The organism is Scytonema sp. UIC 10036 (assembly GCF_009725235.1).
This window is the reverse complement of the sequence record NZ_WJFC01000038.1, coordinates 1-57,671: the sequence shown is the minus strand read 5'-3', so window position 1 is coordinate 57,671 and position 57,671 is coordinate 1. Positions and strand designations below refer to the sequence as shown.

Here is a 57,671-nt window from a genome sequence, read left to right as displayed (position 1 = left end):
ATTGCCAGAGGGTGATAATCAAAAAGGCGTGGCACAAAGGAACAGATAACAAAGCCAGGAGCCTCAAAGGTTTGATGTACTGGAGGGGGCTGGTGAATTCTGCCCGTGATGGGTTCAAAATTCTCAATGCTAAACGCAAAGGGATAAAGATGGCCATCCCATCCCACAACATCTAGAGGATGATGGTGATAGAGATAGCTGATAATTCTATCTCTGGTTTTGACCCGCACCTCAAATTCACCTACCTCGTCATGAGTCTCTAACTTCTCTGGTGGTCGAATATCGCGTTCATTATAGGGAGAATGTTCGAGAAATTGCCCGTAACGATTGAGATATCTAGCGGGTGGTTCTATGTGTCCGCTAGCCTCAATCACAAGCATTCGCTGTTCTACATTGGCGTTTGGTATAATTCGCCACAGTACACCAGCAGGAATAACTAAATAATCTCCTACTTGATAGTGTACAATCCCGTACTGGCTCTCTAATACACCAGTGCCATCATGGATGAATATTACTTCATCACCATGAGCACATCGATACCAGTATGGCATCGGCAATGTCGGTCGAGCAATTGATATGCAGACATCTACATTTGCCATTAACAGAACACGCGCCTCTACAGCATCTGTCCCCGATTCTACTGTTGCCGTGCGTAGATGGCGGTGACAGAGGGGACTTGATTCTTCATAGGACACGTTTACTGTCCTCTCTAACAAAATTTTCTGTATTTGTGTAGGTGGACGTAAATGATACAGCAAGGATTGAACGCCTGAAAAACCTCGCATCCCCATTAATTCTTCATGATATAAAGAACCATCGGGTTGTCGAAATTGAATGTGTCGCTTGTGGGGAATATTTCCTAATTTATAGTAGTAAGTCATGCTCTCATCCCCTAAGCTCCCTGTATTTGGTGCATCATAAATTACCCCGCATCGCTTGTTCGCGTTCTATCGCTTCAAACAGGGCTTTGAAGTTGCCTTCACCAAAACCTTGTGCTCCATGGCGCTGAATCACTTCAAAGAAAAGCGTTGGTCGATCTTGCACGGGCTGAGTGAAAATCTGGAGTAAATACCCATCTTCATCCCTATCTACTAAAATGCCCAAATCTGCTAGTTGCTCAATCGGCTCATCAATGTCACCCACTCGCTCTTTCAAGTTTTCGTAATAAGTTCTCGGTACGTGCAGAAACTCCAACCCGGCTTTTTTTAATTGAGAGACTGTTTCTATAATGTTATGAGTCGCGCAGGCAATGTGCTGTACTCCTGGGCCGTTATTATATTCTAAGTACTCTTCAATCTGAGATTTGCGTTTCCCTTTGGCTGGTTCGTTAATTGGTAATTTAATCTTACCCGTACCGTTTTGCATCACTTTAGACATTAAGGCTGAGTACTCTGTGGAAATTGCCTCATCGTCAAAATGCACTAGGAGGTTAAAACCCATTGTATCAGTGAAAAACTGTACCCATTTGTTCATCGCACCTAATTCGACGTTGCCTACAATGTGATCGATATTGCATAAACCTACAGAGTTATTACTGTTGGCTGGGTATCGAGGTATAAAGCCAGGAGCAAAGATTCCAGAGTAATCGCTCCGTTCCACAAACTTAATCAAGACATCACCGTAGGAATGGACAGCCGCATAACGCAACACACCATATCCATCTTCTTCTTCAGTCGGTGCGATCGCTCCTACAGCACCCCGTCTGGTTGTTTCTTTATAAGCGCTTGTAGCATCTGGCACTTCAAAAGCGACGATCGCAACTCCATCACCGTGCTTCAGCACGCTTTGCGAGATGGGATGGTTGGCAAAGAGTGCTGCACTTAAAACAAAGCGCGTCTCTCCTTGCTGCATCACATAGGATGTTACTTCACGGCTGCCAGTTTCTAAACCCCGATAAGCTGTATTGGTAAACCCAAAAAACTTGGAATAGAACAGTGCTGCTTGCCTTGCATTTCCAACATAAAACTCAAGGTGGTCGAAGCATTTAATAGGGCAGAAGTCAATCATTTGGATTCCTCGCAGTTCAGAGGAAATACTGGAAATAAATTTTTCACAAGTATTATATTTATTCTATGAGGTGTCATAAGTGATTTTGAATACAAGTTATGCGACTCTGGGAATCAGAGCAAAACATTCTCTTTTTCAAAAAATCGGCTTTTAGTCATTAATATCATTTCACTTTCATCGCGATACACACAAATTTGTAAAGATGCACCCTGCTGCGTCTCTACATACTACTTTGTATTATCCTTTTCGTAAAATGGTATAACCTCTAATTCGATTATAAAATTAACTTTTTCTTTTGCCAGGGTATGCTTTGTTAACTTATGTACTTAATATGTAGTTTTGTACTTATGACAAAGAGGTTTAGGATGAGTGATACCAAGTTACCTACCGTGCTAGTGGTTGAGGATAGCCCTGATGATTTACTTTTTATTCAACGTGCTGCTGTAAGAACCAACTTACAGATGTCCTTAAAAAGCGTGACAAGCGGGGATGAGGCTATCAGCTATTTGCTAGGTGAAGGTTCCTATGGGGACAGAAATATTTACCCATTGCCGAGCGTCGTTTTAACAGATACAAGAATGCCTCGCATATCTGGGTTAGAGCTAGTGACGTGGATTAGACAACAAGATGATTTTAAGGATTTACCGATTGTTGTCATGAGCAGTTCTACAGATACAGATAACGCCAAGCGGTTTGCTGCTTTTGGCATCAGCTTATATTTTGTCAAACCTATGTCTATACGTGGTTTTGAAGAAATTTTAAGGGAAGTGATGTTGTTAATTCCCCAAAATCAAGAGTAATTAAGTCAAAAAGTGCTTTGATATTTTCAAGCAATTGTACTTATAAGAAATTCAAACATGAATTTATTTCTTGCGATAGATGTTAGAAAAAGTATCTAGGTAAATTTTTGATTTTTTTCCTCCAGTAGTAGGAAGTTCAAATAGTCCAAAAATTTGTATCTTAATTAACGAATAAACTCAACATTAAACTGGTCTGATGAACAGTAGGTATCTTCACAATCATTTTTTGTCGCTTCAGAGTAGATTGTGGATCTATGAACTGAGTGCGCTAGAAGCGGGAGGCTTAACGCTAGAATGCGTAACGCATTTATTTTACGACCAGAGAAATTAGTGTGAGTCCCAATCCATTTATAGGAGGTTGTCATGATGATTAGAGTAAACCACGTACAGCTACAGAAAAGCTTGAATGAAGTTCAATATCCGGTAAGCAAGAAAGACTTAATTTTTTACGCTGAGGAAAAAGGCGTTGATGAGGGAGTTCTTCGGGCTTTGAGGCGTTTGCCAAATCAGCAATACGAAACACCCACGGATGTGAGCCAAGCAATTGGCAGATTATTGATAGCTATCTCTATGCTCCTGCAATCCTCACAATTGTGATTCAGCGATTCATCGTACCAAGTCAGGGTGGTAAGACAGATGAAGATAAGGTAAAAAATGCTGTTGCACCTGCAAAAACGGCTGTAGAGGCAATCGAAGCTCTAGCTGTTGCCAGCCCATACTTGCTTGGTAGCCAAGTCACTCTTGCCGATTTCTTCCTGATTCCCATTTTTATCTACCTCTTGCAGGCACCAGAGTTTGAGGAGATCGTTGCTCAAACTCCAAAATTGCGGGCTTGGTGGGATAAGGCTAACCAGCTTGCCAGTGTGAAGAAAGTCTGTGCCTAAAGGCAATCTATATTGGGCATTGCTGAATGAGAATATAAATTATTTGCTCCTTCAGCAACGCCATAATATCCTTACAAAGGACTAATAACTCAAATTATATTATGAATAGTCTTAAGGAAATTCAACTAAAGCTAAAGTTTTTTTGGGGTTCTCTCTTTTACTTCAAATACACGCCTCATGCACTTCTTTATTCTTGCAAACGAGACAACATAGAACGCAAATTTTTCAAGCGTTCTACAGAAAAAGGATTTAATAAGCCTGGAAAACTTAATCGTACTGAACTGACAGACAGAGGTGCTAATTTCTATTTTGAACTTGCAGAATTACATTTCTAACTGAAGAGTTTGTTCGAGTTGATTGGAAACCCAGTGTACCACCTATTCCTTATGCCATTTCCTGCTAAAAATGAGAAGCAACAACCAAAAACATATCGGATGTGGAACTATGATGCTGCGGGTATATATGGTCCTGGTTCAGATCCGATGTATCTATGTATTCCCGTGTATTTGGGTTTGCACTCTTTTGGCAGTTATCTGAATTTTTTATGAAAACTCTTTTGACGCTTATTTTACCTTTGGAGAAACTGCTGTTGCTAATTTTGAGAGGGGATCGCTACGTTATTACTTTACGTATGGTGTACCTGCTCAACTTTTAGAACGCTACACAGAATTAACTGGGCGTGCCCCTTTACCTCCTCTCTGGGCTTTAGGTTATCATCAATCTAAATGGGGATACCGTACAGAAGAAAAAATCCGAGAAGAAGCCCAAGCATTTCAAGATCGCAATTTGCCTTTAAGTGCTATTCATTTAGATATAGATTGTCAAGTCGGCAACAGAGCTTTTACTATCGATCCCGATCGCTTTCCTAAATTAGGAAGTTTTACACAAGAACTCAAAGAACTTGGGGTGCGATGTATTGCAATTCTCAATCCAGGTATTAAGTACAGCCGTCACAGTAATTTATTTTTGGAAGGTCAAATACTGGACGGATTTTGCAAACGCCCCAATGGTAAACTTGTTGTCGCACCTGTTTGGCCTGGTTGGTGTGTATTTCCAGATTTTACTAACCCCAAAGTTCGGAGATGGTGGAGTCGGCAATATCAATATTTGCTGGATGTGGGTGTCGCTGGTTTTTGGCACGATATGAATGAACCAGCTGCTTTTATTGCTTGGGGCGATCGCTCACTTCCTAAAGTAACGCAACATTATATGGAAGGTAGGGGCGGGGATCACCGCGAAGCGCACAATGTCTACGGGTTGACGATCGGGAAGTGACTTGCACTGGACAAATACTCGAGTTTGCAGACTCAGAGGAGCTTGGCGTCAGCAATCTCTTCGGTAAGCTTCGCATCCAGTAGGTTGGGTTGAGGAACGAAACCCAACATTTACAGACATTTGTTGAGTTTTCCTACGAGGCCTCACCCTATCGGTTAATCTTTCCAACAAAACAGACTTTTTTACATCTCTCTTTAGATATAAAAAATGTTATTGTTGGCAATAAAAAAACAGATTAAAAAGTAATTCATATAATTCCTTTTAAAGAAAATTAATATATTTATGCTAACTTATGTTAAAATGTTGAAATTTCTTTCTAAGAAGGATATATCTTAGATGGAGGTCGTACTTAATACATTGTTTATCCATAACTTGTTGCACCAAGCTTGTCTTGTCAAACAGTTACCAGAATTACACAACTTGCAATATAACGCATTGGAGAGTAGCAATGTTTGTTGCTAAAGGAAGTCTTCCTTAAAAAAGGTTGACTTATGTGAAGGTTACGAGTTAGATTCTTAACAATATAGATCGGTCTGCCTAATTCACGGTTTGCCTTAAACACAGTGTTCCCATAGGTAAGCCTGGAGCGGAGGAACCACCGTTGGGGCTAATCTTTAAAAAGGATAAGGAGTCAGGTAGCGAGGATAAATGAGAACTAGCCTTTCACACTTCATCTGACCTACTGAGCATTTCATCCTTATGTAAAGAGGGACATCTCTCAGTCCTAGCCCGTCAGCTAACTTCGTCGGCATTGAGAGGAGACTGAGCGAGCAGCATTCTTAACAAGTAATGCCTTGTTCTCGTCGGTATCCTTGGCTGGTATCTGTGCGCTTCGTTGTACCTGCCCTTAGCTTTGGGTAAGGGGTCATACTACCTCCACTCAGATATCTGAGGCAGGAAAGATTGCCATGTGGTGAATTTTAACTATGTTACTGACAAAAAAGCATCGCATCGCTTTGATTTCTGTGGATGGAGATCCTGCTGCAGAAATAGGACAAGAAGAGGCTGGTGGACAAAACGTATACGTCCGTCAGGTAGGTTATGCACTAGCTCAAAAAGGTTGGCAGGTAGATATGTTCACTCGCCGCAGTAGTTCTGAGCAAGCAGCCACTATCCAACATGGAACTAACTGCCGAACAATTCGTCTGAAAGCAGGTCCCATGGAGTTTATAGGTCGGGATAGCCTACTGGATCATCTACCTGAATTTATCGCAGAGTTTCAAGCATTCCAGCAAAGTCAAGGTTTTCAGTATTCTCTGGTTCACACTCACTATTGGTTGTCTTCCTGGGTGGGTATGGAACTGAAAAAGCGCCAGCCATTGATCCAAGTGCATACATACCACTCCTTAGGAGCAGTGAAGTACCGTACTGTTGCTGACATGCCAGCAATAGCCAGTATCCGGCTGGCGGTTGAAAAAAATTGTCTGGAGAGTGTAGATAGAGTTGTTGCTACTAGCCCCCAAGAACAGGAACACATGCGAAAGCTGGTTTCCTCTCTTGGACGCATAGAAATCATTCCTTGCGGTACGGATATCGATAACTTTGGCTCGATAGAACGATCTGTAGCACGTCAAGCATTGGGTATTGCTCCTGATGCGAAGGTAGTGCTCTACGTTGGTCGTTTTGATAAACGTAAGGGAATTGAAACGCTGGTCAGAGCTTTTGCAAAGTCGAGTTTGCATTCTGTAGCTAACCTACAATTAATTATTGGGGGTGGCAGCCGTCCTGGTTATAGTGATGGAATCGAGCGGGATCGCATTGCCAGTATTGTGTCTGAACTTGGATTAGAAAATTGCACAGCCTTTCCAGGTCGGCTTGATGAGTCTGTTCTACCCTCTTACTACGCGGCGGCTGATGTGTGTGTAGTCCCGAGTCACTACGAACCTTTTGGTTTAGTTGCCATTGAAGCAATGGCTAGCCGAACTCCAGTTGTAGCAAGTGATGTTGGTGGTTTGCAATTTACAGTGGTGCCTGAGGTCACAGGATTGCTTGCTCCTCCCAAGGATGAAGATGCTTTCGCCCTTGCTATTGACCGCATTCTGACCAATCCAGAGTGGCGGGATCGCCTTGGTGAAGCAGGCAGACAGCGTGTAGAAATAGCTTTTAGCTGGCAAAGTGTTGCTTCCAGATTAACTCATCTTTATACTCATCTGTTACCGGAAGTTGTCACCATACAAGAGAGAGAACCTCAGGTTGTTGCTTAATTGATACTTGTGCGAGCGCTTGAATTAGTATTCCTCAATCGCTCTATTAAGGAAGCTGCAATCATTTCACCGCCTCAAGTGACAACTGTTCAACAGATTTCAATATTCTGTAGCAAAAGTAAAAAACAAACTGTTCCGTCTATTTAGTCAAGGAGTTATGACAATGTTAGAGATTGGTGACTATGCACGCCATCAAGTTACAGGGCTAATTGGTCAAGTCGTTGGTTACGGGCATGAAGTCGTACAAGGAGTTTACATAACGACTCTCAAAGTGCGAGAGAATTCTAACGGAAACAGCGATCGCAGTAGATTTTTGGAAGATGTATACTCTGAATGGGTGCGAGTGGAGATAGAATCAGTTCCTACAGTTCTTTCCTCGACATCTGTGGAAAGTGAGGTCGCGCTACAAGCGTAAAATAGCGGCAAAATTTCTGTCTTGTGGTACGGGCGTCCCCGCCCGTACTAGCTAACATATATTCCTCCCTACTTTCCCTGCTTCCCCTGTATCACCAGTTGAAATCCCGTAAAATCCAGAAGCAAGACGATAGCCCCAGGCAAACTTAACAGCCAACTGAGAACGGTTATTGTTAGAGATAAGAGTAGGGCTTGTTCGGCAGTTAAACCAACTCGACTGAATAGATACACCCATAAACCTTCTTTTAGACCTAGTCCTCCTAAAGATATAGGAAGTAAAGTCACTACCACAATAATGGGAATAAATACTAAAAGTTGTAAATAAGAAATAGGAATTTTAAGTTGTTGGGCTATGAAATAGTGATAAGCAACTATCGCTAGCTGTAGTAATAGTGAAAGGCTCATTGATACCGCTAGAGCTTGTCGGTGTTGGGCGAATTTTCGTAACAAGATTTGAATTTTAGCAAAACGAGCAGCTATTGCGCTCAGGCGAAACTTTAAAAGCCAAGGTTCTGCCCAAATCAACAACTGAGGACTTGATATCAGCAAAACTGCTCCTACTAAACTTCCTACACAAATCAGAAAGAGTAGAACAATATCCCAACGTGCCACTAGTTTAAATGCTGGAGGGAGACCAATTAAAGCCAAAGCAGATAAAGCTACTAAACCTGTGAATCGTTCTAAAAATACGGATACGAGTGCTACTTCTGAGTCTTGAACGTGTTTGGCAACTCGATACACTCGGTAAGCATCTCCACCAAGAGCGCCTGGGAGAAAAATATTTAAAAACATCCCAGCAAAATAGCTGCTTAGCAGGCTGCTTATTGGTGCTGAATGACCGCTAGAATTCAGAACTACCAGCCAGCGCCAGCAACTCAACCATTGACAACCTGTGTAGAAAAGTAAAGCAAAGATGATAAAGGGCAGAGAGAGATGTTTAAACTGATTCAATGCTAGATTGAAATCTATCCGAGTGAATACCCATGCTAATAGACTGATACTGACGAGTGTTTTGAGAAGAGCGAGCGAATTTATTTTCATAGTTGAATCTAATTTTTTTTACTTAATCATAATTAAATAGATAATTAATTAATAATTTCTTGCTCCTAACTTGTAAAATCCAAAATCCAAAATCTAAAATCCAAAATTCTTCTTAATAAGCTCCTAAATCTTTACCTGTGTTTGGTATTCGACTTGGCAATCCATCTTCTGGTTGCCAAAGACGCAAACGAGTACCAAAGGTATCAATGACTGGTTTACCCAAGGTTTGAATATACTGCCAAGTCTCAGTGTTAATTCTACTTTCTCGAATGTCGTCTATATGAAGCCACACGCGCTTCGATTTCTCTAAAATACGATTCATTTGGTCTATGTTACTAACGACTACCCCACCCGCCCAACGGTCAATCAATCTGCCTTCATTCCAGTACAATCCATCAAAAAAGTTGCTTCCTAATAAAAAGTAATCTAAACCATTTAAACTAATTGAGCCAAAAGAAGGAGTTGGTGAAATGACTACATCTTCTGGTTGTTTGTGAATGCGTATATATTCAAATATCGAAGTATTGCGTCTGTTAATAGCTTCTTGATAGCCAGCCAACATTCTAGTAGGCTGTGTATTGATCAGTAATAGGAGAATAGCAAAGCTCAAGGTTATTGTTCGTAGCGGTATTGCACCATTCAATACTAACTGAAACTTATTACCTAAACTTTCTGTTATAGAGATTGTACTATAAATAGTTAGCAAAATAAACAGTGGATAAATACCATATGCATATCGCTCTTCTGACTGATAGCTGAGAATTGTGACAATAATTATTTGACTAATAATACCACTAAAAAAGAATATTATTTGAAGGTTATTCTGTTTGAAGAAGTAGACAAATCCCATCATAAAAAACAATGTATATACAGTTTGCATTCTGTCAGGACCGATAAAGAAATTGGCAGACAACTCTGTGATATTGGAAAAGTGAAGCCTCAGATAGGACGCTGTACTATCAGATAATGCAGCTAGAGGAGTCAAAAGTCGGATGGAAGAAAAACCAAGGCAGTAGATAAAAATAATTAAGGTCATTATGCTACCTAAAACAATCTGCCAATCGCGCAGTAATCGAAATGGACGGTAAAAGTAAAGAAAACCAAGGAGAAATGTTGGCAGGATCGTTAAACTGATTTCTTGGGTGAGTAAAGTACACGTGAGAGCAATGAAAAAGAGGTATTGATAACGTTTGCTTGCTTGCTCAATGAAACCTTTGAAAAATAACCAGAAAGATAAAATAGTCAGAAATTGTAGAAGTTGGTAAAATCGGATGTTACGTGAATACCAAATTTCCCAAGGGCTGAGGGCTAAAACTGCAGTGATAAATAGAGCAATCCAAACTTTTCCAGTCACCTTACGGGCAAAGATGTAAATTAAAACTAGGGTGGCTGTACCCCAAAGTACGGAAAAAAACCTTGCATGGACGATAGAATCTCCGATTATCCGTAGCCATAGAGCTAGTAAGTAGTGATAGAAAGGTCCGCGAGTGTACCAAATACCAGAAGTTGCTATGGGAGCGCCTGTGCGAAGGATTCCTCTCGTTGCATCAAGGGAGGTATTTTCATCAGAATCCAAGTCCATGAAACCGAGATGATATACCCTAAGTCCAAAACCGATAGTTACAATCAATACCAACAACCATCGATCGTGCGATCGCCATATTTGTGTCAACCAATTTTGCCCTCTCCCCCTCGTTCCCAGCCTGAGGCTGGGAACGAGAGGAAAACTAGAATTGCTAGTTAGGGTGATGATTCCACCAACAAAAAGCAGAATAAGGACAAGGTTTTCTCCTGTTACCAAGCCCACACCAATAAAGGTAACCACCCCAAAGAAAAACCACAAGCTTCCGCGAGGTAATGTCCCCAATCTACTTTTCATTTGACTTAATATCAAACTTAGCAACACAATGTTCGCAAACCCAAGCAATATTACGTAATTGCTTTTTGGTTGAGCAAACAACAGCCCAATTTCTGCTTCTGCATAGCGGTGTTTGAGTAAACCAATGCCGATTAAAAACAGAGTTCCTGGTGAAAGTATTGCTGCTCCTGCATTCAAGCTATGCCACCAACTATCCCGGTACCCCAACCAAAAACCTAAAATTAAGGCATAAATCAAAGTCAAGCCAACAGCAAGGAATTGCCAAATACTCTGACGCCACAAGTATTGCGGGTAATTCAGCAGATAGGCATTACCTTCAAAACTGTGTTGAAACTTATGCCGTTGAGGTAAACCTAGAAGGGTTGCAGGTTTTCCAGAACCCTCTCCTTTTACCCAACCTACTACTGGCTCTGCCAAAGTCTTCCAAGTCTCATCGGTTGCGATCGCCCCAATAATCTCACCTTTTTCTCTTTCCGCCCATCCATCCAAGAAAAAGTTTACAGAGCCATTTGTTAATCTTGGCTCTAAAGAATGAGCCAGCCTTACGGCTAAAATATTACTACCCGGTTGCAGAAGTTTTGTCACTTCCACAAGATGTAACTGTTTGCCATCTTCTATTTTGTAATGGCTAACTAGAGCACTGTTAAGTAGTAGGGAATATTCCCCTGTTCCAGCAAAGCGAATATAGGCATGAGAAATTTGAGTTTTTGGCATTTGCCATACACCTGTTAGCCATACCTCTCCATAAGAACTGTGGTTTCCAGTCACCCAATTTCCCTGTAGGGGGCGAGCGAACAAATTTTTACTTAACCGAGTGTAGGTTGCTTCTTTAACAGAACCCAGCACTTTAGCTTCTAACCAATTTGTATCGGGAAAATCTACGTCAAACCATTGAAGCGAGCGGTGGGTTTCTGACAGATTTGCGACTTGCCAAGAAGCGACTCCTGTTGTCAGAATAATTGGCTTGTTATCAGCAATAGGATAAACAACTCCCTCAACAACTACACGCGGATTTGTTTGTCCTTTTTGGATTTCTAAACCAATGACATTTTTACCCAAACGCAAGTATGAAGTTATATCTACATAAGCTGTTAATTTCCAATCGTTGGAACTGGCAAGTAAATAATTGAGTCCAGTTGAAACACGGTAGCGATCGCTATCATTAATAGCTTGAAACGGCATTTTTAATTCAGTACTCAAACCAACAGAGTTGTTGAAACGGCTGTTTTCTCTTGTTACCTGTTGCCCGTTGACGTACAGAGTAAAATCATTATCTGCACTAACAGCAACCCAAGCCACCTTGGCACTATCGGATAAATAAAAGGTATGACGAGCATAAAAACGGTAAGTTGGTGTTTGAGGAGCAATCCATTGAGCTTGTTGTGACCAAATAACTCGCTCTACAGGAGAGGGGATTTTTTCCCATATAGAAAAACCCAACATTCCTAGTAAAAGTCCCAAGGTTAATAGCAGTCCCAATGCCAACCAACGCTCTACTGCAGTCTCGCAAAAATAACTATCTAATTGAAAACGCTTGAAAATCCTATAAATTAAGCTTTTCCCCCTTTCTTTTTGCACTAGCTGTTTCATTTCTCTTCCCCAGAAAATTTACTCCAAGTTCTGGGATCGACAGACTGGCGGTACCGTTCCCAAGTTTTGTTAATATCATCATTATGGTAATCAGCCCAAGCTAAGTGTAAATAAGCTTGTCCCAACAAACCAATACTTGGTTCTTGAAAGTACTGCTGCCCTTGTATGATTTGTTTCGCAGTCTCTGCTGATTTTTGAAATTCTCCATTCACAACTCTTGCCAACATCAAATCGTAAAGAGCCTCGACATGATTGGGGAAAATTTGCAAAACTTTCTCAAAAATATCTGCTGCTGTACCTGGCTTTCTAATATTAGAATCTTTCAGATAATTTACTCCTTGATTGAGGATAGCTGATGCAAGATATCCTCTAGCTAAAAAAAGATTGGGTTGGATATACAAAGATTTTTGAAAGTCGTTTTCTGCTTCTTGAAAATCACCTAATTTATAGTGTTCTAGTCCTTTAACAAAGTTAAGCAAAGCTGGTTCTGGTTCACCTCCGTAAAACTCTGCCTTTGCCAATCGCTCGAAAAAAGCTTCGTCGCCTTGTAAAGGAGGATACCATGATGCCAAAGTTTTACTAATATTAACAACTTTGCCATATTCTCCTTTTGCAAATTGAGTCTCTAGTTGATAATTAACAATATTAACTCCTACCTGTGAAATCAAAATAATAGTCAATAATAATACTGTAACGAGAAAGAACAAACTAACATCCCGAATCAACAACTGTACATTTTTATTTTCATCTGCCAAATAATATCCTATTAAGCTAATTACAAACCCAATCCAACTGTAACTCCAACCTTTACCAATGAAGCTAAAAAAGCTATTTTTATAACCCAATCCATTTTGCAAAACTTTATCCCAAGAAGGAAGTTGGAAAAACCGACTATCTTGAATAGAAAGTTCAAAAGTTGTTGGAGGGGGTTCTGGTTTATCTAGAAAAATATTCTGTTTCCACTGGGCTTGAACTTCTGAAAAATTGCTATTTACATGATATGATACACTTTCCACTTGCTTGTAATAGCTAGATGCAATAAAAGCAACCTTAGGACTCCAAGTTGTTATGAAATAAGGAAAGAGTAAAACTGATATCAACCCAGTCCAAAATAGCGATCGAGGAGCGTGACTGATACTAAATAAGAAAGTAAACGCTAAACCCAGAAAAGCAAACATTCCTGCCACAATCCTGCCAATGTTTGTAAAAACAAGATTTGTTCCGAACGCCTCTAAAATTGGAGTCGGTAATCGGTACCAGGGAAAAGTTGCTCCAAAAAGTAAAAATAGAGACCCTATGAGAAGAATAATTTTTTCCCGATTTAACCAGTTTTGCCAATAAGCCAAATTCTTCATGCTCAATAATTTCCTAACTATTCTTAGCAACTGGTATTTGTACGGACTGGTTTTTGTCAGTTCGTGGAGAAAATGTAGTATTGGTTACAGTTTCTGGGCTTGTTGTCTGGTATTTACCGAATTGGCTGTCAATTGCATCATTAGGACGTAATGCTCCAGGGAATAGGACTACGAGTTCTCCTGGTTTTAAACCTTCTAGCACTTCCCGTTGGTTGTCAAATGTCCTCCCTAGCTTCACTTTTTTAATAACAGCTTTGCCTGCTTCTGCAACCATCACCATGCCTTCACCAGCAGACAAATGACTCACGGAGCTTTCTGGGACAACTAAGCGGGTGCTAGTGCGTTCAAACTCAACATAACCTTGCAACCCAGGAGACATTTGCAAATTATCTACAGCAACCCATACAGAATAGGTATACTGACGGTCAATACCTGCTTTGCTGGGTTTGGTGGCATCGGTTTCGACTGTAGGGTTGAGTTGGATGACTCGCCCATTGAAAGTGCGTCCGGGGTAAGCTATCAAACGAACTGTAGCCTTATCACCTACCTTAACTTTGTTAAGTCGCGCTTGGTCGATGTAAGCTTTAAAAACAGTATTTTGAGCCAGAGTGAGCAGAGAATCGCTACTACGAGAATCTACTATTTCTCCTGTATGAATATTGACTCTACTTACCAAACCATCGGTACTGGCATAAATAACTGTTCTATTTAAATCTCTTAGAGCCTCCTGCAGTTCTATTTTTCTGTTTTCCAAGCTGAGGCGAGCATCTGCCAGTTCTTTATCTAGAGTTTTTTGAGCAAGCTCCAGGGCTTTACGAGCAGAAATAAAATCGTTTTCACGAGTAATGTAAAAATCTTGGTTAATAAATCGCTTATTTTCAGTTTCAACAACTCCTTGCTGAGCAGCTAGTAGTTCTCTTTTACGAGTAGCATAAATATCTTGCATATCATATAGTTGAAATTTGGCAATAGCTCCCTGCTGTACTAACAATTGAAGCTGTTGCACTTTTTTTTCAGATGTCTTTAGCCTCGCTTGAGCAGCTGCGACATTGTTTTTAACTTCTTGCTCTGCTAAAGTATCGATGGCTTTGAGTCTAGTTTTAGCTGCATATAGCCTTGCTTGGGCAAGCCTAACATTTTCGTGTAATTCTGACAGTCTTTCAGGTGCTAAGCTTTGCAAAGCCTGAAGATTCTTTTCAGCAGTGGCAAGATTGTTCCGAGCTGTATTCACCCTGTCTTGAAAAGATGCTTTTTGTAATTGAAGTAGGGGTTGACTGCGACGTACCCACTGCCCTTCAGCTACGTAAACTTTTTCTACTTGTCCTGATACCAAAGGGCGAACATCTACTTCCTGGAGGGGAACAGATTCGCCCGGAGCGGCTAGACTATCCTCTACAGTTTTTGTCGTTGATGCGACAGTCTGAACTGTAATTGGTTTGCCAGCTACACGTTGTAGTGCAGGGTAACCTATACTTGAATAGTAAATTCTTGATTGAGGATCGTTCAAAGTTGGTAAAAGAATGGTCACAGAGAGAATCCCCATGACACCCAAGGGGGCTGCTACAAACGTCGTTAAAACTCCATTAGATACAGATAGATGGGACTGCGTCATTTTCTACAACTCTGATAGACTATAGTTGCTGTGCGAAAGCGATGGCTTTGCTGTTTTAGGAAATGTTTACTATACAATTCTTTCAGGAGTTTTTTCATTGAAACAGGAATCCAGAGCTGTAGCAAAAACTTGCTGCCACATTGGTATAATCCGAGACCAGGAAAAACGGAATTGAACATCGGCTAAACCTTTTTGCCCCATTGTTATGGCTTTAACAGGATCTGATAGCAAGGTAAGGATGGCTTGTGCTAGAGCTTCAGGAGATTTTTCTGGTACTAACAATCCCGTAATACCGGATTGGATGACATCTGGAATTCCCCCAACAGCGCTAGCAATAACAGGTTTTTGGTGAGCTAAAGCCTCGATCGCCACAATTCCCAAACCTTCCGTGTCACCTTTGCTATCCACTATCGCTGGTAATACAAAGATGTCGCATCCTGCATATTCATCAGCGAGTTCTTCTTTACTGACAAATCCCAAGAAATCAACTACATTATCTAACTCTAAGGTGTGACACTGGGACTTAATTTCTTGTTCGAGAATTCCTTTGCCCACAACTCTCAAGCGTACCGATCTTTCAGCCAACACTAAAGGTAAAGCCTCCAATAAATAGCGCAAGCCTTTGCGTTCATCTAGCCTACCGACAAACAAAAGTGTAGGGACTTCCTGTAGCGATCGCGCTTGATTGTGTTTAACTTCGATAGTCAGACCATAGGGAATAATGGTAACAGGGTTGTTGTAAAGTTTACGAATTAACCCATAAGTAAAGGAAGAATTGGCTGTAACACCTTTAGCAATAGGCAATAACCAACGAAGGATATATGCTACAAAACTGAACTTATTCATTAACAGCAGTTCAGCACCGTGAAAACTAAACACCATCGGGATACCTAGTAAAACGCTGCTAGGGAAAGCCATCAATCCATGAGGAAAAGGCCAATGAATCTGAAGTAGGTTTGGTTTTTCTCTACAGCACACCCAAAACAATTGCAATGTACCTAAAAAAATATACAAAGCCGCAACTAGCAAATAAAGAGGTTGTCTTTGCAACTTGGTAGGAGCACCATCACGGGCAAGATTTTCAAAGTGTTTTGGACAGTAGCGAAAGCGGTAAATTTTAATCCCATCTAATATATAACTTTGACAAGCTTCATAGGCGGGAGCAAAGACTGTGAATTTAGCTCCTGTTGGTTGCAAGCGTAAAATTGCTTCCCGTATAAAAGCACCATGATTGCCATCAACCGTCATCGGATAGACAGAAGTGACTACTAATATATGCTTACCTTTAATATTCATGAATTTCAAAACGACGTTGATTAATGAAACGACCTTCAGTTTGAAACCACCACCATAACTTGACAAAATCAATCGCGGAAGTCATTAGACGCCTTTTGCCAAATTTACTTTTTCCTGAATACCGATTATGCCAAGGAGTCGGAACTTCTGTGATATAATATCCTTGTGCTGCTAGTATTGCTAATAAATAGCGGTGAGTAATCTTTTCGATAGGTAAACTAGACAACAGATCGCGGCGGACTAATTTTATCCAGTTCATGTCATGAATTTTTAATCCAAAGAACAAACGACAAGTAAAGTTGGCAAATTTAGAAGCAAAAATTTTGCCATCACCGCGCTTTTGTCGCCAACCTGCAACCACATCTGCCCCAGTTACATATCCTTGTAACAATAGCAAAGGAATATCGGTTCGAGGATCGGACTCTAAATCTGCTTGTCCCCAAAAGATCCAATCCGTTTTGACATATGTTAAAGCTGTTTTCCAAACTTCCGTTACACCCCGCCGTTGAGGATGGCGAATGACTTTTAAAAACTTATATTGTTCGCTGAGACGAGCAAGAATTTCGGGGCTTCTATCTGTACTGCCATCATCAATTATGACTACTGGTAAAGTAAAGCCAAGGTTGAGGAAAGTTTCTTCTAGATAAAGAAGCAGTTTTTCAAGATTCCCTTCCTCATTTAACGCTGGTATAACTACTGCGATAGAAGGACTTTCAATTAAATTGAGACACGAATAAGTTGGAGCTTTTTCTAAAGTAGCACCAGATGTATTTAACATATTTAATTTCCACCCAAGCAAATTTTTTAGCTATCGGTTTGCTCTCCAACAAAGTCGCAATCGTGCAGTTTGAGAATTTAGACTGCATATTGAAACGAAAGCTTTGAAAATACGGCTGTGAAGATAGACACTCATGTCTATCCCAGGCTTATTTGCCGCTAGATTAAAATTTGCAAAGATGATATTAGTATCAAAATTCTGCATTGCAATCCCCTTCTTTTCTCATCACCACGTCGGTCGATAGGGGTAGCGCACCTCAAAGTTACATTTAACACAGGTGTTATTAGTATAACCCACATCCCGCAGTCTGTCACGTAAGTATAAGTTTTGATAAGTGAAACAATTTTTTCTTTCTCGTTCCCAGGTTCCAGTCTCTCGTTCCCAGGTTCTACCTGGGAATGCAGATTGCGAGGCTCTGCCTCGCGGGTAGTTAGAGCACAGGAGGCGGAGCCTCCCGTAAGGCATTCCCAGGCGGAGCCTGGGAACGAGGTAGCCTGGGAACGAGGTAGCCTGGGAACGAGGTCGTGTGAAGTTTCCACTAATAAGTAGAAGTAATAAATAATATAAACTTTACTAAAGTTAATGATATTGCTAAATTAGGTAAAGAAATGTAAATTAATCAGTAGGGTAAGCAATTACCTAGTTTATTAAATTCATCGCAATACATAAGACAATGACAGCAACCTTACAGCGTCGCGAAAGCGCAAACGTATGGGAGCAGTTCTGTAACTGGATCACCTCTACCGAAAACCGCCTCTATGTCGGCTGGTTCGGCGTATTGATGATCCCCACCTTGCTCTCCGCAGCTATCTGCTTCATCATCGCATTCATCGCTGCTCCTCCAGTAGACATCGATGGTATCCGCGAACCCGTTGCAGGTTCCTTGCTCTACGGTAACAACATCATCTCTGGTGCAGTTGTTCCTTCTTCCAACGCAATTGGTCTTCACTTCTACCCCATCTGGGAAGCGGCTTCCCTAGATGAGTGGTTGTACAACGGTGGTCCTTACCAGTTGGTAGTTTTCCACTTCCTGATTGGCGTCTTCTGCTACTTAGGTCGTGAGTGGGAATTGTCCTACCGCTTGGGAATGCGTCCTTGGATTTGCGTAGCATTCAGCGCACCTGTTGCTGCTGCCACTGCCGTCTTCTTAATCTACCCCATTGGTCAAGGTTCCTTCTCTGATGGTATGCCTTTGGGAATCTCTGGAACCTTCAACTTCATGTTGGTGTTCCAAGCTGAGCACAACATCCTCATGCACCCCTTCCACCAGTTAGGTGTAGCAGGTGTGTTCGGTGGTTCCTTGTTTAGTGCAATGCACGGTTCTTTGGTAACTTCTTCCTTGGTTCGTGAAACAACTGAAACCGAATCTCAGAACTACGGTTACAAGTTCGGACAGGAAGAAGAGACCTACAACATCGTAGCAGCACACGGCTACTTCGGTCGCTTAATCTTCCAATACGCAAGCTTCAACAACTCCCGTTCCTTGCACTTCTTCTTGGCAGCATGGCCAGTAGTAGGCATCTGGTTCACCGCACTGGGCATCAGCACCATGGCGTTCAACCTCAACGGTTTCAACTTCAACCAATCCGTACTTGACTCCCAAGGTCGTGCGATTGGCACCTGGGCAGACATCCTCAACCGTGCCAACCTCGGTATGGAAGTGATGCACGAGCGTAACGCTCACAACTTCCCTCTCGACTTAGCTTCTGCTGAAGTTGCACCTGTTGCTATCAGTGCTCCTGCTATCAACGGTTAATCATTAATTTAGAAGAAAAGCGTCCTTCGTAAGAGGGGCGCTTTTTGGTTTGTAGTTGCGCTTTAGCGCGCTAAACAGAATATAAGGTACATAAAAGTTCACAAACGTTGTAACTCAACAGTTAAAGTCCGGAGTTGTGATGATTGGGGAGGTAGTAGCGCCGAAGTTCCATTACGACAAGCAATTTCCAAATCGTAAGGAATATTAGTACAAGGTTCTAGCACGAGTACGTAATGATTCTGCCATCCGCCAAAACTAGCAAACACCCAAACATAGGGAAAATCAGCAATATCAAAACTCATGAGCAAAGTGGAAGCCGATCGCTGATTGTGGATTCCGCATTGCCCTACAGCTAATTGAGAACTATAATAAAATTCCTGTAATTGTGACGATCGCGGTGGAATACGCTGCACGTTGACTTCACTGCCATCGGCTGCAAAGGCTTTTGGGAAGCGAGTTTTCTCCTGACGACCAATAATTTTACTGAATTCCAGAACTGCTGGCTCAATAGTGCAGTCTGGAAGGAGAACTTCATCTCCCTCTTCAATGGCTATAGCTGCATGTTGCTTGAATAAAAACGGAATGGTTTCTTCCGACTGATTTTTAAACAAATAGTCTATTTTTGCTTTTGCTTGGTTTTCATCAAGGGCAATAGTTTTTTCTACTTGTACGGGTACTGTTTGACAAGTAAGTGCCATCTTGACACTTAGCTCAGACTTTTCCAACAATTCCCAAGCTGGCGACCACAACTCGCCATGATCCACCAACTGCCGATTTTGGAACACACCAGCCGCATCATTGGGAAAAATTTCATCCCAACCACCAGTCCAATTGCCATCAAACGATGCACCCACTTCAAGCTTGCGGGATAGCTGTGGATCGTAATCTAAAGGATGCCACAGCCACTCATGTGCTGTTTTCAAGTCTTGCAGTTGGTCAATCCGACCACCAAGATCGGGTCGAATGGAAAGTTGAATTTCAGAATTTTTCAGGGTAATTGTCATTCCTGCAAAGCGCGATCGCGGTTTTACTGCCAATAGACTCAGGAATTTTACAATTACGGGGAAATACGTGCTTCTACCGTAGGAATTAACCTAATATTCTGCTGCACGATAAAACTTATCACACTTCTCTACATAACTTTTCTCAGGAATTGGCAAAGAATGTAGCTTTTGAGGTATGGGAAAAAAGTTGTTCGATCTAGAAAGTTTAGCTTCATTAAATAAATTGTTTGGGAAAACCAGAGGATTTAAATCAGCAGGAAAAATGAAAAAGTTCAACCCATAGAGGCGTCCTTTATGGTAAAGCGAGATAGCTTCCACCAAGCGTGAAAACATAATTGGAGTCCACAAGCATAATCTGCTGCTGTAAAAGTAGACAACGACGCGGCTCGTTGCGTACCCAAACTGCGGGAGAGGAGTTTGCCAAAGTGAAACCATACTAACACCAGACACATCTGTCAAAAGGTAGAAGAGGCGTTATCTATCATTTGACTTATAGAGACAAGCAATAACAACTACCTTTAGCTAGTTGCTTATCTTTTCCGAATAAAATTGATTATTGTTCTTTTTTGCGGGCTTCTGCCTCAGACGCTTCCTCCCGGTAACAAAAGTTTATCCAAGCTTCAAAAAGAAAAAGTATAAACATCGTTATGAAAGAGCTAAAGTTTTGTTAAGATGCTTATGCTAGTATTTCATCACCGAAAAACGCTTATCGCGGTGTGAAGAAATTTGTCAGTACTAGCACCATTGAGTTCAAAAGATCGGACAATGAGCAGCTACATTTTTTTTGATGATGCCCTTCGGATACTCGTAAACGCCTTCTTGGCTTCGGTTTTGTTACTTATTGCTGTTTCCGGCATAGGTTTGGCAATCATTGAAACCATAGAAAAATCTGGCGAGCGCATAGACACGAAGCGGTTAAACTAGGGTTATATCGCTAAAATCGATACTAACTAACATCTACGTGTACGAGAAGTTTTACTCCCTTTAGCGAAAAGTTAGCTTTTTGTCAAGAACAATTAAGTGGAAGTGTTCATTTGTGAAAAATCTTGGGAACACTAAAGCATAAGAGTCTCATAGCGATGCACCATCCACCGACAGCGATCTAAGCATGGGTAGACGCACTGCTGATGAGACACCAATTAGGGAGTAAACAACAATGGGTCTATTTGACAAAGTGTTTGGCGCACAAAGCCAAGTCTACGACATCCTCACGCCAGCAGAAGCTTTTGCTGCTATCACCTTGGCTGCAACTGCCTCAGACGGATATCTTTCTGATGAGGAGGCTCGTAGTGTTTCTGCTACACTGTCTCGGATGAAGCTCTTCAGAAGTTATTCCAATGATGTCATCAACAGAATGTTTGACAAGCTTCTTGGTATTCTAAGAAGGGATGGTTTAGACGCTTTATTTAACTTAGCAAAAGAATCTTTACCCTATGACTTGAAAGAAGCTGCTTTTGCAGTCGCTGCGGATTTGGTATTGGCAGACGGTATCGTGACTCGAGAAGAGCAGGATTTCTTGAACGACTTGTGCCACTCTTTGGACATTTCTCGTGACATCGCTACTCAGATTGTGGAAGTGATGGTGATTAAGAACAGGGGCTAATGCTTTTTTCTGAAAAATGTTATATATTGAACGTTTGGAGCAGAGCTTGTTTTATTATGCTCCTGTAGCCAAAACTCATATAGACTCAATTCCATAAACTCTTATACATTAGGATTGCCAAAAGAGATTTAGCTCTTTTGGCTATGCTTTTATGTGGGTTCGCACGAGTTCTGCGTTTTTTTACTGGTGGGTATCACATTACTAGGGCTATTCTCATGATTGTAGCGCCGATACCTGGTCACCAGTCACTGTTCACTGTTAAAATTTCCGGGCTGTTCCAGATAACTTGGAACAGTATTAACATTTAAGGAATCTTGTCCTGCATATGGGCGAGGTGTTCCCTAAGTGAAGTAACGAAGATTAAAATTTAAAATTATGTCTTTTTCGATCGCTCTAAGCCAGTTAGTTGAGATTCTTTCTGCTCAACCCGTTAATTTATTTGAAAATGAGCTAGCACAATTAAGCAACGGTATACAAACGGACAGCCGTATTATCAAGCCAGGTGAAATATTTGTGGCTTTGCGTGGTGAGAGATTTGACGGACATGAATTTATCCAAACGGCTATAGACAATGGTGCTTTGGCAGCTATTGTCGATTTTAAATATGAGAGTGTTGAATTTCCGATCTTGCAAGTCGATGATACACTCTTGGCTTATCAGAAAATTGGTAGATGGTGGCGGGATCGGTTTCAAATTCCAGTTATTGGGGTCACAGGTTCGGTAGGTAAAACTACCACTAAAGAACTCATTGCTGCTGTTTTAGCGACAAAAGGAAAAGTTCTTAAAACATACGGCAATTACAATAACGAAATTGGTGTGCCAAAGACTTTGCTGCAACTGACTAGAGAACATGACTTTGCGGTTATTGAAATGGCGATGCGCGGAAAAGGGCAAATTGCCGAACTGACTCACATAGCATATCCAACCATTGGGGTGATTACGAATGTCGGCACGGCACACATTGAGCTTTTGGGTTCTGAGGAAGCGATCGCTCAAGCAAAATGTGAGTTGCTAGCAGAAATGCCTAAAAATAGTGTAGCAATTCTCAACCATGATTGTCCGCTATTGATTGAAACAGCAGCGAAAGTGTGGCAGGGAAAAGTTTTAACCTATGGGTTGTCTGGTGGTGATATCCAAGGCAGACTCGTTGATAGCGAAACCATTGAAGTTGCTGGGATACAGTTACCCTTACCTTTACCCGGACGCCACAATGCAACCAACTTTCTAGCAGCTTTAGCAGTCGCGCAAGTGCTGGATATTGATTGGTCATTTTTAGAATCGGGTGTGACGGTGAATATGCCAGGAGGGCGATCGCAGCGTTTTACTTTGTCCAATGATGTGGTAATATTGGACGAAACATACAATGCTGCACCAGAGGCAATGCAAGCAGCATTAAATTTACTAGCGGAAACACCAGGTCATCGGCGGATAGCTGTACTCGGTGCAATGAAAGAATTAGGAGAGCGATCGCAGCAAATTCACCAAAAAGTGGGAGAGACAGTGCGAAAATTAAACTTGGACGCTTTGTTGGTTTTGGTTGATGGAAAAGATGCCGAAGCTATAGCCGAGAGTGCAGAAGGTGTACCCTGTGAATGCTTTTCAACCCATGGAGATTTGGTAGCTCGGTTAAAGACATTTGTACAAGAGGGCGATCGAATTCTATTTAAAGCAGCACACTCTGTAGGATTGGATAAGGTTGTCAGTCAGTTCCGGCCAGAGTTTATTGACGCTGCCCACAACTAAAGATACGCATTTTGAACAGAAATGAGAACGCGCAGTCCCTACCTAAAAATACTAAAAGATCTAGACATTTCAGGTGGGGTTCCTGTTTGCCAATACAACCTGTTCTGACTGTCTTTGCGTCAGAAGATCACTGATTTAATGAACGTTACTAGGCCAGAACACACATAAGAGCTAAGAGATTTGGGTCTTTTTAATGAGAAGAGAGTAATTGCGTATTACCCTAAAATCTTGGTAGGGTCGCAACGCAAGAGCGCCCTTACATCTTATTCGGAGATGTCTATTATGAAGAATTCTCGATATTGCAGAATGAGAGTAAACTTGCCTAATACCAATTCACGATGTGCTGATACATATATATGGGTCGTATGGGCGCCTCTTGCATTGCGCCCTTTACCAGAATATTTGTATCACTAAAAAAAGATGATCTGGTATCGGATAACAGGGAATTCAGTTCATTTACTTAGTTTAAAGAAAAGAACGCATTGCTTCATAGTTGTTTGATCTGTACATAATCTACCCGATAGTAAAAACACCGATGGACCGTAAAATAGTTTGATAATTAAAATTCAATACTTAGCGGCCTAACTAAAATTTTTTCAGAAAAATGTATATTTTCTATGTGTAATAATTTAATGTAATAATAAATTTTGCACCTTAGGGAATGATCTTCATATTTGAGGAATTTTCTACGACCGCCCATTATAATTTATGTGATAATGTTGCCATAGTTGTGCTCATAATCCAAGGAATATATTGTTTATTAAAGATCTTGTCTTATGTGACACTACTAAATTTCGTATCTTAGTTTCAAAACGTAACAACTGCTGTATATTTTATTCTGTAAAACAAATGTAAAAAAAATTGACGCTTCTAAGATAGCCGAATTATACTACATATAACTGAAAAATTTGGGTATGAACAAAATGAGCATGCGTGAAGCGCGGAAACTTGCGCGCTTGCAGGGGTACCCTTTTGCTTCCCATAGGACTTCAAAATCGAGGAAACGCTCAATTAAGTGGAAGCATTGTGCCATTTACACTTCCCTTTCGCACACCACCAGTGTTAAATCCAGTACGTAAAGATTCAACAACTGATTATTACCAAATCACAATGCGGAAGGCTCAAGTAGAGATATTACCAGGGCGCACTACGGAGATTTGGGGCTATAACGGTATATTCCCCGGACCGTTAATTAAACAATCTAAAGGTCGGCGAACATTTGTACGATTTATCAATAATCTTGATATAAGCACATCTATTCACCTACACGGAATGGAATCTCCACCTCAGTACGATGGCTACGCTACAGACTCCATTTCTCCAAGGTATTACAAGGATTACCTTTATCCCAACACCTTTGCTGCTAATTTTTGGTATCACGACCACGGGCATACTCAGACTACCCGAAACGTGTATATGGGGTTAGCAGGAATGTATATAGTTCAAGATGATGAAGAGCTTGCGTTGCAACTTCCTCAAGGAAATTATGATGTACCTCTGATAATTCAGGATAGACAATTCGCACCTGACGGTTCGTTCATTCTAAATACTAACAATCAGACCACTGTGATGGGCGACGTGATACTTGTCAATGGGGTACCTTGGCCTTTTATGCAGCTGGCTAATCGCAAATATCGTTTTCGAGTGTTAAACGCATCAAGTTCTCGGTCTTATAGATTGAGTCTCAGTACAGGAGATAGTTTAATTGCGATCGGTACTGATGGTGGTTTAATGGCTGCACCAGTAAATACTCCAGAGCTACGTATTGCACCTGGAGAACGGTACGACTTTATTATTGATTTTTCCAGATATCCTATAGGAACTCGGGTAGAACTACAAAATCTTCCACTACAGAGTAATTTTAATTTTTCAAATACAGATAAAATTATGTGTTTTGATGTAGTGCGGGCTGAAACAGATAATAGTTCTATTCCTAACGTACTACGCAATATTCAATTTATTCCTGAATCTGCTGCTGTGCGAACCCGTGACTTCGACCTTGACCAAATTAATGGAGTGTGGGTCATCAACGGCAATCGATGGAACCTTAATCGAATTGACGCCAACATACCATTGAATCAAGTGGAAATTTGGACATTTCGCCATCCCGTAAATGCTGGGGTTCATCCCATGCATCTGCACGGAGTGAAGCTTCAAATGCTCGATCGCAACGGTCAACCACCTCTTCCATATGAGCGGGGCTGGAAAGATGTTTTTTACGTTGGTGAAGACGAGATAGTGCGAGTGATTGGGATATTTGGACCACAGCAGGGTAAGTTTATGTACCATTGCCACAATATGGTTCATGAAGATTTCGACATGATGAGTCAGTTTGAAGTAGGACAAGGTGGTATAAGTCCAACGGCAGCTAAAGCAAAACCTCTTCCCGCACCACCGCTTTAACGACAAATGTTTTGACTTTGCCCTACATTCCATAACAAACACTCATGCAGACAACTGAAACACAAAAGTTTGATGTAGCAAATATTAAAGCATTAAACATCAGCCGTATCTCCGTAGGTTTGGGAGGTAATCAGGGGAATGACAACTCCTTCAGTCCAGGTATCTCGGCAGACGGGCGTTATGTAGCCTTTCGGTCTGATGCTAGTAATTTAGTATCCAATGACACTAATAATTCCAGTGACGTTTTTGTCTACGATACTCAGACAGGCACTACTAAACGCGTTTCCATAGGAACAGGAGGCATTGAAGGAAATAACTCTGTCGGAAATCCCAGTATCTCAGCAGATGGAAATTATGTTGCGTTTGAGTCCTTTGCTAGCAATCTAGTAGCAGGTGACGCTAACAACTTTAGCGATATTTTTGTCTACGATACTTTAACAGGAAGCACTAAACTCGTTTCCATAAGTTCACAGGGCGATCGCACGAATGAGGCATCTTCATCTCCCGTCATTTCCTCAAATGGACGCTATGTAGCATTTGAGTCCTATGCCGATAATTTAGTAGCAAATGATACGAATGGTTTAAACGACATCTTTGTTCACGATAGTCTCACAGGAACGACCCGTCGCATTTCTGTAAGTTCAGCAGGCAATCAAGGGAACGGCGAATCTTTTGCCCCCGCAATTTCAACAGATGGACTTTATGTAGCGTTTGATTCACTTGCCAGTAATTTAGTGGCAAACGATACTAATAACAATCGTGATGTCTTTGTCTACGACACTCAAAACAATACCACCCGCCGCATTTCTGTCAGTTCACTGGGTGTAGAGGGGAATGACGTTTCCTACAACCCTGTCATTTCAGCTTCAGGACGCTATGTTGCGTTTGAGTCATACGCTAGCAACCTGGTAGAGAATGACACTAACGGCACTGCTGATATCTTTATCTACGATACTCAGACAAGTACCATCCGACGCGTTTCTGTAGATTCACAAGGCAATCAGGGGAATAACGATTCCTTTTCTCCTGCGATCTCAGCAGATGGACGCTATGTGACGTTTGGTTCATCTGCTAGTAACTTAGTAGCGAATGATACTAACGGCATTGGTGATATCTTCGTCTACGACACACAGACAAGTACTATTAGACGCCTTACAGTAGACTCACAGGGCAATCAGGGGAATGAGTTTTCCTACAACCCTACTGTATCTGCTAATGGAAATTACATAGCGTTTGAGACATATGCAAGCAATTTGGTAACAGGAGATACAAACGGCAGCCGTGACATCTTTGTCTTTGACAATTTACCTATTGTCGCTATTGCTGCCATTGATGCATCTGCTACCGAATCGGGTGACGTAGGTATTTTTCGTATCGGTCGTTCTGGCGACACCAGTTTACCACTTCAAGTAACCTACACCATTTCTGGTACCGTCACTAACGGAACTGATTTCAACCCAACTCTTACAGGTACAGCAACTCTTGATGTCAATCAATCTTTTGTAGACATTACGATCGCTCCGATTGACGATAATCTCTTTGACGAAAGCGATGAAAGTCTCACCCTAAATCTGGTAGATACACAAAATTACAATCTGGGTTTATCTAACACCACTGCCACAGTTACTATTATCAACAAAAGCAATCAAGCCCCAAACAATTTAGTATTGAGTGCTACCACCGTAGATGAAAATGTGCCTGTAGGAACAGAAATTGGTACATTCACCACTACAGACGCAGACCCCAACGACCAGTTCGTTTACAGTTTGGTAGCAGGGGATGGGGATATTGATAATAGCATCTTCACGATTAACAACAACAAACTACGGATCGAGCGCTCCCCCAACTTTGAGAGCAAATCAAGTTACAATATTCGAACCCGGACGACCGATAAAGGTGGACTTTACTTTGACAAGCAGTTGACTATCAACGTCAACGATGTTAACGAACCTCCGGTAAACTCAGCACAGAATCCGACTACCGTAGACCCAAACCAAAACAACCAATCTACTAACATCTCAAATGAATCTACTTCAACTACTAAGCCGACAACAACTTCTGAGTTAACTAAAATTGCTTTTGATGTTTTCGCTATCAAAGGTCAAAGTAGCAGCAGTCAAGCCAAAATTTCAGTTAAACTTGCAGGACACAATTCTCAACGAGTCAACGAACTAGGAGTATTTACCGTTGATGATGCACAAGGTCGAATCAACGGGCTTGCACCTGACTCTACGGGTTACAGCGAAGCCGCGTTGAATCGATCTCAGGTAATTTTTTCTGCTCTTGCCAATGTTCCAAATGGATTTAATACTGACTTAACACGCAAGTTAGTCTTTGACTCCAATGCTAACTTGCGATTCTACATAGTAAGCGATAGCACTACCGATACTGTATTTCTTGATAAAACTTCTTTATCAAAAGTTGTTTTTCCATCTAGCACAAATTTCAAAGTCGAAAGCTTGGATGATGGAGAATTCTCTCTGGCTTGGAAAGATCCATTGGCTCAAGATAGTAACTTTAATGATTTTGTTGTCAACGTGAAAGCAACAGATGAAGCTATTTCCTTAGGAACTGGTTTGCAAGGCAAGCTGCAAAATGAACTGATCGACTTGCGACAAGTTAACACATCTGTCAAAGCTGACTTTACTGTGAACAGAGAAGCTACTTTCGATAACTTTATTGGCTTCTATAAAATAGCTGATGATAAAGGTGGTATTGACACTAATGGCGATGGTATCATTGACTTGCGTCCAGGAGATACTGGTTACGCACAAGCTGCCGTCGCCGGACGTGTTGGTGGTATTGACTTGAAGGTAAACAACAACGCGACAGCAAACTTCACCAGTACTTTCAACGGCGGTTCGCTGTTTGCCCCGTTTATCATCATCAATGACAACCCCGATGCACTGTTAGATAATAATCCCAATAACGATCCCCAAGTTTACTTTTCATTCTTGGGCGCTAACTCTGACAAGGCAGATCACGTTCGTTTGTTGGGGGATAACGTTTTTGGTTTTGAGGATCTCATTAATGGTGGTGACAAGGATTATAACGACATGACTGTCCAAATTAAGTTCAACTAATTCCGCAAGCAGTCCCATGCCGCAATCTCCAGTTCGGCATATGGAGGACTTGCGGAGTTGTATCTTGTCATGTTTGGTGCGCCCATCAGCTGCAAGGACGACTCACAAAGGGCGATCGCTTGTGCTATTGCTATGCAACTGGCAATAATACAGAACGTCGCCACAGATAACTCATCCGTTACATCCGTTCTAAATAACTGCTTAAGTGAACTGTATTGCGTTATAAACTTGCCAAGATACTTAACTTTGCTCGCCAATCCTCATCATGGCGTAGGGTAATGACAGTGTAACCAAAGTTGTAGGTCAGGTTATCTCGCTCAACTCGATCTAATGAGCGCTTATCTGAATGGTCATGAGCAGAACCATCGCAGAAAATTGCGATCGCTTCCTCATGATAAACAAAATCCGGTTTACAATTAGCCTGAGGAAGCTTTCAATATAGCGGCGGTAGTCGCCTATAACTTCGTTGCGGAAGTTGAAAATATCAAGAGAATTGGTAATTGGTAATTGGTCATTCGTCGTTGGGGGTTGGCTGCGTCCCAAGCGGTGGTTAATATATTGAGTCAGTTGTTCGGCCAAAGTTTCTGTAAGGGTAGAACCATCAATGATTTCCGCAAGTTATACAAAGTCCCAATCTTGAGGTATTGCGCTGAAGATGAGGTCTAGTTGTTCAGGGGTCAGACAAGTAACATCTGTAGAATCTAGAATTGCTAGCTTTTGGCTGAGAAATGTACTTGCAGCTGTAATTGCGCTTTCAGCCTGCTGTAACAAGTCATGGAGTTTTATAGTAATTTTCATATACTGAGTCTTTATCACATTTTAGTTATAACCTATACCTTCTTATTTTGAACAACCGTGCGATCGCTGTCATAATTACTGTAATTTCACGGTTATAGCCAGAACTTTATTATGCCAAGATAGAAAATTATTATTTGGCTCGTAGTTGCGCTTTAGCGCATGTCCCTCCAGTTCCCCAAACCGCCAAGACAAACCGCACTTTATGTACGAATATCGGAAACTAACTCAGGAACAAAAAGCAGCAATAGTACAAGAAAGATTAGAAAAAGGTTATCCTCCCCACTCACCATCACATCCAATCCAAGGTAGTGAATTTTATCTCATTACCGCTACTTGTTATGAACATAAATGTCGGATAAACACAGAACAACGCCGTCAGCAAATCCTAAATAATCTATTCGAGCATTTTACATATGAAAACATGGAAATACTGGCTTGGGTAGTTTTACCCAACCACTATCATGTATTAACAAACAATGTAAATTTTAAGCTCTTAAGCAAACTCATCCGCTCCATACACGGTTGTACTGCTCGTCAATGCAATCTAGAAGAAAATATCACAGGTAAAGTGTGGTATTCCTTTAGCGATCGCGCAATACGTTCCGAGCGCCATTACTACACCACTTTGAACTATATTCATTATAATCCAGTCAAACATAATTGGTCAGAATCACCTTATAATTGGTCAGAAAGTAGCGTTCATTGGTATTTAGAAAACTACGGAAGAGATTGGTTACGTAATTGCTGGATTCAATATCCAGTACGACACTACGGAAAGACTTGGGATGATTTATAGTTGTTCGTAGTAGCGCTTTAGCGCATGCCCATATCCAATCTTCATAATCTTCCACTCATAATCTCCACTACATTCATTAACGCTTGTGCGAGCGCTTAGACATAAAAACGCTTTATAGCACATCTTTACAAGAGTTGTACCCAAGAAAACATTAATTCCCACGCCTATATAGCTGATCTTCTTCCCTATCGCGTCTGAATGAGAAAAAACCGCAGCCTCCAAATTTATTCACAAGGTAATCATTATGAATTACGATTTATGAATTGAGAACGCCTTGCTATTACAATTTCAGGAATATATTCATTTTTATGAGATTGTCCCTCAAAACACAGACGCAGATAAATGTTTCCTCCTATTCCTGGAATCACCTCACCTTCACAAGTACGTTCATCATCCTTAGCAAAATAAAACAACTGGAATTTATCATAAATTTTCTTTTCAAATTCGTCTTTTAATTTTTGTTCCGCATGTTTATAAATGATAGGTGCAGCAATAAAGATTTGTTCCGGTTCTATTTTTTGGATAAGATTAACCAAATTAGTCCTAACTACACAAGCGCCAGAGATAATAGATTTAAGAACGATTAAGTATTTGATATTTTTGGAAGTAGGTTCTTGATATTTCTTTAAAATTGGAGCCACTTTTAAGTCTTCAATTTCAAAGGGTGAAAAGCGTTCATTCCAAAAACAAGCAAAAGAAATCTTAGAGAGATGCTTTTCTAGACTTGAAAGCATACCTTTTGCTAAAAAATCAGCATCTTCTACAGTACAAGCAAGATATACATCACCCTGAACATCATCAATTTTAGATAGAATAGAATCACCAAGTCTTCTACCTACCTCAGTCATTGCCTCTTTATACTTTCTTGGTTCAATACTCTTATCTGCCAAGACTTCAAGCCAATAACGAGTATCTGCATGACAGAGATCTGAGTATAGTCTTGTCATATAATGTAAAACATTTTTCAGTTATAACCTATAATGTGTTTATTTTAATAATCGTGCGATCGCGTAACTACAGGAATCAAGAAACCTGGTTTCTCAAAGAAACCAAGTCTCTGAGATAATACCTAACATCACTGTCTATCTATGCAAGAGGTCTATAGTTCTCCTGCAGCCTTTCTGACTTCTTCCACGTCTAGTTTTAAAGATTCAGCAACTTCCTGAATGCTTAATCCTCTTTCCAGTAAAATCGGTACAACTTCCAATTTAGTTTTTTTTAAGATACTTTGATAAAAAGCAGTGTTCTTAATATCGTCACTTAAATTAAGCATCGCTTCTATTTCCTCCGCACTCACATTGGGTAACTTGTACACTACAACCGTTTGGATAAATGCTAGCACTTTCTGTTTCAAGCTTTCATCAGTTAACTCTTGTTTTGCTTGTTTTATAAGTTTTTTAGCCAAAGCAGGAGTTTTTTTGGGAGTTTCTACAAATAACTTTGTAATTCCTATCCCTAAAGAGTCATCTGTTTCACTGCTAAGTTCGTTTTTGTGAGCGTTTCTAAGTAGTAATTTTACGGTGGAAAAATAAGTTACTCCCGAAATACTCGTACTTGTTATGACTTTACACCCAATCCGATCCAATACTGCTTGGGTTTTGCCCAAATTCAAATATTCCTTTGTTGCCATTTTTTTGGGTCACGTTTCGCGTGAAAGCAAGCAATGATAGTAATCACATCGTCTTCCACAACATACGCTATCCCATAGGGAAACCGACGTATCAATGCTCGTCTTACTTGCCGATACACTATGGGATAAGCTAAAGGATTACGCCCGATTAATGCGAAACAGCTATCAACAGCGCGTACAAATTCCGAACCTAATCCAGAATTACGCTGCTCATACCACTCAAAAGCATCTTGGATATCAAGTTCTGCTTCTGGGCTAATAGTTAACTGATAAGTCATTGAGAAAAACCTAGTCTTTGTTTAACTTCTTCCCAAGTTGAACCCTGCTTTGGGTTTTGACTGTGGATTTCTAAACGTCTATCTAATTCCTGCTTTTGTGTTTCGCTGAGAGGAACTTCATGACTGTCAGAAAGAATACTATCCCATAAATCCTCTGCTAGCTGAATCCGTTCAGACACACTTAGTTCAAAAATATCAACTTTTAAGATGGAGTGCATACTTATTTACCTAAAATTACTATCATTTATAATTTTATGTCAATCTTTTGATTGAATTATAGCAATCCTATTTGATTTGTGAAATACGCGTAGGTAGTTGCTCTGTCGTACAAAAGCCTTACATAGTCAGCTTTAGCCCTACCTACATTATTTAAAGTTTTGCATGAATGATGTCGGATCGCTATAGACACAATGCTATAAATATTGTACCTTCGCTAAATTGCTGACAAGAGTGTGGAGAAAAACACATTTGATGGCTTGTTCAAATCAACTACGAACTAAAGACAGATATAGAGTAGCGCTCGCACACTTAGATGTTACAGGTATTACAATTTTTCGCTTTATACTTTTGATAGATAAAATTATTATGCGTGTCATATTATTATCCATATGACAAGTCTTGAGAGTATAAATTTAAGCTGTTTTAATCGTAGAGCACTGCACCAGAATTGGCACAACGAGCATCTAATTTTTTAATATGGTTGCACGTCGTCAAATCCCCAAAGATAGTACGAATTTGCGTTCACATAGTCCTAGCTTCAGGTTCTTATCACACTAATATAAAGCGGGCGATGGGACTCGAACCCACGACGTTCACCTTGGGAAGGTGACATTCTACCACTGAATTACACCCGCAAATGGTTCCATTTTTTAATTCGTCTTTTATCCTAACACAGTTTTTTAATTTCAGCTAGCGATTAATAAATTTCTTTACAAGTTTTCAATAATCACAACCCATTCCCGATCGTACACAAACAAGCATCTAATTTTTTAAATATGTTAAGATAGCAAAAATCACATGGCTAAGTTGGCTTAATAATGTGAAACGTAGCGAAATGAGAAATAAAAATGAATTTTACTTCTGAACTTCAGCAAGAGGTCGAACAATGGGCTAAATCCCTGGGTCTATCAACCGAGCAGTTTGTTGTTCAAGCAGTGTCTGAGAAGTTATCTAAGCTTAAGCAACAGCAAAAAAAAATCATGCAATTGAATCGGTAACAACCGATGCTATAGCTGCGTCTTCCGCTCGCCCAAAATTGTACCGCGAACACGGTGTTTTAGTGATTGAAACTGGGCAATTAAATGAGTTTGACATTAATGCGTTTATTGGTGAGATGCGAGAGGAAAGAATTCAAGAACAAATAGGGAAAATGGGTTGGTGAAAATTCTGTACGATACGTTTGTATTAATTGTTGCATTATTAGTTAATCATCCAAACCATTGTCTTGCACTTCCTAAACTTAAGATGGCACAACGTCAAGAAGTTCATGGATATATGTCAACTCATACTTTGGCTGAATTGTACTCTGTAATGACTCGTCTGCCAGAACCTCTGCGAGTTTCTCCAGATGAGGCTCTTTCAGCGATCGCCGATCTAATTAAGTACATTGAAGCAGTTCCACTACAGGCTAAAGATTACGAGGTGGCAATTGCTCAAATGGCAGCGCTCAAACTTTCAGGGGGTGGAGTATTTGATGCATTGATTGCTAGAACAGCTGTGAAGGCAAATGTTGATTGTCTTTTGACATTGAATCCAAAAGATTTTATTCGATTGGGAGAGGCAATTGCAGCATTAGTACAAGTGCCTGAATAACGATGAATTGATTCATTATATTAAGTTATACTGAATTGCTTTTATTTGACAATGGTATCGCACTGAGGAACGCAAGATTTCCAAAAGATGTAGGCGATCGCGCCTATTCACAAAATTGGATTTTTCGCGATCTCCATCAACAATATAGTGCGATCGAGAGTCTTTATTCTCAGCGCTCGCGATCGGTAAAACACGTCACTTTTCACGAAGTTTTATGATTCATTTTGCTGTGTTTGGCGTGATTCTTTGCGGCATCAGACAGTATCCCATCGCCTTCATAATAGAATTGACGTTTTCAAGACGCGGGTTCCCATTGCTAGATAAGGCTTTTTGCAATCCTCGGCGCGTCATACCTGTTTGCTCAGCTATCTCACTAACTCCCCGTACACGAGCAATGATACCTAAAGAAGCCAGTAATGCGCTAGTATCATTGTATAGCTGCGTATTCTTGAAATATCTCGATTAAATAGTCGTCTATTTCTTCCGGGTGCTTGCGGAAGTACTCTTCTTCAAATTCATCGAGTGTTCTAAATTTTCTCACGGTCATGGTACTCCTTCCAATAAGCTTTTGCGTTCTCAATGTCCTGATTCTGCGTGCTTTTGTCGCCTCCACATAGTATGACAACAATATTTTCAGCATTTAAATAAATTCAGCATGTAGGTTTGGAAATTGTCAATATACGAAAATAGCACGGGTACGACGACTAGGGTGAGTAAGGTAGAAGTGGTAAAACCTCTTAAGATAGAGACTCCCATGGGTTGGCGGACTTCAGCACCTGTATCAATTTCTGATTAACGCTTTAGTGAATGCTTTGAGTGATGCAGGTTACTTATACAAAAAAAGAGAAGAAATCCAACTCAAAATTATGTAAATTTTTGTATTTAAATTCAACCTTTCTGGTAAGTCACTAGCGAGAAATGGGAATACTGAGTCATAAAGCTTTTTAATCCATTCTTATGACTCAGTATGATTCCATCAACTCTTGAAGAAGTAGTCTCAAATATACTCAAGCAATTTTTTCATAACCAAGGTATAGCTGTTACTGCTACTTCTAGGAACAGGTTACTTAAAGTTATTTTAGAGTCTGCGGAAGTTCCAGAGCCAGAAAATATAACAGCATTTATCTTTGAGGAAATCTCTAAGTTAAAAACAACATCATTGAAAAAAGTTAAAATACTTGCTAAGCAGAAAAGTACTTTTGATGTTGCTTGGTGTCGAGAATTTGAAGTTGAGTCTCAGGTTGAACCAGCTATAATAAATGAGCCGGAGGTAGAAACAGAAAATCATAATTCAAACAAAATATCAGCTGAGGAATTTCAGCAGGCTTTGGAAGAATCAACAAGAACTGCTCATAATGCTTATCAAAAAACTTTTAATTACTACAAAGAAATTACGTTTATTTTACAAAATCTTAAGATTGATTTAGCTCGAAATAAATACGATCTATTAAAACAAAAAGATGCTAATAATTTTAATTTTGCTAAAGTTTTGAGAAATATAGTATATGAAATTGAAAGCCATACCAATCAAGGGCTTCAAGAACTAAAAAAATACTTAGAAGCGAAAAGTAAACATTTAACAGATTTCACAGTTGTTTTATTTGGTAGAACTAAAGCTGGAAAAAGCACTATTCGTGAAGCTTTAACCTGTGGTGATGGCAGTACGATTGGTAAAGGTTCACAGCGAACAACTAAAGATGTCAGAGAATATAAATGGAAAGGCTTACGATTAATAGATACACCTGGTATTGAAGCTTATCAAGGAGAAGAAGATAAACAAAAAGCCGTAGAAATAGTACATGAATCTGACATCGTTATTTTTCTCACTAGCGATGACTCTGTTCAACCGGGTGAATTTGATGCTATAGCTTGGCTACAAGAAATCAAAAAATACTTTTTTGTAATTCTTAATATTAAATATGATATTGATAATCCAAAACGCCTGGAGAGATTTATTAAAAATCCAGAAAAAATATTTGATTCGCAAAGGTTAGATGAACATAAACGTCATATTCGTACTTATATTAGTCACAGCTTAGACATAGAAGAAGTAGCAATTATTGGTATTCATGCCTATGCAGCATTTCTGAGTAATCAGCCTCAACATAGTGATATTGCCAAGAAACTTTGGCAATTAAGCCAAATAGAAGAAATTTATAGTTTAATTACGTCAGAAATCTACACAAGAGGAAAACAAAGACGCTGGAATACATTTTTTGATGCAGTTATAAATTTTCTCGATTTAATTATAGAGATGTTAGAAAGGCATAAAAAATCTCTGGTGTCTCAAGCAGATTTTCTGAAAGATAAACGAGCAGAAATTACAAGTCTTTTTCAAGAGAGTGTTAAAAATGGAAAAATTAAAATTCAAAGATCGTGTAAAGATTCATTTAGTAAAATTAAACAATGGATTCCTAGTTTTGTCGATCAATACCTAGGAAAACAAATTGCTCAGTCTGAGTATCAGAATCGCATGAATGAAGAGAAACAAAAAATTGAAACTACTATGAAAAACTTATTTGAAGAGATAGTTCAGGAATTAGTAGCTTCTTTAAATGAGTTTCAAAGGCAATATCAATATGATATGGGAACTATTAAGTTAGAATCTACTAATTTTGGAAACTATCAACAATTGCAAGTTGGAAAAATTTTAAAGCTGGTAAGTGTTGGTTTAGGTACAGCCTCTGCTGTTGCTGTTTTTATCGGTGCTTTTGCAGCAGCTAGTTTTTTGAATCCTGTGGGATTGATAGCTGGCGTTACATCTATCGTTGTTGGATATTTCAGTGGAATCGTTGGCGACCGAGAGAAAAAAACATGGCAAAAAACTAAACAAGAAGCTAAAGAAACTCTTTGGAAGAGCTTGGAGCAATCTGAGCAGGAAACTTATAAGACTTACCAAAAATTACTAGATACAAATATTGCTGTTAGAGCTAAAACTGAAGTGCTAGAACAGGTAGATATTTATATTAAAGGACTTCTAATAATTGTGGCTAACCTTGAAAAAGCAATTTCACAACTTGAGAAAATCAAAAAACAACTGAAGCGAGACTTAGACTTTAAAGAACCAAGCAATAGGTTATCAAATTCCAAAAATTTCAAGAGCTATTCGTCAGTTATACCTGATGAATTGTTGTAGTTATTATCCTTTCATCTGTCTCTTTATGAGCAGTATAAAGTAGTTCAGTATATAACTAAATGTTTGAGTTTTTTTTAGCTACATTAAAAAGACAATTATAAAGTAATAGAGGTAGTAGTCAATGTCTGAGATAAAATTTAAGCAAATTGCTAAACAAGTAGAAGATTTATATTCTGAAACTTTGAGGATACTATCTGCATCTACTGATAATGAGATAGATGTATTTGCTAGAGATTTTGAAATTTTTATTCATGAATATCGGCAAAAATCTCAATTAACTATTGCCTTCATCGGTCAATATAATGCTGGTAAATCTACTTTGATTAAAGCTCTTACGGGTGATACATCTGTCCGAATCAGTGCTGAAATTTGTACAGATAGGATTACTGAATATCCTTGGAAAGAAGTTCTCCTAGTTGATACACCAGGTATTTATGCAGGTAGAACAGAGCACGATCAAATCACTCTAGAACAAATTTCAAAAAGTGATTTACTCATATTTGTTGTTCCCAACGAGTTATTTAACCCTCAAGGTGGAGCTTTTTTCAAAAAAGTTGCTAACAAAATGCAGCGAGTTAGTCAAATGCTCTTAGTAATTAATAAAATGAGTCGCGAACGCGGTAAGCCAGAAGTTTTGCTTAAAAGCATTTTGGAAGTTGTAGAGCCTCATCACCCTAATGATTTTTACACTTGTTTTATTGATGCCGATTCTTATTTGAAGGCTCAATCTGAAAAAGATAAAGATGAAAAAGTATTTTTACTCGAAGAATCTAGTTTTGATACTTTCTTGTTATCATTACATAAATTAATTGATAAGAATAAATTGTATGCAAGACTGTTAACACCTCTCAACCGTGCTTTAGATATATTAGAACGGTCTTATAATATTTTGAGTACGGATGATAAATTAACTAAAGATTTCTTAGAACTACTCCATCGCAAGATGTTACTTATTAAAACTTCTCAAATAAGGTTTAGGAATTGTTATATAGCTGAATTTAACAATCTCGAACATGAAGTATTAATGATTGGCGAAGGTGTTGCTAGTAAAGTTGATGGGAAACATAGTGAAGAAGATATTAACCAGACGATTAAAAAAGCTGAGAAAGAAATAGATTCAATTACAAAACAAACAATGAAAAAAATACAGTTTGGCTTGGAAGAGGAATTAAGTAAACTTCAAATTCAACTCGAACAATTATTACAATCAAGGTTGGGTCGTTCTTTAGTGGAAGAAGTACAAGTTTCATCAACAGGTAGAAAACAAGTTGATTATGAAGAAGTTGAAGGAACACCAGAAATTTCATCCTTTTTAAGAAAAAGTCCTGAAGCGGTGCGTGCTATAGGAAGTTTTGCATCTGTAGTTTCTAGAGACTTAGTTTATAACGTCGGTAAGTTTTTTGGAGTTAAATTTCGTCCTTGGGGAGCAGTGAATGCGGCTAAATTCATCAGAGGTTTAGGACCTATTATTGGAGGTGTTGGTGCAATTCTAGAAATCTTCCTTGCTGCTAAACAGGAACAAGATGAAGCAGAATATGAGCAAAAGCTTCGTGAAGCGAGAGCAGATTTACGTCGAAGTTTTAGGCAAGTAGCCTTGGAAATTAGAAGCGAGTATGAAAGGAATATTCAAAGCGAGATTATTTCTGATTTTTATGAATCTGAGCTTCAAGATATTGAACGTCAGCAAGATGACTTGCGAAATAATGAATGCTCAAAAACTGGTATAGTTAATCAAATCAAATATGTAATTCAAAAAATTAAAAAGCAGATAGTCACAATAGAAAATAATGGGTAATTAATAACTAGTCAAACGACTTCCCATCTGATGGTATTGCTCTTATATAGGTAGTTATAACAAATTTTATTTTAACATATTTTTTCTATGAAGATGAGCGGAAAACATGATGTTTTTGAAAAAGCAATGTAAATTTAGATATATAAATAAAATTGAAGATTAAAGATGTTAGACAAATTAATTAACCTTGGTTTTCAAATCGTAAGCGATGAAGTAGAAGAAGCAGTAAATAACCAATCGATTCCATTTGATTGGAACATTATGGGATGGGATAAATCTCGTCCCGCGATGACTCGTGAAAATGGACGATCTATGATTGAGCCAAATCCAGAACATATTCGTCGTAAAATAGATGCAATATTCAAGTGATATGTCTCAAGTTTCTAAAACTTATCTCACCTGAGTTGCCAAAAGATGCAGACGATCGCGACTATTCACAGAATTAAATTTTTCGCGCACTCCATCAACAACATAGTGCGATCGAGAGCGTTTATTCTCAGCGATCGCAATCAGTAAAACAAGTCTCTCCGAACTAGCTAAATTTTTTCGTAATAATTGCTATCACCTCAGCTTCTTCTGGAGTTATGACTCCATCCATTTGAGCAATTTTATGACATTGAGCTAAGAGCGGTACAGCAAAATCACTGTTAATTCGATCTAGCAGACTTTCTAAAGGTTCTGGGGATTGAATATTTGAAGCAATGGCTGCGAAAGAATCTGGGCGAAGGTTTAGAGATTGTAATTCAGATAAAATTTGTTCCCGTGTTTTCCCTGGATTACCTGCTAAAATGACATGAATTAAAATCCGATCCATAACGACTTCTTGTTCAATTGCAGTCGTTAAATATAGACTACTCTCTGCTTGAGATGCAGCCAGTGTTGCTTGAGAAGTCAAGGGATTAATCTTAGCTTCGTAGAACCGACAGGCAGCATATCCCAATGCGTAAATCATTGCGGCTTACACCTACAGCAGTTCCAACTACAGCTTGTCCAGCTTGAGATGCCGCACTACCAACTGCACCACCTACACCTACAGCAGTCTCAACTACCGCTTGTCCGGCTTGAGATGCCGCATTACCTATATTTTCACCTGCCTTAGCTGCTGTTTCCGCAGCAGATTGAATTGCTTGTTGAGCAAATTTCAAAAAATCTGTCATAATCAGCCGAAATAGAAATTTGAAAAAGTAATATCCTCTTTTTAGAATTCCCTTTTTCAAGTCATAAGTAACATCTTTTGTTTGTTATGACAGGTATTCAAATCCACAGACTCTTGGAGACACAATGGATTTACGTTTGCTCAGCTATCTCATATTTATAACATTTGCGAACAATAATTCACAACCTTATACGGTCAGCGTGCAACGGGATTGTTAGACCGTATCTCACAGATCGCTTATAATTAATGTATTCTGGTAGGTCTGGGAGTTATAACCATGTCTCTCGCTGAGTTAATTCCATTGGTGAACAATCTGAACCACTCAGACAAATTATCACTCTTCAAACTCCTAGCCGCACAAATCCCAGACGCTGAACGACAAGTCATCTTTGCTGCGTCAGAGTATCCGATTTGGTCGCCCTACGATGCAACGGAAGCTGCCAATATTCTGATGCAGATGATTCAGGATGACCAAGAGGCATCCACTCATGCCTAGTACAATCGAGTTCTCCTTTTCTGACGATGAAGCATTACCCACGATTCCGATCGTTCTGAGTCACGCAGGTTTTTCCGTCTCTAAAGAACGGGCGAGGACGTCCGTTCCACAAGATGGATAATTTATTTCTTGGACATCCCTTAACCGACAAGTATTGACCCCACTCCACTTGTTGATGTTTAGTTAACAGGCGGCAGTTCCTTCACTATATCCTTTTCTTCAGTAATACGTTGCCGTTGTTTTTTCTTCCCAAAACCGTATTTAAATAAATTCAACATCCAGGTTTGGAAATCGTCAATATACGAAAATAGCACGGGTACGACGACTAAGGTTAGCAAAGTAGAAGTGGTAAAACCTCCCAAGATAGCGACCCCCATCGGTTGGCGGACTTCAGCACCTGCACCAATTCCCAATGCCAGGGGAACAGTACCCGCGATGGTTGCCAATGAAGTCATCATAATTGGGCGCAGGCGGGAGACTCCTGCTTCTATTAGTGCGTGACGTTGGGGTTTTCCTTCTTCCATATTGATAATTGTGTAGTCAACTAACAAAATGGAATTTTTTGTGACGATTCCCATCAGTAACACAATACCAATCAAAGCATAGATTCCCAATGCTTTTTGTGCCACCATCAAACCTACCAACGCCCCACCCAAACAAAAGGGTAACGCAGCCATAATGGTTATGGGGTGAAGGAAGTTGTTATATAACAAAACGAGAATCGCATAGATACACATTAAGGCAAGTCCCAATGCACCTCCAAAACGACCGAAGATGTCAGACATAATCTTGGCATCTCCAGAGTTTTGCAAGATGACTCCCGGTGGCAGCTTTTGCATGGCAGGTAGTTGATTGACTGCTTTGAGACCATCCCCCAAAGAGATTCCTTCTAAGTTCGCTTCTAAAGAAACTTGACGGGTGCGATCGAAACGGTTAATACTTGCAGGTCCACTGCCAAAACGGATATCTGCAACGGCAACTAAGGGAACCACACTTCCATTTGAAGTGGGGACTTGAAGATTTTTGAGCGTCGTGATGTCCTCACGGGCTTTGGGGTCAATTTGGATGCGGATGGGGATTTGGCGATCGGGTAAATTGTATTTTGCCAAGCTAGCATCGTTATCTCCAATAGTAGCAAGAGATGCAGTACGGGCAATAGATTGCACTGAGACTCCTAAATCTGCCGCCCGTTGCGGATCGGGAACAACTAAAATTTCTGGTTTCACCAAACTTGCACTGGAAGTCACCTCTACCAATCCCGGTATTCCCCGCATTTGTTTTTCGATCGCATCCGCAGCTTGGGTTAATGCTTCAGGATTGTCACTGCGTAAGAGTAGAGTTAAATCCTTACGACCCCCAACAGAACCAGCACTTTGGAAACCAATTCTTGCACCCGGAACTTGTTCTAACAAAGGACGCACGGATTTCTCAAACTCGATCTGGGAAAGTTTTCTCCCTTCTTCTTTAGGCTTCAACCGAAGCGTAAGAGTTGCAGTATTGATATCTTCTACAGACAGCACGCTCAAAACATCAGAATTGTCCTTGACAAGGTTAGCGATCTGGGTTGCCACCTGTTTGGTATCTTCCAAAGAAGAACCAGGAGGGAGTTCTGCGGAGATAATAGAAATTCCTATATCACCACCATCCACCAATCCCTTAGGAATGAGAGGAACAAGCATCAAACTAGCAATGAAGAATGCTATGGCAATCCCCATTGTTGTTAACCTGTGACGCAGTGCAAATCTAAGCAGGGATTTGTAGGGTTGGAAGCGAGGACGGGACGAGGGAGAGAACTTCCCATTTTCCCCTTGTCCCCTTGTCCCATTTTCTCCTTGTCTCTTCGGATGCTTGTCCTTCATTAAATACGCCCCCATCATCGGCGTAATCATCCTTGCTACCAAAGTTGAGAAGATGGTAGAAACAGCAACAGTCACACCGAAGGGTTGGAAAAATTGACCGGGAACACCACCCATAAAAGCAACAGGTAGAAATACGGCAATAATTGTTGCCGCACTTGCTATCACAGCCAAACCCACTTCATCAGATGAGTCAAATGCAGCTTGCCTTGCTGACTTACCCATTGACATATGGCGTTCCATGTTTTCAATTTCTACGACAGCATCATCTACCAAGTTACCGACAGCAAGTGCTAGTGCCAGTAAGGTCATATTGTTAAGGGTATAACCCAAAGCATACTGCACGGCAAAGGTCGGAATCATGGAGAGTGGCAGTGCTACAGCAGTAATTAATGTTGCCCGCCAGTCTCGTATAAATACTAAAATAACTAGTATTGCGAGTATTGAAGCTTGGATTAATTCATCAATTGTACTTTGGTAAGAGTCCCTAACAAAAGAAGCTCTGGTAAAAATTAATTCCAACTTTACATCAGAGGGAAGAGTTTTTTGCAGTTTTTCAACGGCTGCTTTGACTCCTTCTTCCACTGTTACCATAACACTACCCGTACTTCGCAGTACTTGGAACGCGACCACGGGTTTGTTGTTTAATCGTGCAGATTGTCGCACATCACCGTAGCTATCTTCTACCGTTCCCAAGCTAGACAAGGGTACAGAACCACCTTCAGGTAAGACAATTTCGTAGTTTCTTAAAACTTGTACGCTAGCAGCACTACCGAGAGTACGGATATTTTGTTCGCTACCACCAAGTTCTGCACGCCCACCTGGTAAGTTAATGTTAAAAGCCCGGATCTGATCGTTGACTTGAGTGGCAGTAATACCTAAAGATTGCAAGCGAGCGGGGTCTAAGTTAATCCGAATTTCTCGGTTTACCCCACCAATCCGATTCACTTGTGCTACCCCTCGAACCGCTAATAATCCACGACTGATGGTTTGGTCAACAAGATTGCTTAATTCCTCTACAGAACGCTTATCAGACGTGACTGCGTAGGTGAGAATGGCACCCCCAGCAAAGTCTACACGTTGCACGATGGGGTCATTGATATCTTGGGGAAGGTTTTGACGAATTTGAGAGACAGCATTGCGAACATCATTTGTGGCGCGATCTGTATTTGTCCCCAACACAAAATTGATTGTGGTTGTGGAGACGCCATCCGTAACTGTCGATCGCAGTTCGTCAATATTACCCAATCCAGCCACAGCATCTTCAATTTTCTTTGTGACTTGAAATTCCAATTCCGCAGGTCCCGCCCCTGGTTGTGTGACTTTTACCTGTACTGTTGGAACATCAATGTTTGGATTGGTATCAATCCCTAAAGACTGGAAGGAAAACCAACCCACTATCGTCAAAATTAAGAATAAGACTATTGTTGGAACTGGCTTTTTTATCGACCAAGCTGAAATGTTGAAGGACATAATTTTGCTAATTGCTAATTGTTAGTGGTTAGTGGTTAGTTGTTGATTGCCAGTCTTCCATTAGCCAGTCTTCCATTAGCTATTCGTACTTTGTCGCCATCTTTGAGATAGCCAGCGCCTTGAATGACGATGCGATCGCCTTGTTGCAATCCTCTTTTGACTTCCACTCTGCCACCAGTAAGAACCTCTCCCAGTTCTACTTTGTGAGCGCGAACAGTGTCTTCACCCGATAGCATGAATACAACTACACTTCCATCAGATTGGGGTAGTACGGCTTTTTGCGGTACAGCTATACCTATTGTTGTTGTTGTAGTAATGGCAGCACGGGCAAACATACCGGGCTTCAAAGAAGGCGTTGCAGGCAAATTAATTTTCACCGTTGCTTCACGCCTTTGCTGATTCACCACCGGTTCTATTTCTCTCACTTTCGAACGCAATTTCACCCGACTGTCCATATCGGAAGTGACTTGCACCGACGCACCAATTCGGACTTGTGGCAATTGAACTTCTGGAACTCGTGCAAGCAATTCCAACTCACCATCTTGAATAATTGAGAACAATTTTTGTGTTCCACCAACCACAGTTCCAACTTGAGTTTGTGGCGGTACACCCGTCACATCTCCCACTCGCGCCAATTTTTCTGCCACAACTCCTGAGACAGGGGCGCGAACCACAGTTTGTCCGAGTTGAGTTTTGAGTTGTGCCACCCTAGCCACACCACTTCTGACATTAGCTTGGGCACTGTTGACATTAGCTTGGGCAATGTTGACACCTGCCAATGCACCGCCAATGTTCGCTTGAGCACTCTTAACATTAGCTTGAGCACTTCTGATATTAGCTTCAGCAAGGCGCACTGCCTCCCTTGCTGTTGCCAAATTTGTCGTTGCAGTATCAAATTGTTGGCGGCTAATTGCCCCTTCATTTGCCAGTTTTTGATTGCGATTGAAATTTAGTTCCGTTTCTCTCAACCTTGCTTTCGCTTGAGCCAAGTCAGCCAGTTTTTGCTGCACAACCGCTTGATTGGAAGCAACAACAGCTTCGCTAGATGTTACAGATGCTCGTTTCGATATTAAATCTGCCTGCTTGGAAGCCACATCCGCCTGTTTTGCTTCTACTTCCGCTTGTGCTTGCCGAATTTGCTCTTGTAGGAGAGAATCATCTAACACAGCCATCACTTGACCGGCTTTGACTTTTTCTCCTTCCTTCACAAGAATTTGTTTGATGAGCAAACCATTTGCTTGTGGCAAAACCGGAGTTAAATCGCGTGCAGCTACACTCCCCGTCGTGTAGAGTGTACGGGCAACACGAGTTGTTTCCACTGAGGCGACAGTGACAGTCATATTTGGTGCGGCTGGCACCGATTTAGTTGCAACTGGTGGTTTTTGGCTCACCGAGCGATCGCTAAGAACGCGCATTCCCCCAAAAGAGATAGCAACACCCAATCCCGTACCCACTAACAACGGTACTAACCAAGGGTTCCCCCGCTTTTCCACCGTTGTTTTCTCTTCCCATTTAGCGTCGTCCGCTACCACTGGTTCTTCCAGTTCTAATTTTGACAAACTCTCTTCACCCACAGTTGATGCCTCCGCTTTCTGCCAAACCACTATAAGCAGTGTTGCTTAAGAAAGTTTAAAAATGATTGCTGTACATTAAATATGACGTATTTCTTCGGCTTCCGGTTGTGTGATTCCCCGGAATATACCCATGACAAAAGTCATATGTTTACCAATGACCAATGAAAAATGACCAATGACAAATAACTGGTCACTGTTTTATTGCTGTGCTAAAGTCAGAAAGATTTACTAGTGTGTTGGCTGTCTGCCAATCCACTTGCGAATCTGTTCCATAAAAGCGTTCAATGGATTACCTGTAAACTCCGAAACTATCAGCTAATTGTGAAATTTTAATAAAAAGCAATAAGTAATCCTTATCAAATTGAGTAGTTAGTCAAATTAAGTAGTTAGTATGTTTAACGCAACTGAGATTTTAATAGATTCCTTTGTAGAGCAAATTCGTGAAGGCTACACTCGCACTTACGGCTGTTACAAGCACGATTACCAAGATATCATAGCTTGGGCAGGTAACATGGCTCTAGAAAATATTGCCAACAGTGACGCCTTGTATCATAACGTAGAACACTCCATCTTAGTCACCTTAGTGGGGCAAGAAATTTTGCGAGGGAAACATATCCGTGAAGGTGGTGTTTCCAGTGAAGACTGGTTGCATTTTATTATTTCCTTACTTTGCCATGACATTGGTTATGTGAAAGGGGTATGCCGTCAAGACCGTGAAGAAGAAGGCTTGTATGCTACGGGTAAAGACGGAAAAATGATTAGTTTGCCACCAGGTGCTTCTGATGCCAGCCTCACTCCACACCATGTTGATAGAGCCAAACTCTTTATCGATGAACGTTTTGGCGGTCATAAACTAATCGATTCTGAGGTAATCAAGAGAAATATTGAATTAACTCGCTTCCCAGTACCCGCTGTAGATGACCACCAAGATACACATAGTTTTGCAGGATTGGTGCGTGCGGCTGATTTGATCGGTCAATTAAGCGACCCCCGTTATTTAAAAAAGATTACTTCCTTGTTCTATGAATTTGAAGAGACTGGTATGAATAAGGTATTGGGTTACCAAAACCCTGCCGACTTACGCAAAAACTACGCCAAGTTTTATTGGAATGTCGTCTACCAATACATTCACGATGGACTGCGTTACCTCGCTCTAACTCAGCAAGGCAAACAAATCATTGCCAATCTCTACTCTAACGTATTTGTTGTAGAACACGAAAAATCTCAAGAAGATAACTTGTATCTGATGGAGAAACTTCGAGCATAAGGAATTATGAATTATGAATGCTGAATTATGAATATTACTATATAATTTCATAATTCATAATTTATAATTCATAATTCCTATGAATTGGTGGCACAGACTTAAGAAAAATCCTTTAGCGAAATTTGGGGCAATTGTGCTCTTGATTTTTTACACGCTAGTCATTGCGGCTGACTTTGTCGCCCCTTATGACCCCTATGCTTCTCAACCAAATGGTTCTCTATTGCCACCAACTCGTGTTTATTGGGTTTCTCAAGAATCAAAACAATTTATCGGTCCTCACATTTATCCCACAACTCAGGGCGAAACAAATTTAGAAACAGGCGATCGCGAACTGATTGTCAACTACAAAAAGCCTTCTCCCTTGCGACTGTTCGTACAAGGTTCCACTTATCGTTTATTTCAGTTAAGCATACCCCTTCCACCTAAATGGGAAGAAGTAGATATCATTCCCGGTATCCCCTTAAATTGGCATTTATTTGGTGCTGACGGTGAGGCGAAGTTTAACCTTGTTGGTACGGATGACCAAGGACGCGATCAATTGAGTCGGTTGCTTGTTGGTGGTCGAATTAGCTTGTTTATCGGTATTATAGGAGTCCTCCTCACCTTTCCCTTGGGACTAATTATCGGTGGAATTTCTGGATATTTTGGTAGCTGGACGGATAGTATTATCATGCGTTTATCTGAAATGCTGATGACGTTCCCCAGCATTTATCTTTTGGTAACTTTAGGAGCAGTCTTACCACCAGGTATATCCAATACCCAGCGCTTCTTACTTATTGTCATCATTACTTCCTTTATCAGTTGGGCGGGCTTAGCACGGGTTATTCGCGGACAAGTGCTTTCAATTAAAGAGCGAGAATATGTCCAAGCAGCTAAAGCGATGGGAGGCAAACCGCTTTATATTATCCTTCGTCACGTATTGCCACAAACCGCAACCTATATCATCATTTCTGCTACCCTAGCTATTCCCAGTTTCATTGGTGCAGAAGCCGTACTCAGTCTGATTGGATTGGGAATTCAACAGCCAGACCCTTCTTGGGGTAATATGTTATCTCTGGCAACAAACGCTTCTATTCTCGTCTTACAACCTTGGCTGATTTGGCCTCCAGCAATTTTAATTATTCTGACAGTGTTGTCTTTCAACTTACTGGGCGATGGGCTGAGAGATGCCCTCGATCCCCGTAGTTTGCAAAGGTGACATCGGCGCAAAGTTACGACTAGCGAATGCTGACAAACCCAGCCTTTGTAATTAATTCCTGTCCTTGAGCAGTTAGTAGTAAGCGAGCATATGCTTCACCTGCTTGTTGATCGAGTTGATTATTCTGTTTAATCACCACCGATAATCGTCGGCTTAAGGGATACTGACCGCTTAAAAAAGCTTCCAAATTGACTTGATTGCGCTGTTGGGGACACTGAGACAGGGGAACAAAGGGTTGTTTGTAAGGAGAAACAAGTTCATTGGAGTTACGACCGACTGGTAACGGCTTAACGTGACACTGCGATACCACCAAGGGCGCAGAGGTATAATAAATGCCCCCTGGATTGACAGCTACTTGACGCAAAGCTTCAGTTGTCGTTGGCATAAATACGATAGTGGTACCAGCGTCTCGGTCTTTCTTGCCGTAAGGTGTAATTTTTAGATCCGGACCACCTACTTGACTCCAGTTGGTGATTTTGCCTGCATAAATATCATTAAATTGGGCTACAGTTAAACCTTTAATGTTCAAGCTTGGGTTGACAGCGTTCGCGAAGCGCAAGCTGTACCCAGCTTATCGCAACGCCATCAATCGCCACTGGTATTTCTTGAAGAGAAAAACCCCGTTGTCGTGCTTGCTCATATGCTTCATGAGGGATAGGGACAGAAGATTGAGAAAACGAGAGTTGATTGTCCTTTAGTATAAGTTAAGTAAAAGTTAAATATAAATTATTATTAATTTAAGAGACCGGACTGCTAAGCACTGATTAACTGAGATAGGAGGAGACAGAAACTATAAACATTGTTGGTATTATCTGGAGTCATTCTCAAGGAAATGGTTAAAAGGATACACAACTTTGCTGCTGCAAGCGAGCTCGATCCAATCGTTTTTGGTGCCTCAAGACCGGGGTACTCCGCCGAAAAAGTATCCGACTGGATTCACTATATGAAGTGTCAAGGTATACAACGGGTTTGCTGCTTGCTTTCCGATTCCCAGTTAGCTCGTTACTCAGATCTCCTTGGAACCTACCAACAGGTATTTGGGGTAGAACGAGTTTGTTGGGCACCGATTGAAGACTTTCAACTTGTCAATAGTGAAACCTTGCTCCAAAAGATTCTGCCGTTCCTAGCAGCAGCAGACCAGCTTGGGGAGAAGGTAGTCGTCCACTGTTCTGGTGGGATTGGACGAACGGGACAAGTTTTAGCGGCTTGGTTAGTGAGTAAACGAGGATTATCCAACTCAGAGGCAATTGCATCTGTGAAACGTACTGGAAGAAATCCCCATGAAGCGGCAATTGCTGCTTTACTCAAAGGTCGCAATCCATGGAAAGTTGTAGCACAACTGAACGCACTTTTGGATAATTGTCGTACCGATCGCTAAAGTCAGTAGTTATTAATTTGAGGTATCCCAAAGGTTAAAGAAAATCAATAAAGGTGGTATTTTTTACCGGAAATATGAATGAAATTTCATATGAATAGTTCTTGAATTGCGATCGCAATTGATAATTTTTAGCTAATACCTGTGCAATAGTTGCTCTGTTAGCTGAAAACAAGAAAAACCAAAGGCATTGCAACAATATGAAAAATAGCACAAAGAAGCAGGTTGACTGTGTAGAAAAGCTCAAGGTACTGGGAGATGAAACCCGTCTGGCAGTCTTAGAACTCCTTATGAACAGTCCCAGGTATGTGGGGGAGATGAACGCAATTTTAGGTTTGGAACAAAGCCTGCTCTCCCATCATTTGCAAGTTTTGCGGCAGGCAAAGTTTGTTGTGCAAGAGCGTGATGGTAAAGCAGTTCTTTACCGCCTTGCTCCAGAAGTGGAAGTGACTGCAAGCAAAGCTTTAAACCTTGGTTGTTGTGTTCTCTGTTTTCAACAAAATTTCTAATTCGATTTTATTTTATTCATGATAAAAAGGTCACAATTTTTAGTTCCCCTTGGAATTGGGCTGGCAAGCTGTGTTTGGCTGCAAGGCTGTTCTTCAGTAAACAAAGCTGCAAATAATAAGGTTCAAGATAAACTTGTACTGACTGGCTCAAGTACGGTAGCACCGTTAGCAGCAGAAATTGGCAAGCGCTTTGAATCTAAACATCTTGGTATGCGAGTTGATATCCAATCAGGGGGGTCTTCTCGCGGTATTTCTGATACTCGCCAGGGAGTGGCTGATATTGGCATGGTTTCCCGTGCTTTAAAATCGGAAGAACAAGATTTAAAAGCATTCTCCATCGCTCGTGATGGAGTAACGGTGATTCTCCACAAAGACAATCCAGTGTCATCTCTCACGGACTCGCAAATTGTAAATATTTACACTGGAAAAGTCACAAACTGGAAGCAAGTGGGAAGCAAAGATGGGGTAATTACGGTTGTTAATAAGGCAGAAGGGCGTTCTACCCTAGAATTGTTTACCCACTACTTCAAGCTGAAAAATACCGACATCAAAGCACAAGTGGTCATTGGTGATAACGAGCAGGGAATTAAGACTGTAGCAGGAAACCCTAATGCGATCGGCTATGTTTCAATTGGATCGGCTGAAAATAGTGTGGCAAATGGAGGCTCGATCAAACTGTTACCTGTAGCTGGTGTGACGGCGACAACAGCCAATGTGCAAAATGGCACTTTTCCTATTTCCCGCCCGCTTAACTTGGTCACCAAAACTGAACCTCAGGGACTGGCAAAAGAATTTATTAATTTCGCACAATCACAACAGGTAAGTGACATTGTTAAAAAGCAAAACTTTGTTGTCGTTTCCAAATGACCTATGGTTAGTCTGGATACTCCGCTTTCTAACAGCGATAGCAGGAGCGATCGCACTTTTAATTATCATCTTTTTGATTTTAGAGTCTTTACCAGTCCTCTATCATGTAGGACTAACCCGCTTTTTTACCGACTCCTCTTGGAACCCAACCGCAGGGCTATATAATCTCTTACCCATGCTGTTGGGTACACTCTTGGCAATGATTGGCTCTGTGCTAATTGCTACACCAATCGGTATTTTGTCTGCTGTTTTTTGCCAATTCTACGCTCCAAGCGCAGTCGCAAAGCTCTACCGCCGCTTAATTGAACTGTTAGCGGGAATTCCTTCTGTAGTCTATGGTTTCTGGGGATTGGTAGTGCTAGTACCCGCAATCGGCAGGATACATCCACCAGGACCAAGCCTCATCGCTGGTATTACTATTCTAACAGTCATGATACTGCCAACAATCGCACTTGTTGCTGACGCAAGTCTGGCCAAAGTCCCAACCTCTTACCTTCAAGGAGCTACAGCCTTGGGATTAACCCGTTGGACTACCATCTACAGAGTTGTATTTCCAGCTGCCAAATCGGGATTATTCACGGGCTTAATTCTCGAAACCGGTCGTGCGATAGGAGAAACAATGGCAATTCTCATGGTGTGCGGTAATGTCGTACAAGTCCCAAAAAGTCTATTCGACCCCATGCGGACGCTAACAGCCAATATTGCCTTGGAAATGGCTTATGCTACTGGGGATCACCGTTCTGCATTGTTTGTGAGCGGTTTGGTACTGATGGGTGCGATTGTATTACTGGTTGCTGTTGCGGAAGTTATTAGTCAGGGAAAAATTTATGACTAAACCCGTTTTAAGCTCTAAAGATTGGTTGCCTACAATTATTGTTTGGACAACTGCTGCCTTAGTGACTGGTCTGTTTTTTTGGATACTGAGTCACATTCTTTGGTATGGCATGGGACATTTGTCGTGGAAATTTCTGACAACTGAACCGGAAAACGCTGGCAGAGAAGGGGGAATTGCGAGCATTCTTGTTTCTACTCTCCTAATTATGGGAGTTTGTATGGTAGTGTCCATTCCCATTGGTGTTGGTACGGCAGTTTTGCTAGCAGAGTTCACCCCAACACAGAACTGGTTTGGTGGTATAGTGCGGCGTAGTTTAGACGTACTGGCTGGGGTACCTTCTATCGTCTTTGGCTTGTTTGGCAATGTCTTCTTTTGCAAAGTTTTAGGACTGGGGTTTTCCATTTTGTCGGGAGGATTAACCTTGGCGTGTATGGTGCTACCAATCTTAATTCGCTCTACAGAAGAAGGATTTCGCGCTGTTCCAAATGAGTATAGATTAGGAGCCGCAGCCCTTGGCTTTTCCCGCACAACTACTCTATTTCAATTGTTGTTACCAGCGGCGGTTCCTGGATTGATTGTGGGTTTGGTGCTTGGTATTGGTCGAGCGATCGCAGAAACGGCTGCTTTAATTTTTACGAGTGGATACGTAGATAGGATGCCAGAATCGCTGCTAGATTCTGGGCGTGCTCTTTCGATTCATATTTTTGATTTATCAATGAACATCTCTGGAGGAGATGCTAATGCCTACGCTTCAGCATTAGTGTTACTGTTACTATTGCTATTGATTAATGGCACAGCAGCATGGATTGCAGAACGTTGGTTGCATAAAAGATTTTTTTCTGTATAAAAATAATGACACTGAGCCGATGACAGTAAATGCCAGCAATACAATGACTGAACCATTCATTCAAACAGAGAACTTAACTCTACAATACGGGCAAAAAACTGCCTTCGCTAATGTTAACTTGAGTGTAAATGCGGGGGAAATATTGGCATTGGTTGGTCCTTCAGGTTGTGGGAAAACTAGTTTTCTTAGTTGCTTGAATCGTTTGACAGATATGATTCCACACTGTCGAGTCAAAGGCGCAATTCGGATTGGTTCTGTAGAGGTGCTAAATGCTAAAATTGACGCGATCGCACTGCGGCGTCAAGTCGGTATGATTTTTCAAAAACCCAATCCCTTTCCTTTATCGATTTGGAAAAATATGGAATTACCACTGCGAGAACATGGTATCCGTAACCGCGAGGAAATTGATACGATTATAGAAACAAGCCTACTGGATGTGGGACTGTGGGACAAAGTCAAAGATCGATTGCATACTTCTGCTTTAGCACTTTCGGGCGGACAGCAACAGCGTTTGTGTATAGCTAGAGCTTTGGGCTTGCAACCAGAAGCCCTGCTTTTGGATGAACCTTGTAGCGCCCTCGATCCGATTTCCAGTGGGATCGTCGAAGATTTAATTACTAGTTTGCGTCAGCGCTATACCTTAATAATTGTGACGCACAACTTAGCTCAAGCCAAGCGCATCGCAGACAGAGTTGCCTTGTTTTGGGTGCAGGATGGCGTTGGGCAACTCATTGAGTCAGGAAAGGTGGAGCAAATTTTTGATGCTCCCCAACATCCCCTGACAGCTGCTTATGTAACAGGTGCAAGGGGTTAACTGCATAAGTCTCACCAATGCGATCGCGGTATACAAGATCACCTGCCAGCAAGTCGGTTGGCGCAATGCTTGACGCATCGTACACTGCTAATGGGGATTCTTGAACAAGTCGAGAGATCGGAAGCCAGAGGTTAACCACGCTGAATCGATGCTGTAGCAAACTATTGGGATCGTTCTTTCCAAGTGCCAGGAACGATGGTTTGGAAATACCTTTTATAATAAGGATTGATTTTTACTTAAGTAGGTCGGCAAGAAAAAACCAAACTATATAACGAAAAGTAAAATCTCTATGTTTTGCTCGTAGTTGCGCTTGAGCGTGCTCAAGCGCAACTACAAACCAATGATAATTATGAACACCGACTTACTTATTAGGGCAGCACGATCGACAAAAGCATCCGTATATTTATGAATTTTTGGAATCAGCACCTAACCACCAAAGTCGCCAGTTCCTTTCTAATTTTATCTTTATTTACTGTCGGTGTTGTGGGAAGCGTCGCCTTTTTTAAAGCGAGGGAGGCGCTAAAAACAGCTGCTTTTAATCAGTTGCGCGTGACTGCAACCCTTAAGGAAGGAGAAATTACTCGTTGGTTTGAGGATCAACAGCGAGATTTTTTGCTTGTCACTCAGTTCCCAGATGTACAAGCAAACGTCAAGGTACTCTTAAATGGCCCAACAACTGACCAAAAATATAAAATTTCTCACAATATTCTATCTGAATATTTAAAAAATGTTGTTAAACTCAAACCAAATTTTAAAGAAATTTTTATTATCGATCGCACCAATAAAGTTATTTTATCTACCAAAAAACGACGTGAAAATGAGTATGAAATTTTAGCGAGTATTACATATATTGAAACAGTAGAACCAGGCGGTTCTTTCGATCCAATTTTTTATGTTTCTGCCGATACCAATAAACCATCAGTCACCCTAGCAGCACCTCTTCGCGATGGAAATGGTACGCGGCAAGGAGTCATTCTAGCCCATCTTAATTTAGAACGAATCGACCAAATTGTTCGAGAACGAAAAGGTTTGGGGAAAAGCGGTGAAACTTATTTGGTTGGTTCCCTTATCACACAAAATACTTTTATCTCGAAAGAAGATTCCAATACTCAAGAGTATCCTGAGGGTGTAAGCAGCAAAGGCATAGATGATGCTATGAGTGGCATCAGTGGTGAGGATTTGTATAACAACTATGCCAAAGTACCAGTGATTGGGGTGTACCATTGGTTGAACGATCAAGACCTTGCTCTTATAATAGAAATGCATCAAGAAGAAGCTTTTTTGCCCGCACGTCAACTAGCAGGAACAATTGTGTTAGTAGGGCTAGTATCGGTAGGCTTCCTCTTGATTGGGGTTTATTGGCTGACACGACAATTAAAAATCTCCCGACAGCAGTTAGAAAATTACAGTCGCAAATTGGAACAAAAAGCTCATGAAGCAGAAGCAGCTAACCGCGCTAAAAGTGAATTTCTGGCAAATATGAGCCACGAACTCCGGACTCCCCTCAATACAATCCTCGGCTTTACCCAACTCCTGACTCGCGATCCATGTTTCCAAGCATCCCAACTCGAACAACTTGAAATTATTAGCCGCAGTGGCGAGCATTTGTTAACATTAATTAACGATGTGCTCTCCATGGCAAAAATTGAGGCGGGCAGAACAACACTGAATGAAAATAGTTTTGACTTATACGCTATGCTGGACTCTTTAGAAGAGATGTTCAGACAAAAAGCAGAATCTAAAGGTTTAAAGTTGATATGCGATCGCTACCCTGAAGTTCCCAGATATGTGCAAACAGATGAAAGCAAATTGCGTCAGGTTTTGATTAACCTGATTGGGAATGCGATTAAATTTACAGAAGAAGGGGGTGTGGCGGTTCGTGTGAAAATGGGGAACGGACAAACAAACCAATTGACGCCCCAAGCGGGTACAAATTTACCACAAAAAGTCCCCAAAACTTGTAAACTTGATTTTGAAGTAGAAGATACTGGTTCTGGAATTGCACCATCTGAGATGGAAAGGTTGTTTAAACCTTTTGTTCAGACAGAAACGGGTCGAAAATCCCAGCAAGGGACAGGTTTGGGTTTAACTATCAGCCAACAATTCGTGCATCTTATGGGAGGCGATATTACTGTCAGCAGTACATTGGGTCATGGAACCATTTTTTCCTTTGATGTAGAAATTGCCCCAATGGAAAGGCTAGAAACTCAAACTCAGCAAAAACGACGGCGCGTTCTTGGTGTAGCACCAAATCAGCCGAAATACCGCATTTTGATAGTTGAGGATAAGTGGGAGAACCGCCACCTCTTGTTCCAAATGCTGACATCTTTAGGCTTTGAGGTACGGGGAGCAGAAAATGGTCTGGAGGGGGTACATTTATGGGAAACTTGGGAACCGCATCTAATTTTAATGGATATGCGGATGCCAGTTATGGATGGGTATGAAGCAACTAAACGCATCAAAGCTCATTTAAAGGGTCAAGCGACTACCATCATTGCTTTGACAGCAAGCGCTTTTGATGAGGAAAGAACTGTAGTTTTGTCTGCAGGATGCGATGATTTTGTACGCAAGCCCTTCCGAGAAGAAGTCATTCTAGAAAAGATGACAGAGTTTTTAGGGGTACGTTTTGTCTATGATGTCAAGGATGAAGTTGAAAGTAGAAAGAATGAAACAACACCTTCGTCCTTTACCCTTGAAGCTTCATCCTTGGGAGTTATGCCTCCTGAGTGGGTAACACAACTTCATCAAGCCGCGCTTTGCACTGATGAGAAGCAAATTTTTAACCTGATCGAACAAATCCCAGAAGAATATGCAACTCTTGCAAATGCCTTAATTGATTTAGTTGAAAATTTCCGGATTGATAAAATCATAGATTTAACACAAGCCCCTTGAAATGAACGACCGTCAAGAGCAACCGCCAAAAGCAAATATTTTAGTTGTAGATGATACACCGGATAATCTGCGACTTCTATCCGCCATGCTCACGCAACTTGGGTATGAAGTTCGCCGAGTGATTAACGGACAAACAGCTTTGAAGACAGCACAAGCTGCTCCTCCAGATTTGATTTTACTTGACATTATGATGCCGGATATGAATGGTTATGAGGTTTGCCAGCGCCTCAAAGCATCTCCCATTACTCGTGAGATTCCGGTGATTTTTATTAGTGCTTTAGATGAGGTTCTTGATAAAGTAAAAGCTTTCGCTGTAGGTGGTGTTGATTACATCACTAAACCATTTAGTGAAGAAGAAGTTTTTGCTCGTGTGGAAAATAGTTTGACTATTAGAAGGCTGCAAAAGCAACTCACCGAGCAAAATATGCGACTGCAACAAGAAATTTGCGATCGCCAAAAAGCAGAGTTAGCGCTTTACCTTTCCCAGTTTTATTTAGACAAATTTAAAGATGCCATCTATTTTGTAGACTCCAATGCCCGACTGATTTATGTTAATGAAGCAGCGACTCAACATTTAGGATATACTCGCGAACAATTGTTAACCATGACGGTTCCCGATTTAGATCCAAATTTTTCACTAGATATTTGGCGATCGCACTGGCAAAACTGCAAACACAAAGGCTGTTCAACCGTTGAAACTCTCCATCAAGCTAAAGACGGTCAGCTTATTAAAGTAGAAGTTACTATTAACTATATAGAGTTTAACGGAGAAGGATACCATTGTGCCACCGTTCAAAAAATCCCCAATTTTTAGTGGTCATTGGTCATTGGTCATTCTAAGGACAAAGGACACTTGACAAATGACAAAGGACATTGGTCACTGTCAATCCCACCAAGCACGCAGGTAATTAGGTTTAATATCAAGCTCATCCGGCGAGGTGATAAATGCTTCAAAATCGTCAATTAATTCCTGTGAAACCATCCCATTAAAAACAATGCCATCAATACTTACCCGATAGTCTTCACGAAAAGGACTAATGACATAACCCTCAAAAGTAAATACAAATCCCCTACTCTTTTGAATGCGTCCAAATGTCAAAAATTCGCAAATAGCTGGAGAAAAGTTTTGTTTTTCAATTGGTGATGCAAAACCTAAATCAACTAACTGTTGCAACTGTTCCACAGTGAGTCTGTCAAAATTCTTAGCACCTCCACATATCTCTTCCCATTGTAGAGAAGAGCCAAAGATAATGTTATCTCTTGTTAGATAATCTCTATTGCAAGTAAAATCACTTGGATTCAGTAGAGAGTGCTGAGATAAAATTTCACTAACTTGTAATGGTTTGCCATCAACTTTAATGTCTTCAGGTTTAACTCCCTTATTCAAAAAATAAAGCAACAATGCTTGCATTCGATTAAGGCGAGTATTTCGCAAGCATTCTGACAAATTGGGACAGTTATAAATTACCCCAGTCATAATTTTGCAGTCAATGAGCATTGGGCAGAACATGGAATACCTTAAGGGGTTAGGGGTTAGGGG

At 40.8% G+C, this 57,671-nt stretch carries 55 protein-coding genes, 1 tRNA gene, 1 pseudogene and 1 riboswitch (1 of these 58 running past the window's edge); of the genes and pseudogenes, 33 read left to right on the top strand and 24 right to left on the bottom strand.

Annotation, left to right across the window (positions count from 1 at the left end; all coding sequences use genetic code 11):
• Positions 1-881, bottom strand: the 5' portion of a protein-coding gene (locus F7734_RS19235; protein WP_155746177.1) for a homogentisate 1,2-dioxygenase. 283 nt of this gene lie to the left of the window's left edge; 881 of the gene's 1,164 nt are visible here — the first part of the coding sequence; the start codon lies at positions 879-881; the stop codon falls past the left edge of the window.
• A 34-nt stretch (positions 882-915) separates the two neighbouring features.
• On the bottom strand, positions 916-2,007 hold the full coding sequence (gene hppD, locus F7734_RS19230) for a 4-hydroxyphenylpyruvate dioxygenase (protein WP_155746176.1): 1,092 nt from the start codon (positions 2,005-2,007) through the stop codon (positions 916-918).
• A 365-nt stretch (positions 2,008-2,372) separates the two neighbouring features.
• Here hppD and F7734_RS19225 point away from each other — a divergent pair, with 365 nt between their 5' ends.
• The 8 genes from F7734_RS19225 to F7734_RS19200 all read left to right on the top strand — a co-directional run bounded on the left by F7734_RS19225 (position 2,373) and on the right by F7734_RS19200 (position 7,585).
• The gene (locus F7734_RS19225; RefSeq protein WP_166481999.1) at positions 2,373-2,807 is read left to right on the top strand and encodes a response regulator; all 435 of its coding nucleotides are present in this window, start codon (positions 2,373-2,375) and stop codon (positions 2,805-2,807) included.
• Between the two features lie 363 nt (positions 2,808-3,170).
• Entirely contained in the window at positions 3,171-3,404 is a 234-nt protein-coding gene (locus tag F7734_RS19220; RefSeq protein WP_243146968.1) for a DUF2795 domain-containing protein, read from the top strand.
• Complete coding sequence (locus F7734_RS19215) at positions 3,401-3,691, top strand: glutathione S-transferase domain-containing protein (protein ID WP_347566233.1); 291 nt, start codon at positions 3,401-3,403, stop codon at positions 3,689-3,691. Before F7734_RS19220 ends, F7734_RS19215 begins: the two co-directional genes overlap by 4 nt.
• A gap of 101 nt (positions 3,692-3,792) precedes the next feature.
• Positions 3,793-4,026 (top strand): hypothetical protein, encoded by a 234-nt coding sequence (locus F7734_RS66155; protein WP_347566232.1) that lies wholly within the window; start codon positions 3,793-3,795, stop codon positions 4,024-4,026.
• 51 nt (positions 4,027-4,077) lie between these two features.
• Complete coding sequence (locus F7734_RS66150) at positions 4,078-4,239, top strand: hypothetical protein (protein WP_347566231.1); 162 nt, start codon at positions 4,078-4,080, stop codon at positions 4,237-4,239.
• Positions 4,229-4,966, top strand: coding sequence for a TIM-barrel domain-containing protein (locus F7734_RS66145; RefSeq protein ID WP_347566235.1), 738 nt, complete (start codon positions 4,229-4,231; stop codon positions 4,964-4,966). The genes F7734_RS66150 and F7734_RS66145 overlap by 11 nt, the downstream gene beginning before the upstream one ends.
• 540 nt (positions 4,967-5,506) lie before the next feature.
• A riboswitch (cyclic di-AMP (ydaO/yuaA leader) is annotated at positions 5,507-5,732 on the top strand.
• Between the two features lie 160 nt (positions 5,733-5,892).
• The gene (locus F7734_RS19205; protein ID WP_155746174.1) at positions 5,893-7,170 is read left to right on the top strand and encodes a glycosyltransferase; all 1,278 of its coding nucleotides are present in this window, start codon (positions 5,893-5,895) and stop codon (positions 7,168-7,170) included.
• A 157-nt stretch (positions 7,171-7,327) separates the two neighbouring features.
• Complete coding sequence (locus tag F7734_RS19200; protein ID WP_243146967.1) at positions 7,328-7,585, top strand: hypothetical protein; 258 nt, start codon at positions 7,328-7,330, stop codon at positions 7,583-7,585.
• 68 nt (positions 7,586-7,653) lie between these two features.
• Here F7734_RS19200 and F7734_RS19195 read toward each other — a convergent pair whose 3' ends face one another.
• The 6 genes from F7734_RS19195 to F7734_RS19170 all read right to left on the bottom strand — a co-directional run bounded on the left by F7734_RS19195 (position 7,654) and on the right by F7734_RS19170 (position 17,135).
• A complete protein-coding gene (locus F7734_RS19195; protein ID WP_155746173.1) occupies positions 7,654-8,625 on the bottom strand; it encodes a lysylphosphatidylglycerol synthase transmembrane domain-containing protein in 972 nt (323 codons plus the stop codon).
• A gap of 112 nt (positions 8,626-8,737) precedes the next feature.
• Complete coding sequence (locus tag F7734_RS19190; protein ID WP_155746172.1) at positions 8,738-12,094, bottom strand: glycosyltransferase family 39 protein; 3,357 nt, start codon at positions 12,092-12,094, stop codon at positions 8,738-8,740.
• Complete coding sequence (locus F7734_RS19185) at positions 12,091-13,449, bottom strand: tetratricopeptide repeat protein (protein WP_155746171.1); 1,359 nt, start codon at positions 13,447-13,449, stop codon at positions 12,091-12,093. The genes F7734_RS19190 and F7734_RS19185 overlap by 4 nt, the downstream gene beginning before the upstream one ends.
• A 13-nt stretch (positions 13,450-13,462) precedes the next feature.
• The gene (locus F7734_RS19180) at positions 13,463-15,061 is read right to left on the bottom strand and encodes an efflux RND transporter periplasmic adaptor subunit (protein WP_243146966.1); all 1,599 of its coding nucleotides are present in this window, start codon (positions 15,059-15,061) and stop codon (positions 13,463-13,465) included.
• A 69-nt stretch (positions 15,062-15,130) separates the two neighbouring features.
• On the bottom strand, positions 15,131-16,357 hold the full coding sequence (locus tag F7734_RS19175) for a glycosyltransferase family 4 protein (protein WP_155746170.1): 1,227 nt from the start codon (positions 16,355-16,357) through the stop codon (positions 15,131-15,133).
• On the bottom strand, positions 16,347-17,135 hold the full coding sequence (locus F7734_RS19170) for a glycosyltransferase family 2 protein (protein ID WP_155746169.1): 789 nt from the start codon (positions 17,133-17,135) through the stop codon (positions 16,347-16,349). Before F7734_RS19170 ends, F7734_RS19175 begins: the two co-directional genes overlap by 11 nt.
• A gap of 673 nt (positions 17,136-17,808) precedes the next feature.
• Here F7734_RS19170 and psbA point away from each other — a divergent pair.
• Positions 17,809-18,891: a photosystem II q(b) protein gene (gene psbA / locus F7734_RS19165; RefSeq protein ID WP_155746168.1), complete on the top strand. Its 1,083-nt coding sequence runs from the start codon at positions 17,809-17,811 to the stop codon at positions 18,889-18,891.
• A 98-nt stretch (positions 18,892-18,989) separates the two neighbouring features.
• On the opposite strand, the gene F7734_RS19160 is transcribed toward psbA, so the two are convergent.
• On the bottom strand, positions 18,990-19,928 hold the full coding sequence (locus tag F7734_RS19160) for a hypothetical protein (RefSeq protein WP_155746167.1): 939 nt from the start codon (positions 19,926-19,928) through the stop codon (positions 18,990-18,992).
• A 57-nt stretch (positions 19,929-19,985) separates the two neighbouring features.
• Positions 19,986-20,228 (bottom strand): hypothetical protein, encoded by a 243-nt coding sequence (locus F7734_RS19155; RefSeq protein WP_155746166.1) that lies wholly within the window; start codon positions 20,226-20,228, stop codon positions 19,986-19,988.
• Between the two features lie 432 nt (positions 20,229-20,660).
• Here F7734_RS19155 and F7734_RS60780 point away from each other — a divergent pair, with 432 nt between their 5' ends.
• The 5 genes from F7734_RS60780 to F7734_RS62105 all read left to right on the top strand — a co-directional run bounded on the left by F7734_RS60780 (position 20,661) and on the right by F7734_RS62105 (position 28,727).
• On the top strand, positions 20,661-20,819 hold the full coding sequence (locus F7734_RS60780; RefSeq protein ID WP_166481998.1) for a hypothetical protein: 159 nt from the start codon (positions 20,661-20,663) through the stop codon (positions 20,817-20,819).
• A 232-nt stretch (positions 20,820-21,051) separates the two neighbouring features.
• On the top strand, positions 21,052-21,498 hold the full coding sequence (locus F7734_RS19150) for a tellurite resistance TerB family protein (protein WP_155746165.1): 447 nt from the start codon (positions 21,052-21,054) through the stop codon (positions 21,496-21,498).
• A gap of 375 nt (positions 21,499-21,873) precedes the next feature.
• Positions 21,874-23,241: a UDP-N-acetylmuramoyl-tripeptide--D-alanyl-D-alanine ligase gene (gene murF / locus F7734_RS19145; protein ID WP_155746164.1), complete on the top strand. Its 1,368-nt coding sequence runs from the start codon at positions 21,874-21,876 to the stop codon at positions 23,239-23,241.
• A 972-nt stretch (positions 23,242-24,213) separates the two neighbouring features.
• On the top strand, positions 24,214-25,644 hold the full coding sequence (locus tag F7734_RS19140; protein WP_243146965.1) for a multicopper oxidase family protein: 1,431 nt from the start codon (positions 24,214-24,216) through the stop codon (positions 25,642-25,644).
• Between the two features lie 44 nt (positions 25,645-25,688).
• Positions 25,689-28,727, top strand: coding sequence for a DUF4114 domain-containing protein (locus F7734_RS62105; protein WP_207714142.1), 3,039 nt, complete (start codon positions 25,689-25,691; stop codon positions 28,725-28,727).
• Here the strand turns inward: F7734_RS62105 and F7734_RS19125 are convergent.
• The 3 genes from F7734_RS19125 to F7734_RS62095 form a co-directional block, all read right to left on the bottom strand.
• Positions 28,724-28,984, bottom strand: coding sequence for a hypothetical protein (locus F7734_RS19125; RefSeq protein WP_155746163.1), 261 nt, complete (start codon positions 28,982-28,984; stop codon positions 28,724-28,726). The genes F7734_RS62105 and F7734_RS19125 overlap by 4 nt on opposite strands.
• Before the next feature lie 70 nt (positions 28,985-29,054).
• Complete coding sequence (locus F7734_RS62100) at positions 29,055-29,306, bottom strand: hypothetical protein (protein WP_207714141.1); 252 nt, start codon at positions 29,304-29,306, stop codon at positions 29,055-29,057.
• Between the two features lie 39 nt (positions 29,307-29,345).
• Complete coding sequence (locus F7734_RS62095; RefSeq protein WP_207714140.1) at positions 29,346-29,525, bottom strand: hypothetical protein; 180 nt, start codon at positions 29,523-29,525, stop codon at positions 29,346-29,348.
• A gap of 202 nt (positions 29,526-29,727) precedes the next feature.
• Between F7734_RS62095 and F7734_RS19115 the strand changes: the two genes are divergently transcribed.
• Entirely contained in the window at positions 29,728-30,321 is a 594-nt protein-coding gene (locus F7734_RS19115; protein WP_155746162.1) for a transposase, read from the top strand.
• Positions 30,322-30,563: 242 nt separating this feature from the next.
• On the opposite strand, the gene F7734_RS19110 is transcribed toward F7734_RS19115, so the two are convergent.
• From F7734_RS19110 to F7734_RS19090, 5 genes are all read right to left on the bottom strand, one after another.
• Complete coding sequence (locus F7734_RS19110) at positions 30,564-31,268, bottom strand: hypothetical protein (RefSeq protein WP_155746161.1); 705 nt, start codon at positions 31,266-31,268, stop codon at positions 30,564-30,566.
• A 152-nt stretch (positions 31,269-31,420) separates the two neighbouring features.
• On the bottom strand, positions 31,421-31,951 hold the full coding sequence (locus F7734_RS19105; RefSeq protein WP_155746160.1) for a DUF2887 domain-containing protein: 531 nt from the start codon (positions 31,949-31,951) through the stop codon (positions 31,421-31,423).
• Positions 31,930-32,229, bottom strand: a complete 300-nt coding sequence (locus tag F7734_RS19100; protein WP_155746159.1) for a type II toxin-antitoxin system RelE/ParE family toxin — start codon at positions 32,227-32,229, stop codon at positions 31,930-31,932. The genes F7734_RS19105 and F7734_RS19100 overlap by 22 nt, the downstream gene beginning before the upstream one ends.
• Positions 32,226-32,447, bottom strand: coding sequence for an addiction module protein (locus F7734_RS19095; protein ID WP_155746158.1), 222 nt, complete (start codon positions 32,445-32,447; stop codon positions 32,226-32,228). Before F7734_RS19095 ends, F7734_RS19100 begins: the two co-directional genes overlap by 4 nt.
• 564 nt (positions 32,448-33,011) lie before the next feature.
• Positions 33,012-33,083: transfer RNA gene (locus F7734_RS19090), tRNA-Gly, on the bottom strand.
• A gap of 213 nt (positions 33,084-33,296) precedes the next feature.
• Here F7734_RS19090 and F7734_RS60775 point away from each other — a divergent pair.
• The 6 genes from F7734_RS60775 (at position 33,297) to F7734_RS19055 (ending at position 39,341) form a co-directional block, all read left to right on the top strand.
• Positions 33,297-33,446 (top strand): hypothetical protein, encoded by a 150-nt coding sequence (locus F7734_RS60775; protein ID WP_166481997.1) that lies wholly within the window; start codon positions 33,297-33,299, stop codon positions 33,444-33,446.
• Positions 33,447-33,606: 160 nt separating this feature from the next.
• A complete protein-coding gene (locus tag F7734_RS19085; protein ID WP_166481996.1) occupies positions 33,607-34,041 on the top strand; it encodes a PIN domain-containing protein in 435 nt (144 codons plus the stop codon).
• Between the two features lie 35 nt (positions 34,042-34,076).
• Positions 34,077-34,259, top strand: a complete 183-nt coding sequence (locus F7734_RS19080; RefSeq protein WP_155746156.1) for a hypothetical protein — start codon at positions 34,077-34,079, stop codon at positions 34,257-34,259.
• A 749-nt stretch (positions 34,260-35,008) separates the two neighbouring features.
• Positions 35,009-37,177 carry a GTPase gene (locus F7734_RS19065; RefSeq protein WP_155746154.1) on the top strand — a complete coding sequence of 723 codons (2,169 nt, stop codon included), beginning with the start codon at positions 35,009-35,011 and terminating at the stop codon, positions 37,175-37,177.
• Between the two features lie 121 nt (positions 37,178-37,298).
• The gene (locus tag F7734_RS19060) at positions 37,299-38,972 is read left to right on the top strand and encodes a GTPase (protein ID WP_155746153.1); all 1,674 of its coding nucleotides are present in this window, start codon (positions 37,299-37,301) and stop codon (positions 38,970-38,972) included.
• Between the two features lie 165 nt (positions 38,973-39,137).
• Positions 39,138-39,341 (top strand): hypothetical protein, encoded by a 204-nt coding sequence (locus tag F7734_RS19055; RefSeq protein WP_155746152.1) that lies wholly within the window; start codon positions 39,138-39,140, stop codon positions 39,339-39,341.
• Between the two features lie 163 nt (positions 39,342-39,504).
• Here the strand turns inward: F7734_RS19055 and F7734_RS19050 are convergent, their stop codons facing one another.
• On the bottom strand, positions 39,505-39,924 hold the full coding sequence (locus tag F7734_RS19050) for a hypothetical protein (protein ID WP_155746151.1): 420 nt from the start codon (positions 39,922-39,924) through the stop codon (positions 39,505-39,507).
• Positions 39,878-40,129, bottom strand: coding sequence for a hypothetical protein (locus tag F7734_RS19045; protein WP_155746150.1), 252 nt, complete (start codon positions 40,127-40,129; stop codon positions 39,878-39,880). The genes F7734_RS19050 and F7734_RS19045 overlap by 47 nt, the downstream gene beginning before the upstream one ends.
• A 276-nt stretch (positions 40,130-40,405) precedes the next feature.
• Here F7734_RS19045 and F7734_RS19040 point away from each other — a divergent pair, with 276 nt between their 5' ends.
• Positions 40,406-40,624, top strand: a complete 219-nt coding sequence (locus F7734_RS19040) for a hypothetical protein (protein ID WP_155746149.1) — start codon at positions 40,406-40,408, stop codon at positions 40,622-40,624.
• Positions 40,617-40,745, top strand: coding sequence for a hypothetical protein (locus F7734_RS65390; RefSeq protein ID WP_279239737.1), 129 nt, complete (start codon positions 40,617-40,619; stop codon positions 40,743-40,745). The genes F7734_RS19040 and F7734_RS65390 overlap by 8 nt, the downstream gene beginning before the upstream one ends.
• A 58-nt stretch (positions 40,746-40,803) precedes the next feature.
• On the opposite strand, the gene F7734_RS19035 is transcribed toward F7734_RS65390, so the two are convergent.
• Both F7734_RS19035 and F7734_RS19030 read right to left on the bottom strand, forming a co-directional pair.
• Complete coding sequence (locus tag F7734_RS19035) at positions 40,804-43,953, bottom strand: efflux RND transporter permease subunit (RefSeq protein ID WP_155746148.1); 3,150 nt, start codon at positions 43,951-43,953, stop codon at positions 40,804-40,806.
• Positions 43,954-43,988: 35 nt separating this feature from the next.
• Entirely contained in the window at positions 43,989-45,527 is a 1,539-nt protein-coding gene (locus F7734_RS19030; RefSeq protein WP_166481995.1) for an efflux RND transporter periplasmic adaptor subunit, read from the bottom strand.
• 391 nt (positions 45,528-45,918) lie between these two features.
• On the opposite strand from F7734_RS19030, the gene F7734_RS19025 reads away from it, so the two are divergent.
• Positions 45,919-46,794, top strand: coding sequence for an Npun_R2479 family HD domain-containing metalloprotein (locus tag F7734_RS19025; RefSeq protein ID WP_155746146.1), 876 nt, complete (start codon positions 45,919-45,921; stop codon positions 46,792-46,794).
• 79 nt (positions 46,795-46,873) lie between these two features.
• Positions 46,874-47,992, top strand: a complete 1,119-nt coding sequence (locus F7734_RS19020) for an ABC transporter permease (protein WP_155746145.1) — start codon at positions 46,874-46,876, stop codon at positions 47,990-47,992.
• Positions 47,993-48,011: 19 nt separating this feature from the next.
• Here the strand turns inward: F7734_RS19020 and F7734_RS19015 are convergent.
• Positions 48,012-48,684: pseudogene (locus F7734_RS19015) on the bottom strand (substrate-binding domain-containing protein); the annotation flags it as partial.
• A gap of 152 nt (positions 48,685-48,836) precedes the next feature.
• Here F7734_RS19015 and F7734_RS19010 point away from each other — a divergent pair.
• The 8 genes from F7734_RS19010 (at position 48,837) to F7734_RS18975 (ending at position 56,945) form a co-directional block, all read left to right on the top strand.
• On the top strand, positions 48,837-49,370 hold the full coding sequence (locus F7734_RS19010) for a dual specificity protein phosphatase family protein (RefSeq protein ID WP_166482000.1): 534 nt from the start codon (positions 48,837-48,839) through the stop codon (positions 49,368-49,370).
• Between the two features lie 197 nt (positions 49,371-49,567).
• Complete coding sequence (locus F7734_RS19005) at positions 49,568-49,876, top strand: metalloregulator ArsR/SmtB family transcription factor (RefSeq protein WP_155746143.1); 309 nt, start codon at positions 49,568-49,570, stop codon at positions 49,874-49,876.
• Positions 49,877-49,894: 18 nt separating this feature from the next.
• Positions 49,895-50,743 carry a phosphate ABC transporter substrate-binding protein gene (locus F7734_RS19000; RefSeq protein ID WP_155746142.1) on the top strand — a complete coding sequence of 283 codons (849 nt, stop codon included), beginning with the start codon at positions 49,895-49,897 and terminating at the stop codon, positions 50,741-50,743.
• Complete coding sequence (pstC, locus tag F7734_RS18995) at positions 50,700-51,578, top strand: phosphate ABC transporter permease subunit PstC (RefSeq protein WP_347566230.1); 879 nt, start codon at positions 50,700-50,702, stop codon at positions 51,576-51,578. Before F7734_RS19000 ends, pstC begins: the two co-directional genes overlap by 44 nt.
• Positions 51,571-52,425, top strand: a complete 855-nt coding sequence (gene pstA / locus F7734_RS18990; protein WP_155746141.1) for a phosphate ABC transporter permease PstA — start codon at positions 51,571-51,573, stop codon at positions 52,423-52,425. The genes pstC and pstA overlap by 8 nt, the downstream gene beginning before the upstream one ends.
• Positions 52,426-52,444: 19 nt before the next feature.
• Entirely contained in the window at positions 52,445-53,239 is a 795-nt protein-coding gene (locus F7734_RS18985; protein ID WP_155746140.1) for a phosphate ABC transporter ATP-binding protein, read from the top strand.
• Between the two features lie 405 nt (positions 53,240-53,644).
• A complete protein-coding gene (locus F7734_RS18980) occupies positions 53,645-56,131 on the top strand; it encodes a response regulator (protein ID WP_155746139.1) in 2,487 nt (828 codons plus the stop codon).
• Between the two features lies 1 nt (position 56,132).
• Positions 56,133-56,945: a response regulator gene (locus tag F7734_RS18975; protein WP_155746138.1), complete on the top strand. Its 813-nt coding sequence runs from the start codon at positions 56,133-56,135 to the stop codon at positions 56,943-56,945.
• Positions 56,946-57,014: 69 nt separating this feature from the next.
• On the opposite strand, the gene F7734_RS18970 is transcribed toward F7734_RS18975, so the two are convergent.
• On the bottom strand, positions 57,015-57,671 hold a 657-nt coding region (locus F7734_RS18970; protein WP_207714139.1), incomplete at its 5' end, for a hypothetical protein.

Excerpts from the sequence above, each read along its gene's own strand:
- hppD (WP_155746176.1), bottom strand. The coding sequence starts at position 2,007 with ATGATTGACTTCTGCCCTATTAAATGCTTCGACCACCTTGAGTTTTAT.
- F7734_RS19225 (WP_166481999.1), top strand. The coding sequence starts at position 2,373 with ATGAGTGATACCAAGTTACCTACCGTGCTAGTGGTTGAGGATAGCCCT.
- F7734_RS19220 (WP_243146968.1), top strand. The coding sequence starts at position 3,171 with ATGATGATTAGAGTAAACCACGTACAGCTACAGAAAAGCTTGAATGAA.
- F7734_RS66155 (WP_347566232.1), top strand. The coding sequence starts at position 3,793 with ATGAATAGTCTTAAGGAAATTCAACTAAAGCTAAAGTTTTTTTGGGGT.
- F7734_RS66150 (WP_347566231.1), top strand. The coding sequence starts at position 4,078 with ATGCCATTTCCTGCTAAAAATGAGAAGCAACAACCAAAAACATATCGG.
- F7734_RS19205 (WP_155746174.1), top strand. The coding sequence starts at position 5,893 with ATGTTACTGACAAAAAAGCATCGCATCGCTTTGATTTCTGTGGATGGA.
- F7734_RS19200 (WP_243146967.1), top strand. The coding sequence starts at position 7,328 with ATGACAATGTTAGAGATTGGTGACTATGCACGCCATCAAGTTACAGGG.
- F7734_RS19195 (WP_155746173.1), bottom strand. The coding sequence starts at position 8,625 with ATGAAAATAAATTCGCTCGCTCTTCTCAAAACACTCGTCAGTATCAGT.
- F7734_RS19190 (WP_155746172.1), bottom strand. The coding sequence starts at position 12,094 with ATGAAACAGCTAGTGCAAAAAGAAAGGGGGAAAAGCTTAATTTATAGG.
- F7734_RS19185 (WP_155746171.1), bottom strand. The coding sequence starts at position 13,449 with ATGAAGAATTTGGCTTATTGGCAAAACTGGTTAAATCGGGAAAAAATT.
- F7734_RS19180 (WP_243146966.1), bottom strand. The coding sequence starts at position 15,061 with ATGACGCAGTCCCATCTATCTGTATCTAATGGAGTTTTAACGACGTTT.
- F7734_RS19175 (WP_155746170.1), bottom strand. The coding sequence starts at position 16,357 with ATGAATATTAAAGGTAAGCATATATTAGTAGTCACTTCTGTCTATCCG.
- F7734_RS19170 (WP_155746169.1), bottom strand. The coding sequence starts at position 17,135 with ATGTTAAATACATCTGGTGCTACTTTAGAAAAAGCTCCAACTTATTCG.
- psbA (WP_155746168.1), top strand. The coding sequence starts at position 17,809 with ATGACAGCAACCTTACAGCGTCGCGAAAGCGCAAACGTATGGGAGCAG.
- F7734_RS19155 (WP_155746166.1), bottom strand. The coding sequence starts at position 20,228 with ATGTTTTCACGCTTGGTGGAAGCTATCTCGCTTTACCATAAAGGACGC.
- F7734_RS60780 (WP_166481998.1), top strand. The coding sequence starts at position 20,661 with ATGAGCAGCTACATTTTTTTTGATGATGCCCTTCGGATACTCGTAAAC.
- F7734_RS19150 (WP_155746165.1), top strand. The coding sequence starts at position 21,052 with ATGGGTCTATTTGACAAAGTGTTTGGCGCACAAAGCCAAGTCTACGAC.
- murF (WP_155746164.1), top strand. The coding sequence starts at position 21,874 with ATGTCTTTTTCGATCGCTCTAAGCCAGTTAGTTGAGATTCTTTCTGCT.
- F7734_RS62105 (WP_207714142.1), top strand. The coding sequence starts at position 25,689 with ATGCAGACAACTGAAACACAAAAGTTTGATGTAGCAAATATTAAAGCA.
- F7734_RS62095 (WP_207714140.1), bottom strand. The coding sequence starts at position 29,525 with ATGAAAATTACTATAAAACTCCATGACTTGTTACAGCAGGCTGAAAGC.
- F7734_RS19115 (WP_155746162.1), top strand. The coding sequence starts at position 29,728 with ATGTACGAATATCGGAAACTAACTCAGGAACAAAAAGCAGCAATAGTA.
- F7734_RS19110 (WP_155746161.1), bottom strand. The coding sequence starts at position 31,268 with ATGACAAGACTATACTCAGATCTCTGTCATGCAGATACTCGTTATTGG.
- F7734_RS19105 (WP_155746160.1), bottom strand. The coding sequence starts at position 31,951 with ATGGCAACAAAGGAATATTTGAATTTGGGCAAAACCCAAGCAGTATTG.
- F7734_RS19100 (WP_155746159.1), bottom strand. The coding sequence starts at position 32,229 with ATGACTTATCAGTTAACTATTAGCCCAGAAGCAGAACTTGATATCCAA.
- F7734_RS19095 (WP_155746158.1), bottom strand. The coding sequence starts at position 32,447 with ATGCACTCCATCTTAAAAGTTGATATTTTTGAACTAAGTGTGTCTGAA.
- F7734_RS60775 (WP_166481997.1), top strand. The coding sequence starts at position 33,297 with ATGAATTTTACTTCTGAACTTCAGCAAGAGGTCGAACAATGGGCTAAA.
- F7734_RS19065 (WP_155746154.1), top strand. The coding sequence starts at position 35,009 with ATGATTCCATCAACTCTTGAAGAAGTAGTCTCAAATATACTCAAGCAA.
- F7734_RS19060 (WP_155746153.1), top strand. The coding sequence starts at position 37,299 with ATGTCTGAGATAAAATTTAAGCAAATTGCTAAACAAGTAGAAGATTTA.
- F7734_RS19055 (WP_155746152.1), top strand. The coding sequence starts at position 39,138 with ATGTTAGACAAATTAATTAACCTTGGTTTTCAAATCGTAAGCGATGAA.
- F7734_RS19050 (WP_155746151.1), bottom strand. The coding sequence starts at position 39,924 with ATGATTTACGCATTGGGATATGCTGCCTGTCGGTTCTACGAAGCTAAG.
- F7734_RS19045 (WP_155746150.1), bottom strand. The coding sequence starts at position 40,129 with ATGACAGATTTTTTGAAATTTGCTCAACAAGCAATTCAATCTGCTGCG.
- F7734_RS19040 (WP_155746149.1), top strand. The coding sequence starts at position 40,406 with ATGTCTCTCGCTGAGTTAATTCCATTGGTGAACAATCTGAACCACTCA.
- F7734_RS65390 (WP_279239737.1), top strand. The coding sequence starts at position 40,617 with ATGCCTAGTACAATCGAGTTCTCCTTTTCTGACGATGAAGCATTACCC.
- F7734_RS19035 (WP_155746148.1), bottom strand. The coding sequence starts at position 43,953 with ATGTCCTTCAACATTTCAGCTTGGTCGATAAAAAAGCCAGTTCCAACA.
- F7734_RS19025 (WP_155746146.1), top strand. The coding sequence starts at position 45,919 with ATGTTTAACGCAACTGAGATTTTAATAGATTCCTTTGTAGAGCAAATT.
- F7734_RS19020 (WP_155746145.1), top strand. The coding sequence starts at position 46,874 with ATGAATTGGTGGCACAGACTTAAGAAAAATCCTTTAGCGAAATTTGGG.
- F7734_RS19005 (WP_155746143.1), top strand. The coding sequence starts at position 49,568 with ATGAAAAATAGCACAAAGAAGCAGGTTGACTGTGTAGAAAAGCTCAAG.
- F7734_RS19000 (WP_155746142.1), top strand. The coding sequence starts at position 49,895 with ATGATAAAAAGGTCACAATTTTTAGTTCCCCTTGGAATTGGGCTGGCA.
- pstA (WP_155746141.1), top strand. The coding sequence starts at position 51,571 with ATGACTAAACCCGTTTTAAGCTCTAAAGATTGGTTGCCTACAATTATT.
- F7734_RS18985 (WP_155746140.1), top strand. The coding sequence starts at position 52,445 with ATGACAGTAAATGCCAGCAATACAATGACTGAACCATTCATTCAAACA.
- F7734_RS18980 (WP_155746139.1), top strand. The coding sequence starts at position 53,645 with ATGAATTTTTGGAATCAGCACCTAACCACCAAAGTCGCCAGTTCCTTT.
- F7734_RS18975 (WP_155746138.1), top strand. The coding sequence starts at position 56,133 with ATGAACGACCGTCAAGAGCAACCGCCAAAAGCAAATATTTTAGTTGTA.